We start from the raw sequence: 57671 nt of genomic DNA on the forward strand, positions 1-57671 counted from the left end.
AACAAATTTATTCAACCAGCACTGGAAAGTCCTGATCTCATAGCGGCGTGGACGGCAGTGGGCTGTGCTGTAGTTATGATGGCTGTCTATATGTATAATATTAGGCTGGCCCGTGCCATTAACAGTAACGCAATGCGGGCAGTAGCACTGGATAATCGATCAGATGCTATAGTTAGCGTGGGCGCTTTTATCGGAATTGTGGCTTCCTCCTTGGGCGTTCCTTGGCTTGACCCGCTTACAGCCATCATTGTCGGACTAATCATCTGTAAGACGGCATGGGATATCTTTAGCAAAGCTACGCATGATCTGACGGACGGATTTGATGCGGAAGAGCTTGAACATATGAAAGAAACTGTGGCAGAAATTGATGGTGTACAATCCATAAAAGATATCAAAGCCCGTATCCATGGGAATAACGTATTAGTAGACACAACTGTGCTAGTGGATTCTCAGCTAAGTGTAGTGCAGAGTCATGATATTACGGAAGAAATTGAAGAACAGTTAAAAGACCGGCACCAAGTTTCCAATGTACTTGTACATATCGAACCCGTGATGAAGTAGATATTTATCAGTAGGTGCCATATGTACAGCTAATGGTTGAATATAAGCACCTGTGATGTTGTTAATAGTTCTTTTGTGGAGAAAGGTGGAAAATAAAATTAAAATGTAATTTTCAAGAAACGGAATGGTGATTTCATGATCGCTTGGAAAGATTCATATGATATCGGTGTAGAAAAAATTGACTGCCAGCACAGACAGTTGTTAGCGAAATTGAACGAATTCTTTGAAGCATGCAGTAATCAGCAAGGGAAAGAAAAGATTGAGGAAACACTGAAATTCTTAAAAGAATACACGATTGAACATTTCAGTAATGAAGAGCAGTTGATGGAGGAGATCAACTTCCCTGAACTAGCTGAACATCGTCAGAAGCATGCTGATTTCGTGAAGGCAGTTCTCGAATTGGAAGAAACGGTCAAAACAAAGGGAGTATCCGTACTCTCAACCATCAAGCTTAATCGAACGTTAACAGACTGGCTGATAAATCACATCAATAAATGCGATAAGCTGATTGGTCAATGTATGGCCACACGTGATAAAGCGATATAAGATAAACCTCCAAAGAAGATGCCGATGGGCATTTTCTTTTTTTAGTTCCGATGTTTTCCGAACACCGCATTGCAGTTTATACTGGGTTAACGGTTTGTGTTATGATTTGAGATAAGAAGTAGAGAAGTAGTTAGGTAAAGGGGAGAGAAACGATGAAAACATTACGAATGTTAGCTTCAGGATTTGCTATGCTGCTCATTCTGGGTCTTGTTAATTTCTACATTGGCTATCACGGCTGGTTACTTATTCATGAATGGTTTTCAGGTGTTTCGTCAGCAGTATTCTGGACATTATTTATGCTGATCGCTTTTGCGTATGTCATTGGAATGATCCCATGGCCAAAATCGGTTAAACCGATCGCCAGATTCTTTAAAGTGATTGGATCGTATTATTTAGCGTGTATGGAATTTGCAATCATTATGTTACCTTTGGCAGACCTATTATATGTGATACTGGGATGGTCAGGAATCAATCGTACCTATTACATTGCAGAAGCGGGCGGGACAATTCTGATATTACTGGCAGTCTTTCTGGTCTGGGGTTCAATCAACGCCTGGAGTACCGTGATCCGCACACATTCCATACCTATTGATAAATCTATTGGCACCAGCACGCCATTAACGATCGCGGTTGCTTCAGACCTGCACTTAGGGAATATCGTGGGCAATCGTCATCTCAAAAAAATGGTGGCACAAATGAACGCGATGCAACCCGATGTGATTTTGCTGGCTGGAGATGTCTTGGATGACAGCATTGAACCTTTTATCCGCAATAGTATGAGTGAACAGATTAAACAGTTAAAAGCTCGTTATGGTGTCTACGCAGTACTGGGCAATCACGAATATTATGGTGGATCAATTAAGGAATATACCGATTTGATGAGTAGTATTGGGATCAAGGTCCTGCAAGATGAGGTTGAAGAAGTCGCAGGAACGTATATTGTAGGCCGAAAAGACAAGACAGCCGAGACGATGGAAGCTGGTGGCAGACAAAGTGTAAGCACCTTGCTCGAAGGACTTGATCTTACACGTCCTGTGATTATGATGGATCATCAGCCTACAGGCTTCGACGTAGCCGCTCAAGCTGGGGTAGACGTTCTACTCTCGGGTCATACACACCGAGGACAGATTGCTCCTAATCACTGGATCACTAAACGTTTGTTCGAGCTGGACTGGGGATATCTTCGTAAGGAGAATTTGCATGTAGTCGTGTCGTCAGGTTATGGAACATGGGGCCCCCCAATTCGTTTAGCAAGCCGGTCGGAGATCATTAAGCTGGAGGTTATGCTGGAGGGTTCTAAAAAATACAGTGAAGAGCCTGTTTCCACAAAAACGGTGTTAATCTAAAGTGAGTTTATATAGAGGCTGTTTCATCAGCAGATTTATCTGCTAGGTGAGGCAGCTTCTTTTTTTTGACAACTCATGAGGAGTGTAGTATGTTTAAAATTAGTTAAGGACTTAACTATATTGGAGCTGAATTATAGAATATGGATCATTTACAACAGTTTGTGCTGAATCAGCCATTGCATACCAAAGCATTTTTTACATTAGTTGAAGCTACTGCAAATTTAGTTTCTGTTTCTGAGAAATATTGGCAGTCGAAAGGATTGAACGGAGCAAGAATTCGTATCTTGGTGGAGATCTCTAAACAGGGAGGTGCGATTCTGCCTTCTACATTGGCTCACATTATTGGAGTTACCAAAGCTAATATAAGCATGCTGTTAACACCATTGGAGCGAGATGGATTAATAACCCGTTCGAATGATACCAAGGATGGCAGAAAAAGCGTCATTTCGATTACGACTGAAGGCCAGCAATTACTTCTGGAGCATCTTCCAGAGAATCGTCAGGCTGTCGCAGAGAGAATGAAGAATCTGAATGATCAGGAGCTTCATCAACTTATCTTTTTATTACAAAAACTGAGTACATTCGAATAACAGAAAGGGTGTTATGTATGTCGATTATGGTTACAGGAGCCACAGGTCAATTAGGCAGCTTAATTATGGAGAAGCTTGAGAAGTACGTTCCGGCTAGTCAAGTTATTGCTTGTGTTCGTCAGCCAGATAAAGCTGTTAATTTTTTAGAAAAAGGGTTCGAAGTCCGTTTTGGCGATTATGACCAGTTAGATACGCTGATTGAAGCTTTTACTGGGGTCACAACGTTACTTTTAATCTCCAGCTCTCATACCGATGATAAGATCAGATTACATCAGCATGCTCAGGTCATTCATGCAGCAAAAAAGGCCAATGTGAAGCATCTGCTTTATACTGGATTTGCCTTTCCACCCAAAGGTCCGATTCCTTCTTATCATGTCCATTTACTTACTGAGCAGATGATTCTTGAATCAGGGATAGATTATACGTTTCTACGTAACGCTTTGTACATAGATTTTGTGGGTGTGCTTGGGTTGAAGGAAGCGATGGAAAGCGGCGAGCTACCCACTTATCCAGGGAACTGGCAGTTTAATTCAGTCACTCGTGAGGACCTCGCTTTAGCTACGGCAAAGGTTCTTACAACGAATGGACATATGAACCAAGTCTACGAACTAGCTGCACCCAACGTTTGGGACTTCAACGAATTAGTTGATGTATTATCAGAGTTATCAGGGAAAAAAATTACGTTTCGCCAGGATTCAAGTATTCAGCATTGGATTTATTCGTTTTTAGCGAAGATAGATACTGCTTCTACATCAAAAGATCTGGAGAGACTGATGGAGCGGCCGGTTACCACACTTAGAGAGAGTATCAAGCCTTTTGTTTGATCTGACTTTAGTTGTTCTATCGTTATAAAGTTGTTACTATGAGTTCATCCATTATTCAGGGAGTGTAAATGATGAAGAAGATTTTAGTAGCAGATGACGATGTGAATATTCGAACATTATTAAAACATGTACTAACAAGGGAAGGATATCAGGTGATGGAGGCCAGTGATGGCCGAGATGCGATACATAAATTGCAGGACAGTATTGCGGATTTAGCGGTCGTAGATGTAATGATGCCACATGTAGATGGGTTAGAGCTATGTCAGCATATTAGAGAAACGTATGATATTCCGATTATTTTATTGACAGCACGTCAGCAGCTGAGTGATAAAGAGCAAGGTTATTTGCGGGGGACGGATGATTATCTAACGAAACCTTTTGAGCCTGAAGAGTTGCTATTTCGGATCAAAGCGTTATTTCGCCGCTATTCCATTGCTTCAGATGATCGGATTCGATTAAATTCTCTAGTTATTGACCGCAAAAATTATGAAATAACCGATGGTGATGAGGTTCTGCTGCTACCGGTAAAAGAGTTTGAGCTTCTGGCTCAATTGGCACAATATCCAGGCAGGTTATATACACGTAGTGAGTTAATTGAACTGGTATGGGGCATGGATTATGAAGGGGATGAGCGAACAGTCGATGTACATATCAAACGATTGCGTCAGCGCTTCGTAGATTATCAGGAAGATTTTGTGATCCGAACCGTTCGAGGCATTGGCTATAAATTGGAGATGGTTAACGTATGAGATCCTTGTATGTCCGGATGTGTATTGTCTTCTGTTCAGTAATTGTGGTGAGTAGCCTTCTTGGATTTTTGGTGTCTAATATTTATTATCAAGCCCAGATTAAATCTCAGAACGATGCCAAACTTACCGGAATGGCTATCGAGGTTCAACAATTCGCAGAATCACATCCGGAGACAATGGAGGATTATTTGCGGAGTATAGCCAAGCTGGGTTATAAAATCTATTTAACAGATGCTGAAGGGGAATCAAGATTCTACGGTAAGCCCTTTAGAAAAGAAGATTTGGATGAGCAGCAACTAGAGAAGGTTCTGAATGGGCAAATTTATCATGGGGTTGCGGATTTCCCGGACAGTGCATTTATTACCGGATTTTTTGATAATCAACTGCGTAATTCAATTGGTGTTCCTGTAAAAGTAAACAATGAGACGTATGCTTTGTTTATGCGTCCGGATGCTGAAGTACAATTCGGTGAGCTGCGCGTCTTTTTTGCTGTGATCATTGGGTTCACCGTGTTGTTTAGCTTAGGCTTTGTAATGATTAGCGTACTGCATGTAGTTAGACCTATTACACGTTTGACGACGGCCACTAAACGGATCTCAAAAGGCAGATACGATATCAAATTGAATACGTGGCGGCGTGATGAGATTGGTCAGTTAGCTTCCCATTTTATGATTATGAGCCGGGAGCTGGAACGAACAAATCGGGCACGTCAGGAATTTGTCGCTAATGTATCACATGAAATTGAGTCGCCATTAACATCTATTCAGGGATTTGCCCAAGCGTTACAAGATTCAACCTTACCTGAGGATGAACGGTTACAGTATCTCAATATCATTGACCAAGAAAGCCATCGTCTTTCATTGCTAAGCAAACAGCTGCTTACCTTGTCTTCGCTTGATTATGATCCTAATTCCATACAGAAAAAGTCGACAGACTTACGTGCACAACTAAGACAGGTCGTACAAATCATGGAATGGAGATTAACAGAGAAACAACTGGCCGTGCGTTTGAATCTTGCAGACATCAGCGTTCTAGGTGATCCAAATCTATTGTTCCAGGTATGGATGAACCTGCTCTCCAACGCCATAAAATACACACCTGCTGAAGGTTCCATTATGATTTCCGCGAAGCTTGTGGAACAGAACTGTATTGTTTCTGTGTCTGATACGGGTGAAGGCATTTCAGCTGAGGAGTTGCCGTTAATCTTTGATCGTTTCTATAAAGTAGATCGAGCACGTACGCATGAAACACATAGCAGCGGACTTGGACTTGCGATTTCTCAAAAAATCGTAGAAGCGCATAACGGAACCATTGAAGTAACCAGTACTTTGGGTGAAGGGACTACCTTTACAGTTACACTTCCGCTTTTGTAATTCATTATTCATACTCCGTTCATTTTCATCTTCTAAACTGTGACTATACAGATTAGAAGGAGTGGTAATATGTTTTTAGCCTTAAGGGAAATGCGACATTCTAAAGCCAGATACCTATTAATTATGGTTATCATGTTATTGGTTTCCTTTCTTGTACTTTTCGTCACGGGACTAGCCAGAGGATTAGCTTATGCAAATATCTCTGCAGTAGAGAACATGCCGGCGAATTATTTTGTAGTGCAAGGTGATGCGGATCAGACCTTTAGACGTTCTCAGTTAACAGATACGGAGCTCCAGAATGTACGTGCAGTAGTTGGAGACAATAATGCATCTTCACTTGCAATGCAGATGAGCACTGTCACTGCTAACGAGGCAGACGTAAAAGCAGATATTACTTTTTTTGCAGTAGATATGAATGGGTTATTAGCTCCTAAAGTAGTTGAAGGTGACAAGATTACAAATGAGACAAACGGTAAAGTCCTTGTTGATCGTGACCTGGAACAGTCAGGAATTAAACTTGGCAGTATCATTCGTGATCAGGCAACCGGGATGGAATTTACTGTCGCAGGTTTTGTTGAGGATAGCTCTTACAGCCATACCCCAGTAGTTTATATCAACAATCAGGATTGGCAAGCTATGAAGCAGGGGGTTAACCAAGGAGAAGAAACCTCTTCGTCGGTACCGTTTAATGTGATTGCCCTTAATGCGAATGCTGATCAAGTAAATAAGATTTCAACGAATGTAAAAGATGTAGAGGTCATTACTCAAAAAGTAGCTATATCCAATGTTCCGGGCTACTCGGCAGAGCAGGGTTCACTGCTAATGATGATTGTTTTCCTGTTTGTGATCGCAGCGTTTGTTCTGGCGGTATTCTTCTATGTCATTACGATTCAGAAAACAAGTCAGTTTGGTATTCTGAAGGCGATGGGTACTAAAATGTCTTACTTGGCTTGGAGCGTGGTAGGGCAGGTCATGATTTTAGCTATATCAAGTCTTTGCATTAGCTTACTGCTTACCTTTGGGATGAATAAGGTCCTGCCTGATTCGATGCCATTCCAACTGGAGCCTTCCACCATTCTTTTAACCAGCTGTTTATTCGTTGGGATGTCTCTTTTAGGATCACTAATTTCTGTCGCTAAAGTGGCAAAAGTAGATGCATTAGAAGCTATTGGGAGGGCTGGAGCATGAGTGCAAAACTAATCATGAAGCAAGTAACCAAAAACTACGGTGATGGCGATACAACGGTGTCTGTGCTGAACAATTTGAATCTGATCGTTAATGAAGGGGAATTCGTTGCTGTCCTTGGACCTTCGGGAACAGGGAAAAGTACATTCCTTTCAGCGGCTGGTGCACTTCTAACACCTACTAGTGGTGAAATTTTTATAGATGGGGAATCACTTACAGATAAAAGTAAAAGTGAGCTGACGGAGCTCCGTTTAGAGAAGATAGGTTTTATGTTCCAAAGCGCTCAGTTGTTGCCTTATTTGAAGGTGGAGGAGCAACTCCTTTTTGTAGCCAAGCAGGCGAAAATGAGTGCTAAGGAAGCGAAGGAACGGGCTGCTGATTTGATGAAGCGGCTGGATATCTGGAAACGGCGTAATCATTATCCGGAACAGCTCTCCGGTGGGGAGAAGCAGCGTGTAGCTATCGCTAGAGCATGGATGAATAAACCAGCGATTCTTTTTGCAGATGAACCGACAGCCAGTCTGGACTTCAAACGCGGAAGAGAAGTTGTACGCATGATCGCTGATGAGGTGAAGAGTGAAGGTAAAGCAGCGGTAATGGTCACTCATGATGAACGGATGCTCGAATGGTGTGACCGCGTTCTGCATCTGGAAGACGGGCATTTGGTTGAACATCAAGTATAATTTCATAGTGTGGAAGAAAAAAAGCTACTTGTCTTTTCTAAAGACAAGTAGCTTTTTTATAAAGACATCGGTAGCTAAGGAAGAAGAACATTCTTGATGTCGGATGATTGAGAATTGCCTTTCCAGATGATGTTGTCTGATTGGCAGCTCTTGATCTCACCGCTTTCTAGTTCCTTCCGTACAATCCATCTGGAGAGCATGGCGATTCCGAGGCCAGAGGCTACAGCTTCTTTAACACCTTGAGAGCTGTTGAAGACATAGGATCTTTTAACAGATATATCTTCCTCCTGTAGGAAATGATCACTGAAAGCTCGTGTACCCGAGCCGTGTTCGCGAAGCACCCAAACCTGATCCTGCAACATACTCTGCTCCACAGAAATCGCTTTTGACAGAGGGTGGGTAGCAGGAGCGACCATAATCATCTCGTCTTTCATATAAGGAGTGACATTCAGATCATTCTCATGGACCTCACCTTCAATAAACCCTATGTCCAGTTCGTTGGATTTAACGCCTCCAATAATCTCCTCAGTATTGCCTATCGTCACTTGCAGCTTGACCTGCGGATATTGATTGGCAAAATCAGCAAGTCTTGCCGGCAAAATATATTCACCTATAGTAAAACTAGCGCCGATATGTATACTCCCAGTGACTTCGTCCTGAAGCATATGGATTTCCTGACTTGCTTCATCGAAATGAGCCAATATTTGTTTGGCGTGTTTATAAAGAATACTGCCGGCTTCTGTTAATCTAACCTGTTTAGAAGAACGATGCAGGAGTTTAGCACCGAGCTCATTCTCAAGATTCCGGATATGCAGACTGACACCGGGTTGAGATAAATTCAGCGCTTCTCCTGCTTTGGAAAAATGACTCAGTTCAGCTACAGTAACGAATACGCGTAATGGATCTACAATCATTGTAATCCCTCATTAGATTAGTCTATACTCCCGAATAAGCCAAGAATCCACCGTCAACGGGGACGGTAACTCCGGTCACAAAGCTTGACATTGCTTCATCTGCTAACCAGAGTAGTGTGCCAAGCAGATCCTCCGGCTGTCCAAAGCGGCGCATTGGAGTATGAGAGATGATTTTTTGGGAACGGTCTGTAAGCTCGCCATCTTCACGAACCAACAGCTTCTCATTTTGTTTAGTAAGGAAAAAGCCAGGGGCAATGGCATTCACACGTATACCAGACTCAGCGAAATGAACGGAGAGCCACTGGGTGAGATTATTAATTCCTGCTTTGGCAGCGCTGTAGGCAGGTACTTTGGTCATTGGAGAAGGTGCACTCATGGATGAAATATTAATAACAGATGTGCCCGTTCTGCCGAGCATCTGCTTGGCAAAAACTTGGGTTGGGATCAATGTTCCAATCAGATTAAGGTCCATCACATTGCGAAATCCATCTACACTAAGGTCAAAAAAAGTAAATATGTCCGGGTTCTCCAGGTCATCATTTTTGAAAATCTCTTGGGTCGTATTTGCTGAGGAATCATTTCCGCCAGCTCCGTTAATTAATAGATCGCAAGGCCCCCAGTGATTCTTAACGGCTTCTGCGGCTCTCATAACACTCTGTTGATCTGTAACATCACAGGAGAGTGAAATCGCTTGACCGCCTGCGGCTGTAATTTCAGCGGCAACCAAATCTCCCTTAGCTGCGGTGCGATTTAGAATCGCGACTTTAGCTCCTTGCCGACCTAACTCTAGCGCCATAACCCGGCATAATACACCGGCTCCTCCGGTAATCACAGCGATTTTTCCTTCTAATGCTGGATGCAAAGTTAATTCTAGCATAACCATTGAACCTCCCTAAAAGTCCTGAGTGTGATTAAAGTTCCTTATCAAGTACATGCTGTGATTTTTTTTGCGAAAATCCTATATGAATATAGAACTGTACAGCATCTTCTCTGGTTTGATTGGTACGTACTCTAATTTTGCTAAACCCTGTTTGGATTGCTCATCGTTCACAGGTTTCTACAAGCTGTCTGCCAATTCCTTCTCCGCGGCAAGTCTGATCAACAACAAGACCTCCGATTTCAACAAATGAAGGAGATTCAAGTAAGATTCGAACGGTCGCATGTATCCATCCTACCAATTGGTGATCTGATTCAGTTACATATACAGTATGATCTTTGTGTGTTCCGATTTCTTGTAGTCTTTCTCCTAATTGTTCGATATTCAAAGGATATCCAAGCTGGCTTGAGAGTCTTGCTATCTCTTGAATGTCGCTTATAGATGCTGTTCTGATAAGAATATCGTTCACCACCTCAAAATTGTAGGTTAGAGCCTTTTTATTATAGTTCATCACATAGATTAAGACATTCCCTAATAAATTTACTTAGTGCTGTTACGATAGGCAGAAGGGGAGATTCCTATTGTCTTTTTGAAATATTTAGAGAAATGGGCTAATTCCATACTGACTTGCTCCGCGATATCTGAAATGCTGAAATTGCTATAAGAAAGCTGTCTTTTAGCATGCTCCATTCTTTTCAATTGTACATAATGCATGGGGGGAACCCCTATAAATTTCTTGAAGTAGGGGATGAAATAGTTCGGATGTAAGTGGACAATTTCTGCTAACTCTTCTATTTCTATGGGTTTATCCAGCCGCTCATCAATATATTGAAGAACATAGGCGAGCTTTCCTTGATCCCCCGTATGTATAAATTCTTGCATAAAGTCTGTTTTGATATTATCGTTCGATTCAAGACAAGTAGCAATTAGATTGAGGACGTTTGCCTGAGTACGCAGAATGGACAATACATCATCTTTTTGAAACTGTTCGATCATTTCTGTGAAAATAACCCGTACAGAATCTGGGTTGGGCGCATCACAGATAAACAGTTTGTTTGCCGAATGGAATAAGGGCCACTCCCCAATATCAGCATCAAAATGGCAGAAATAGCGTGTATAGGGATCATTCGTTGACGTTTCTGTAGTTTGAGTGCTTCCTGCGGGCATGATCATTAGCTGACCTGCTCTCGGATAATAAGTAACACCGTTAATGATAACTTTTCCCTCACCGCGGTCAATAAAATACAGCCGATTAAAGGTTGGAGTTTCTAGCGTACGATTCCACCCGCTATAGCCGCTTCTAAGTTGGGCATGGGTCACTTTTACGGTAAGATTCTGGAGGAATCTGCCGGTAAGGTTACCTGGATTATTCATCATCTAGCTCCTCTATGACTTGATTATCCTTATTATAACGAATTTATTTAACTAAATCATCTTATTATTATGCAAATAATGCTTAGTTTCGCTCATGTTCATGTCTATTAATTAAGTATATTCTCATAACATAACCTCAAATAGGGAAGTGATCTGATTGAATAAAGTACGGTATGGCATTATTGGAATTGGGAATATGGGGAGTGCACATGCACAAAGTCTGTTGAATCATATTAAAGATGCTGAGCTTACAGCTGTATGTGATGTAAGGGAAGAACGTTTGAAATGGGCAGAAGAGCATTTACCGGAAAGTGTACAGAAATTTGCAACACCCCAAGAGTTATATGAGTCTCATCTCATAGATGCAGTATTAATCTGTACTCCACATTATGATCATCCAACTTTAGCTATCGAGGCTTTTCAATATGGCTATCATGTATTGGTTGAGAAACCGGCTGGGGTCTATACCAAAGCTGTTAAGCAGATGAACGAAGCTGCAGCAAAGTCTGATCGCAAATTCGGAATCATGTATAACCAGCGGACGAATCCTTTGTATCAAAAGCTTAGAGATCTCATACAGTCTGGTGAACTAGGCGAAATCCGCCGCACAAATTGGATTATCACCAACTGGTACAGATCACAAAGTTACTATAACTCCGGTGGTTGGCGGGCTACATGGGCAGGCGAAGGTGGTGGGGTGCTGCTGAATCAAGATCCTCATCAACTAGATTTATGGCAGTGGACGACAGGTATGATGCCTAAGCGGATCAGAGCATTTTGTCATTTTGGTAAATACCGCAATATTGAGGTTGAAGACGATGTAACCGCTTATGTGGAATATGAAAATGGTGCGACAGGGCTTTTTATCACCACAACAGGTGAAGCACCGGGAACTAACCGTTTCGAAATTACTGGTGATCATGGAAAAATCGTAGTGGAAGACGGGAAGCTGACCTTTTGGCGTCTACGCACGCCGGAGCCGCAATTCAATGCAGAGTTTACGGGAGGATTCGGCAGCCCAGAGTGTTGGAGATGTGAGATTCCTGTAGAAGAGGGTGGCGGGGAACAGCATAAAGGAATTTTGCGGAACTTTACGAATGCCATTCTACACGATGAGAAATTGTTAGCTCCGGGTGAGGAAGGCATTCACGGTCTAACGTTATCTAATGGAATGTATTTATCGGCTTGGACCGACGATTGGGTGGAGTTACCGATTGATGAAGATTTATTTTATGAGAAGCTCATGGAAAAGGTGGAGAATTCTAACTTCAACAAAGAAACCACAGCCGTCCAAACCTTTGATGTTAAGGGAACTCATTAAATTCTAATCAGAGAGGAAAGATCCTATGAATCGTTCAACCATTGCTGCTCAAATGTACACATTACGTGATTTTACTAAAACTGCGGAGGATTTAAGATCCACTTTTCAAAAGGTCTCTGCTATGGGTTATGAAGCTATTCAGATTTCAGGCATCGGGTCAATCGATTCGAAGCTCGTAAAAGAGTATGCAGATGAAGCAGGACTGGCAATATGTGCAACCCATGTGTCTTGGGATCGGCTAGTGAACGATTTAGATGCTTTAGCCGCTGAACATAAGCTGTGGAACTGCAAAAATATTGGACTAGGAAGTTTACCGGAAAAATTCCGTACGGGGCAAGAAGGTTACCGTGAATTCGCCAAGCTGATGTCGGGCATTGCAGTTACACTAAAAGAACAACATGATCTGCAATTTGTTTATCATAATCACGATTTTGAATTTGAACGGTTTGATGGATTGACTGGCATGGAAATTCTGCTCACTGAGTCTGATCCTGCCGTTGGTTTTGAGCTGGATTTATATTGGGTTCAAGCGGGCGGAGGGAGTCCAGCCGAATGGATACGCAAAGTTGCAGGTCGAATGCAGGTAGTGCATTTAAAAGATATGGCGATTGTTAATAGAAAACAGATCTTTGCTGAAATCGGTGAAGGGAATATGAACTATAAAGAAATTATCAATGTCTGTCGCGAAACGGGTGTTGAATGGTTCGTAGTGGAGCAGGATGTTTGCCGCCGTGATCCTTTTGAAAGCTTGGAGATCAGTCTGCGGTATCTTCTTAATACCTTATAGAATGGAGTAATACTAATAGGAGGAGGGTTTCTATGAATCGAAAAAATGGGATGACCTATGCACCAACGTATGAATCCAAACCCGTAGTGAAGCCGGGGGAATTCATCATTGCCGCTATTGCCCTAGATCACGGTCATATTTACGGGATGTGTAACGGACTGGTTGAGGCAGGGGCAACGCTGAAATGGGTATATGATCCGGACGAGGAAAAGGTCAGAAATTTTATTAGTAAATATCCCGGTGTCAAAGCTGCCGGATCAATGGAAGAAGTTCTGGAAGATCCCGAAGTACAATTAATTGCAGCGGCCGCAATTCCATCTGAACGAGGACCTTTAGGCAATAGAGTAATGGCTCACGGTAAGGACTATTTTACGGATAAAGCCCCCTTTACGACCTTGGAACAGCTTGAATCCGCTAGAGCAATGGCAGCTGCAACCAATAAGAAATATATGGTCTACTATAGTGAACGCCTTCACGTTGAAAGCGCTATCTATGCGGGGCAGCTGATTCAACAAGGCGCTATTGGCCGTGTCCTGCAAGTCATTGGATTAGGGCCACATCGTCTAAATGCTCCTAACCGGCCGGAATGGTTTTTCCAAAGGGAGAAATATGGTGGGATTCTATGTGACATAGGCAGTCATCAAATAGAACAATTTTTGTATTATGCAGATTGTCAGGATGCTTCGGTTATTCATAGTAAAGTGGCCAATTACAATCATCCGACTTATCCCGAATTAGAGGATTTTGGTGATGCTACTCTTGTAGGGGACAATGGGGCAACACAATATTTTCGCGTGGATTGGTTTACCCCTGATGGGCTGGGCACTTGGGGAGACGGGCGCACGATGATTATGGGGACTGAAGGATACATTGAACTGCGTAAATATACTGATATAAGTCGTTCAAATACACCGGATCATGTGTACTGGGTCAATGGGGAAGGGGAACATTATGAGCATGTAGCAGGGAAGGTTGGTTTTCCTTTCTTTGGTGAGCTAATCCTTGACTGTCTGAATCGGACAGAGCTGGCGATGACACAGACCCATGTGTTCAAAGCTGCCGAGCTATGTCTGAAGGCTCAAGAGCAAGCGATCAATCTAACCCCAGCAATACTCAGATAACGATGGAATGATGAACGGAGGGTAATATAGATGAAAGAACTTGGAGCAGCCATTATTGGATGCGGAGCCATTTTCCCTCTTCATGCAAAAACATTAACAGGCATCGATGGTGTGAGACTACTTGCGGTTGCAGATATTGATGCTGACAAAGCATTGCAGACATCTAATGAATATGACTGCCAAGCCACTAATAATTATAGAGAAATTTTGAAGGATGACCGTATTCATGTTGTACATCTCTGTACGCCTCATTATTTACATGCAGAAATGGCTACGGAGTTGTTACAAGCAGGAAAACATGTCCTTACCGAAAAGCCTATGGCGGCAGATCTTCCTTCAGCCAGACGAATACTTGAAGCCGCACAGCAAAGCACAGGTCAGCTTGGTGTGGTGTTTCAGAACCGTTATAATGATGCCTCCATGTATATTAAGCAGGTGATTGACTCAGGAATATATGGGAAGCTGCTCTGTATGAAAGGAATCGTAACCTGGCACCGTAGCGAAAGTTATTATAGCGATAGTAACTGGAGAGGACGCTGGTCTACGGAAGGTGGAGGTCTGCTAATTAACCAAACCATTCACACACTGGATTTACTTCAGTGGTTTGGTGGAGAGGTGGCATCGGTGAAAGGGAGTATTACCACGGATGTGCTAAATGGGGTCATAGAGGTAGAAGATACCGCCCATGCCTGCATCGATTTCACTAGTAATGTCAGAGGGCTTTTTTATGGTACAAATACCTATCTGGAGAATTCTCCAGTGGAGCTGGAGCTAGTTTTTGAAAAGGGTACTATCAACCTCCGCAGAGATCATTTGTATCTTTGGAAGGATGGAAAGGAAACCTTGCTGTGCGAGCCTAGTTTCAGTGCCACGGAAGGTAAATCCTATTGGGGCACCGGGCATAAGAGACTGATTGAGGACTTCTATGAACATGTCGCCAGGGGTCAAAAGTTTTGGTTGGATGGTGCTGAAGGGATAAAAGCGCTGGAGTTGGTGGCGGGGATATATAGTTCATCGCAGAAGGCTGAATAAATAATAAATAAGCTGTATCAAAAGTAGAGTAATCTACGAATGATACAGCTTATTGTATTTTAATGTAAAACACTTGTACTCAATCCTCCTAAATCAACGAAACTCTAAATAACCTGTAACCTTCCTTGGTAGCTTGTCCATAGGGTTGATTTATGTAATTATGTTCTTGGGTAAGTAATTCGTAGATTTACAATAAATATACACTGATGATTAACGGCAAGTAGGAGGGATTAGGAATGAGTGTTACATGGAAAAGAAGGATTCTGATCAATGATCCTATTTCACTAGATCCAGTTCAGATTCAGCAAGACTTGTACAGCGGCAACCAAGTTATTGTCCAGTTCTCTGATCCATCGACCTATGGTTCGATTCTGGATGAAGTAAATGAGCTTTGCGCGCGTTTTGATGAAAATTTTGGAGTGCGTTTTTATGGCCACTATTCTGTATCCTTTGATTGTGAGACACTCCTGCAGATTCCAAATGTTAAAATGCTGCTGCTGAATTGTCTTCACCAGGCACATAACACGAACGTATTGGCTAAGCTGAATAACCTGTATAGTCTGAGCGTGGGGATATATGAGCTTGAAAATCCGGAAATTCTGAGTATAGATACGTTACGGTCTCTAAGTATTTTAAATATTAGCTCGGAGAAAAAGATGCTTAATCTGGAATACCTAAAAGAATTCTCTCGTTTAGAACAGTTGCATGTAATAGGTAAGGTTAAAAACCTTGATGCTATTGGAGATCTGGAGGATCTTACCTATCTCGCGCTGCACTCCATCAGCAACAAACCCTTACATTTTATTAATCGGCTAAAGAAATTGAAAGACCTACGTATTTTACTTGGAGGCAGAGAACATATTCAGGACATCGAAGAAAACGAAATCGAGAGCCTGGAAATTTGTAGAGTCCGTGGCTTTCATGACCTGAGTAATATTTCGGTTTTTCGTGCGTTAAAAAAGCTTGTGATTGAAGATCAAATCCAGCTACGTGAGATTAACTTTGATCAGCAGATGAAGGCACTGGAAGAGCTAACGATTATGAATTGCAAAACATTGGCTCATTTGACGGGAATGGAGCAATTACCTTTTCTGCACAAGCTTCGTATTTTCAAAACGGCGATCGATTTTGATTCATTTATAGAACAAGAGCTTCCAATCGGCTTAACCACAATAGAGTTTGCAACTTTTAAAAGAAAAGTAGATCAGGAAATTCAAAAAACAATAGTGGGGTTGGGCTATCAAAACGGAATTGTCTACAATGAGAACAGGGCATGATGCAGCCTTTTTTTGTTCCATAAATCTTGAGGACTTATTTCTATCTTTTTTACAAGCTTTTAAATATTTTATTTTTTTCATATAATAGTAGATATTAAATTTATAAATAATTGTAATATACCATGATAAGGTTATAATTGATACAGAAAAGGTGTGACGCCTAAGAAGGAGCGCCCACATCCTTTCTGCAAAATTCAGGGGATAAGGATGGTAATAATGGGCAAAAGTGCAACTGATACAGACGTCATTTTAATTGGTGCCGGAATCATGAGTGCGACTTTAGGAACACTTTTGAAGGAATTAGTACCGGAATGGAAAATTAAAGTATTTGAAAAGCTTGAAAAAGCAGGGGAAGAAAGCTCTAATGAATGGAATAATGCAGGAACCGGGCATGCGGCGCTCTGTGAGCTTAATTATACTGTTGAAAAGCCAGACGGATCTATAGATATTAGCAAAGCTATTCAGATTAATGAACAGTTTCAGCTTTCGATGCAGTTTTGGTCTTATCTTGTAAATCGCAAGCTGATACATACTCCCCAGGACTTTATTATGCCGTTACCTCATATGAGTTTGGTGCAAGGGGAGAAGGATATAGCTTTTTTAAAGAAAAGATTTGAAGCGCTCTCAAAAAATCCATTATTCCAAGGGATGGAATTTTCCGCTGACTCTAAAAAACTGATGGAATGGATTCCACTTATTATACAAAATCGTCCTGCGAATGAATCCATTGCGGCTACAAAAATTGACTCTGGAACGGATGTTAACTTTGGTGCTTTAACGCGTATCTTATTTGAGCATTTAAAGAGTAAAAACGTCGATCTTCACTACAAACATAGTGTCAATAGTATGAAGCGCAACAGTGCTGGCTTATGGGATCTAAAAATCAGAAATGCCAGCGGTAACATTGAACAACATACAGCGAAATTTGTGTTCATTGGTGGCGGGGGAGGAAGTCTGCACTTACTGCAGAAATCCGGTATTCCTGAAGGAAAACATATCGGTGGATTCCCAGTAAGCGGTATTTTTATGGTGTGTAATAATCCGGAAGTTATTGCGCAGCATCATGCCAAAGTATACGGCAAAGCTAAAGTTGGAGCCCCTCCAATGTCCGTACCGCACTTAGACACAAGATTTATCGACAATAAAAAATCACTGCTATTTGGACCATTTGCCGGATTCTCACCTAAATTCTTAAAAACGGGCTCAATGTTTGATTTAATAACTTCTGTGAAACCGGATAACCTCATAACAATGCTGTCGGCAGGTGCTAAAAATATGTCATTAACAAAATACCTGATCGAACAAGTGCTGTTATCGAAAGAAAAACGTCTGGAAGAACTGAAAGAGTTTATCCCCAATGCCAAAATTGAAGATTGGGATCTTGTTGTAGCTGGTCAGCGTGTGCAAGTTATCAAAGATACAGAAGCTGGCAAAGGCACACTTCAATTTGGTACGGAGGTTATTAGTGCCGCCGATGGTTCGGTCGCAGCATTGTTAGGGGCTTCCCCTGGAGCTTCTACGGCTGTTCACGTGATGCTTGAAGTGCTTAACAAATGTTTCCCTCAATATATAAAAGAATGGGAACCCAAAATAAAAGAAATGATTCCTTCTTATGGCTTGTCACTAATGGATAATCCCGTGCTTCTGCAGAAAATTCACACTACAACAGCAGATACACTGGGTTTAGGTGGAAAAGAACATGTTTTTAATCAAAAGGTGTTTTAGTAATAAAGGAGCTGCCGAGAGGCAGTTTTTTTTTTGCTCAAATCTGAACTATTGACACAAAAGTGTATTACACGTATAGTACATAAATGAGATGTATGAACCACTTAGTACACACACTTAGTATATGGAGTTGGTTGTATGACAGAAGAACAGAAATCAGGCGTCAGCTTTAATATTCGTGAGCCGGTATATATTCAAGTTGTGCGTCATTTCAAGGAACAGATCGCCACAGGGCAAATCGGAGCGGGAGACAAAATTCCTTCACGGCGTGAACTGGCATCAGTAATGAAGATTAATGCGAACACGGCGCAGAAGGCATATAAGGAAATGGAGGAACAGGGTTTGATCGTAACAGAAGGGAATTCCCCGAGCCGAATTACACAGGATCAACAAATCCTAAACTCGATTCGAGCTGAATTAATCGAAAGTGCAGTGGATATATTCATCAGCTCCATTCAGAATATTCAAATTCCAGTTGAAGAACTGGTAGAGATCATAAAGACAAAATATACATCCGAGCGCAAGTTATCTCCAGAGGGTGGTGACACAAGATGATCCAAGTGAATCAGATGGTGAAGAATTATGGATTCAAGAAGGTACTAAATGGTGTTAGCTTCACTGCTGCCAAGGGAGAGATTACCTGCCTGATCGGAATCAATGGTGCCGGGAAGTCAACAGTGCTGAAGTCCATCATGGGACTGACACCATTCAAAGGGGAAGTCTTAATCGATAATGTATCACTAACACCTGCGATGTATGAGAAAATCACTTTCATTCCAGATTCGTTAACGATGCCCTCTAATATGCGAATTGCTGATTGCTTGAGCTTTATGGCTGACTTTTATCGGAATTGGAACGCTGAACGTGCAAAGGAAATGCTTAAGTTCTTCCGACTGAGCTCTTCAGATCGCGTATCCTCATTGTCGAAAGGGATGGCTGCGAAGGTGAATTTGTTGCTGGGACTTGCCTTGGATTGTGATTACATTCTAATGGACGAGCCGTTCTCGGGAATTGATATGTTCAGCCGCGAGCAAATTACTGATGTGTTCACGAGTGAATTGATCGAGGATCGTGGTGTGATTATTACAACTCATGAAATTAACGATATTGAGCATTTAATTGATAAAGCGGTCTTGCTACAGCACGGGAAGGTAGAACGTGAATTCTACTGTGAAGAAGTTCGCGAGCAGGAAGGTAAGTCCATTACGGACGTAATGAGAGAGGTGTACATGAAATGAGAGCTTTTGTGAAGCTATTGAATTTTGAAATGAACCGATTTGCCAAAATATATATTGGACTCATGGTGCTGACAGTTGCCTTGCAGCTTGCAGCAGTCACCATCGGTGCTAATCATTGGCTGGATTCTGCGAATGAGGCAATGAGAGTGAATCAATGGACGCTTGAGCAATATCACAATGTGACTGGATATATTCAGCTAAACAGTATGCTGTATGCTCGCTATAATGGACTTCTATATTTCGGACCCATATTTTTGAGCATAACAGTGTTGCTAATATATAGCTGCTTCATCTGGTACCGTGACTGGAGAGGTAAAAATACGATAGTATATCGCCTGCTCACCTTGCCATCCAATCGGGCGAATTTGTATTTTGCCAAGCTGGTTACGATCTTGCTATTCGCATTTGGACTTGTTGCCCTGCAAATTGTGCTTGTGCCACTGGAGCGTTTGATAGCACAGTCGATTCTTCCTGCTGAACTATATCGGAACATCTCGGTATTTGATTATTTGAAGTATTCTACTGTGCTTAAAGTTCTGGTTCCGCCCTACTTTTCTGAGTTTGTTCTATATTATGGACTGGGCATTACGGGCTTGATCGCCTTGTTCACAGCGATTCTAATGGAGCGGAGCTACAGACTGAAAGGGATCGGCTTTATCTTATTATACTTAGCGGTTCTAGCTGGATTAGCCTCAATACCCTATCTTATGGGTTATAGCAGATATGATAGCTACTTTTATCCCGGAGAAATCATAGGTGCTTGTCTCGGATTAATAGTGATTATTGCTGGAGGTTCGCTTTGGTACAGCTTGTATCTATTGCGTAAGAAAATATCGGTATAATTGAAGGGGTATGGAGGTTAGGGAATGAGAAAATATATGGTTACCGTCGTTCTTGTAGTGTTCTCGGTTGTTACAATCGGGACGTATTATGTACAGGCCTCACAAGAGACACTACCTAATTATAAGCTGACGATGGTTCAAGGGGATGCTTCTCTCGTTGAAGGTATAGCCTTATACGGAAATTATCTGACTAAGGGTAGTGTTTTTGGCATCAAACGAGCTAATATCACTACAAATGGTACAGATTATCCAGATGAAAAGTTAACGATCAGCCAAAGCTTAAACCGAAGACCAGTGAATACACAATTGGATAAATGGAGGGATCAGCATCGTCAGTTCATGCGTGGGAAGAAGAACTTAGCTGGGTTCTATGAAAATCAGGATATGCTTGCTTACGTGAATTGGACCGTAGATAAGCAGCAATCAAATGATCCATCAGCGAAGAAAAATGCTAGACTCAGTATTTCTGTGCTTAATAAGCAAAAAGATAATACGCAGGAAATCAGATCCGATATCAATGTGGATCATGATGTTTCAGATATCTATGTACAAAATGTACAGCTTGTTGATCAAGAGCTTGTTGCAATGGTGTTTTTGAATCACGGCGCCAAAGGTTATGTAACTGAACCGCAGATTATCCGTGTTAATCTAACAACAAAGGAGATTACGAATGAGCCGCTCGTATTACCAGGAGCTAAATCTGAAGCAGCAAATGGGGATAATCAATTCGTTAGGTTAGCCAATCAAAATCTGGATCACTCGGATCAATGGATTTTAACAGTTAGTAAAGATAATCATAAAAAGGCATATCAAGTAGATGTTGCAACAGGACAAATCTCGCCGCTCGCGTTCCAAGGGCATGAAATGTTATTGAATAATATTATGAATGCGTATGGACAGAAAATTTATTTCCTGCAAAAAGCTGTATCGGGTAAGGAGAATATAGGATTTACTGTTATTTCTTACGATCTCGTGAGTAAAGAATATGAGACTACTCTGAAGAATACAGATATAGATTTAAGTGAAAACATTACCTATGATTTTAAACAAGACTATCTCTATATTGTGGGTTATAAGAATATGGGTAATAAGTACTTCAAAGGTAATCGTCTATATGTATTCAATTTGACAAGCGGTAACCTTGAATACGAAGGAAAAGCAGTATCTACAGAGGCTGCAAATCAGGCTGAAGATGAAGCTAACATGGATTTGAATTTTATCGATCTTGGTCAGTATTAGAATTACTTGTAGAATAAAAAAATAGAGATAATGAGATATGAAAAGGTACCAAGGCCGAGCTAATGACTTCTAATAGTCAATTAGCTCGGCCTTTTAGTCGAAAATTATAAAACAACCAATAATCACTGTATATCGATTAAAATATATTGTAAAACGATAAATAATGTGATAAATTCAATTCACAATAAATCTGTGAGGTGTGTTTTTTATGGAAAGAGGATCAACACTTTTTTTAAGGGCAGCGGTTATTCTTATTGGTATCCCGGTGCTTGCTTTGTGCATATTTGTGGTGCCGGAAATAGCGAGTTTCGCAGCAGAACTGTATCCGGATTATAGTTTATTGAAATATCTCATTGCCATTGATTTGTATGCCTCGGCGATACCTTTTTACTTTGCACTGTATCAAGCTTTTAAACTGTTAGGCTATATTGACAAAAACAATGCTTTCTCGGAAATGTCTGTGCAGGTTTTAAAGAAAATAAAATATTGTGCAATCATCATCAGTTGCTTGTATGTAGTTGGTATGCCACTCTTTTACCTCATGGCGGAGAAAGATGATGCCCCAGGGATTATAGTCATCGGCTTGATTATCATTTTTGCCTCCATGGTGATTGCCGTTTTTGCTGCAGTTCTACAAAAGCTTTTAAAAGAAGCTATTGATATAAAATCAGAAAATGACTTAACTGTCTGAGGTGAAAACAATGGCGATTATAATTAATATCGACGTGATGCTGGCTAAAAGAAAAATGAGTGTTACTGAGCTTTCGGAGAGAGTTGGAATAACAATGGCTAATCTTTCTATATTGAAAAATGGAAAAGCAAAAGCGGTGCGATTATCAACGTTAGAGGCAATTTGTAAGGCTTTGGAATGTCAGCCTGGAGATCTATTAGAATACAAAAATGATGAGGAAACATAAGAATGAAGTCAATAACACAATTACTGCATTTCGGATATCATCAGGCGATGAGTTGCATATTTCCTGTTGCGATTTTTGGGACTTTAGCTCTTTCTAACATAATAGAAATGCCTTTTCTTTACCGTTATGATGCCATTCTTCTAATACTGCTTACAGTGCAGTACCTCATGTACCGTACTGGATTAGAGACACTGGATGAAATAAAAGTAATCTGTGTGTTCCACGTTATTGGTTTATTGCTGGAAATCTATAAGGTAAAGATGGGTTCATGGGCATACCCTGAGCCAGGGTTTACGAAGGTGTTTGGTGTACCCCTCTATAGTGGATTTATGTATGCAAGTGTCGCAAGCTTTATGTGCCAGATATGGCGAAGATTGAAAATGGATATGACCGGTTGGCCTGGGCTTGCTTCAGCGGGATTGTTGGGAGGAGCCATCTATTTAAATTTTTTCACACATCATTTCATTCCTGATTTTCGTTGGTGGCTGACAGCGCTTGTGGTTGTTGTCTTCTGGAAAACATGGATCATTTATAGGGTACGGACGGTTACCTATCGAATGCCCTTGACACTGGCCTTTTTTATTGTAGGATTTTTTATCTGGTTAGCTGAAAATATCGCTACATTTTTTAATGCATGGAAATATCCTGATCAATATCAAACGTGGCAACTGGTTAGTTTCAGTAAGATCAGTTCGTGGTTCCTTCTAGTGATCATTAGCGTCATTATAGTTGCCCAGCTTAAACATGTTAAGGCTAGCCGTAATCCGATAAATTCATAATTGAGCTGAGTTCGGACAATACGGTTGATTTGACGAATAAATCATTCGTTTGTTACAATGACGGCATCAATTAGGAAAAGGATGAGGACGATGGTTCGTCGTTTGAAAAGGTTTAAGAATGTCGCTACTGCATCAAGCTTCTAAGTATAAATGAATTACATTACTTAGAAGCGAGGGAAAGAAAATGAAACAACATCAGTTTAGCCACTGGTCTGAAACTAAGTATTTAAAGGATATTGTCACCAACCCAATGATAGAGGTAGGAGAGTACTCTTACTACTCTGGTTATTACGATAATCTTGATTTTGAAGATGGGTGTGTCAGATACCTTTGGGGTGATGAACAATCAAGAAAGTTGTTTAATCCCAGTGAAGATTATGGCTGGCATTTAGATAAATTGAGTATAGGAAATTATGTTTGTATTGCTAGTGGTGTAATTATTCTCATGGGTGGGAATCACAATCATCATCCTGAATGGATTACCGTGTATCCTTTTGTAGACCAGATTGCAAACTCTTACGAATCCAAAGGGGATACAATCATTGCTAGTGATGCCTGGATTGGGATGAATGCAATGATTATGCCCGGTGTGAAAATAGGCGAAGGTGCTATTGTTGCGGCAGGATCAGTTGTTGTAAAGGATGTCCCAGCGTATACGATAGTAGGCGGCAATCCTGCTAAAGTGATCAAGCAACGGTTTACAGATCAAGAAATCGAAAAGTTAAAGGAAATGCGCTGGTTCGATTGGAAACGTGAGAAAATTGAACAAGCCACGTCTATCTTTTCCAGTTCATCTATTGATCAATTATATGACTTTTACCTTAAAGAAATAAAAAAATAACAAAATCAGAACAGGCTGCCGGTATATTCGGCAGCCTGTTCTTTTATCTGACAGGTTCGTTTAACAATAATTGTTTTTTACCAGATTAATCCTAATTAGTATGTTAATATAGGAATGGACTCATTTAATAAGTTAGGAGGAAATTATATTATGGCCTTACCTTTACAAATCCGTCGAATGACACAAAACGATATTGATATTATACATACGGGGTTATCTGAGCATGACGTAAGCCAACCTCTTGATTATGTCCAACGTTGTTGGCAAGAAAATCAAAATGAAAAGCGAGTTACACTTTTAGCTTTTTGTGAAAATGAGTTTGTTGGATGGGGACATGTGGTATTCAGGTCGGAATATCCTTATTTTGCAGAGAATAATATACCTGAAATTCAAAACTTTGACGTCATCCCGCCATTTAGGAAACGTGGGGTAGGAAGTGTATTAATTGAAGCTCTTGAAAAAGATGCTTTTACTATATCTAATACTATTGGTATTGGATTTGGATTATACGCTGACTATGGAACCGCACAACGGATGTATATAAAGCGTGGTTTTATCCCTGATGGGCGGGGAATCATGTACGATAATAAGCCTGTTGAGCCTGGGGCACATGTTTGTGTGGACGATGATCTCTGCCTTTATCTTATAAAAACTATTGAGCAATAAAAGCAGCTCATGTACGGGGGGAGATAGATTCTGAAGTATATCGAATTTGGTCTCGGCAATACATGGCTTATTAGAACTGAAACGGAGTTAGAGGATGGAACGGAATATGAAGAAAAAGGCATAGTGAAACCGGTAAAGTTCCGCTCATTATATTTAAGGATTTGGATTGGCAAAACTGTAATCATTCTAGACTTAAAACAAGGCTTGAAAATATGTAAGAAGAGTCGTAAAACGTTGAAGATTATTTTTGGTATAACAAGTCTTTAGGTTAAGTATGACAAGGTTGCCGTCTAAATGAACAAATGGAGGAGACCTGACACGAGACTTAGTGCTCTACCTGAGAATTATTAAAAACTCAAAATATAACGACAAGCGAGGTTTAAATGGATAATCCAGAGAATTTGACCCAAGCGCTGTCTAAGTTTTATGAAGAACTTGAACGATCTGATTTACCGGTTAATACTTTTATGCTATTACGTAAGGGAGAAGTTATTACCGAGTTTTATCGTCAACCGTACCGCAAAAACGTTCCCCAGGTTTTATTTTCTCTAAGTAAGAGCTTTACATCTATTGCAGCAGGCATAGCATGGGATAACGGTTATTTTGAATTAACGGATAAAGTGGTTTCTTTTTTCCCGGATCAGCTTCCTAGCTCAATTTCACCTAATTTAGAGAAGATGACGATACATCATCTTCTTTCCATGAATACAGGACATAACAATAGTATCTATGGTGCGATAGCCAAGCAAAATGATTGGGTTCGTGCCTTTTTAGCTTTGGACGTAGAAGATGAACCGGGAAGTTATTACAATTACAATACACACGCCACTTATATGGTTTCGGCTATTATCGAAAAGACGACTGGAGAAAATCTTGTTGATTTTTTAATGCCAAGATTATTTACGCCATTGGACATAGAAAGACCAGAATGGGAGACTTGCCCGTTAGGAATTGTTGCTGGTGGAATGGGACTAAGCATACCAACAGATGGAATCGCGAAATTTGGCCAGATGCTCCTCAATCAAGGGGTTTACAATAGTCGTAGAATTGTTTCGAAAGATTATTTAAAGCTGGCGCTAAATGAACAAAGCGATAATCGTTGGGGACAAAATAAGGCTGACTGGTCAAACGGATATGGTTATCAGTTCTTTATGTGCAGGAATGGATGTAAGATGGGGAATGGAGCTTTTGGTCAATTGTGTTTCATTGATCCGAGTCAAGAGATTGTGATTGCTGCAACTTCAAGTTTTACCGAGATGAAGAAGTTACAGGATTTTTTAGATATCATATATGCAAAATTACTGAACTTTGATTGGCCAACGGTTGCATCTAACATTATAAAACCTCCTACATTTACCTCCTTAGTAAACAGGATAGTTAAAGTAGATTATAGATCGTACAGTGGAATTTATATCTTTGAAGATAATAAGCATAAAATCAAAGAATTAACACTGAAGTTTGAAGATGAGCACCTTAGTTTTTCTTTACTTTACGACGATCATTTAGATGAATTTCCGTTCGATTTTTTAAGGCCTACCCATGCAAAAAGTTTATTTATTAAAGACTTATCCCTTAGTGAGCAGGAAGTTTGTACATCTGCAAGCTGGCAATATGATGATTCCAAATTAATCCTCACGGTAAATTACATTGAAACCCCTTACGTAGTTGATTACACTTTGAGTTTTAGCGGTAAAAAAATTGAACTGCATATGCATAGGAATCTTTCCTTAGAGGATAGAGAAGACATAACTGTTATTGGTTGGGAGGGATGAAATGACCAAGGGTAAAGGTTGGATAGCTGTTTTATTTTTGCTTTTTTCTTTAGTTTTTGTGGGAATCACACATCAGGGTACTATGTTTGGGGATTACCTCTTCAGAACCATTGGAATTCCGCCTTGGAGCGAACCTGCGACAAACCATGGTTTACATTATTCAGCAATATTCGGGATCATTTTGTTAATTTTCAGTGGGAGTTTAACTATAAAGCACTTTAGACAGTGTTATAAAAAATATGTAGGCAGAACCGTTTTGCTTGCTATCATCATTTTCATTATATTATATCCATTTCTAACAGAACGATTGTATTATCTTGTGAATATGAACAATGATGGAATTGAAGTTGTGGATTTTCTGGAAAAAGATTCGCACTGTATGTACGGTACTCAAGAGGATATTGTGCAGGTTCAATGTACAATCAGGCTAATCAACTATGGCGGGCAAAATGAAACCGTTATGATCCGTCCAATCTTTCGAGAGTACGGTAATCCTCAAGGGATCTGGTCATTCGCAGAGGTTCAGCCGCAAGAGATTACCTTGTTACCAAGATCTAATATTAAACATCACATTTATTTTGAGAGTAAGCCTGATGCTCGGATCGCTGAATTCGGGGCGGACGGTAATACCGATTATTTTGGTGTGGAGTTCGTCAAGGATGGACAGAAAAAGGTAGTCTTTAGGGAATGAATTGATAAAAATAAATATGTGAGTTATTTGCTTTAATATTATTACAGCTGAGTAGTAACAGAAGGGAAGGTTTCCAGTGACTCAACGACTGATAACAAAAGTGAACCAGCGCCTCGATAGTGTGCGTGTGCTTGTTCAAGAAATGATCATGTCTATAGGTAGCGAACAATGGAAACAGGAAGCGTGTGTTCACCTGTACGGAGTGTCTAGTTTCGCTTCATTGCTTGCCATGAAAAGAGAACAAAATCAGGAATTGGCAGCCATTATAGGACTGCTTCATAATTATTATTTCTTCAAAACCGGAGTCAAGGAATTTCCAGGTCCCAACAGTGCTGATACCGTAAGGCCTTTATTAAGAGACTTGAATATGTTTACCAAAGAAGAGCTGACTCAAATTCTAAAGGCGATCTTCCATCAAGGGGACAGAAATAAAGTTCAGGGTCCCTATGAAGAGATTCTAAAGGATGCTCAAGTTCTACAATTACACTTGCAGAATAGGGGATGTAATGTAACACAACAGGACACGAATAGGCTTCGGAATGTACTTCGTGAAATGACGATTCCAGAGGATTTTTTGGAGGAGTTAGATTACAGTAGCGGGGCTGAAGTTCACCAGCCTACGGATAAACGAGGTAAGTTAGCTACTATTGCTGAAGCATTTGGAAAAGAAAACATTGTTGGAATACCAGGAAACGAACGATATCGAGAAATCTGTAAATATTGGCCTGACCAAGCGATTTATAAAGTATTACAAAACAATTGGTGCGCAGCATTTGTATATTACTGCTGTATGCAAGCTGGATTTCTGCTGCCGATTCGATATCCGAATGCTGATTTTCGATTAGCTGGCGTAGGGGCTTGGTTAGAGTGGGCGCAACTACCTGAGACCGCATTTTTTTATTTTGACGGGCAAGAGGGGTTTACTCCTCAGCGTGGTGATATTGTGATTTATGAAAAATTGCTAACTAATGACCCTCACGATCATACAGGTATTGTTTTAGCATGCGATGACAAGGAGATCTTAGTTGCTGAAGGAAATAGGGATAATCAGAATTATTTCAGTGTTTTCTACAGAGATCGCTGGCATTGCGTATATGGCTATATCCGTATCGCTAATGACTATGAATTTGAGTTTAGTGGTGAGTATACTCCAATTTAGTTGAGGGGAGTTCATTCGGATGATCACAGTTAAGAATATTATGGCTGAGTATTTATTAATGTCTAACCCTAATTTTGAATTATTTTCAGAACAAGCTCTGGAAAAAAATACGCTGCAACAGCAAAAACATCTATATAAAACTCCGGTTTTTATCGTTACTTTTGAAGCAAAAAATGAGCCAGCTTGGGACAAAGATTCTTGAGCTTCTTCTCTTTTAAAAAGCGAACATACTTGCCTTTTAGCAATGTTAGAGTTATCATAGATTTCTAAAGTCGTTAATGGAGGTGCTGAATGAAATATTCCCAAGCGACAGATTATGCACTTCATGCAATGCTCTATATGGTGACGGTGGCGTCTGATAAGCCGGTGGGTGTTCAATTGCTTGCTGAGAAGCTAGGTGTTTCCCAAACCTATCTGTCCAAAATGATGACTAAGCTAGTGAAGGCTGGATTGATTCAATCTGCACCTGGTGCTAATGGTGGTTATCGTCTCAGACGCAAGTCGGAAGAAATCTCTTTTTTGGATATTATCCATGCAATCGAAGGAACGGCTTCCTTTTTTGAATGCAGTCTAGATCACGGAAGTGAATGTCTGATTCAACAGGTTGTGATTGACGCTGAGCGACAGATGGAGCAGTACTTAGAGAACACGAAAATTGCAGATTTGGCAAAAACGATGAAGACGGAGTAAAGATCCGTTCTTTTTTCGGGGGTATTAGAGACAATATAGATCCGTAATGACTTTAATGTGGGTTTTGATACTAAAATGTGAAGTTTAAAACAATGGAGGATGATTACAATGACTGAAGAGCAAAAATTAAATGCCAAGAGGGCGACCTATGAAAAAACCACTCATATTTCGATTCCCTCTTATGATTCATTATTTTCGATGATCCAATCTTATTTTCGCTTCGAGTTAGGTGACATCCCTGTATCTATGCTCGTGGTCGGTGCGGGCGGAGGAAATGAATTTTCGGCATGGGGGCCATCTAACCCAAACTGGACATTTACTGGAGTGGATCCTTCGGAAGATATGCTTAAGATCGCGAAATTAAAGATAGATGAACTGGACTTAGAGAGCCGTGTCAGTCTGATTTCTGGGACAATCGATGATCTTCCTCAGCAGGACTCAAAGTTCGATGTGGCAAGTTGTATTTTGGTCCTTCATTTCATCCATGATGTTCAAGAAAAATTGAAATTGCTACGCTCCATAAAGGATAATCTGAAACCGGGTGCTCCATTTGTTCTCGTAAGTGCATATGGAGATTTGGATGATCCTGAACTCCACGACAGAATAAACGTATGGAAAAGCTTTTGGGTTGCAGGGTATGAATCTCCCGATGCGTTTGATAATGTAAGTAACAATATTACGAAAATTTCTTTCCTTCCCGAAAAACAAATTGAAGAGTTATTGAAAGAATCAGGCTTCACAAGAATCACTCGATTTTATTCTACTGGAATTATGGCAGGCTGGATGTGTCACGCGGAGTGACTTGAATACTTTCGGACCCAGATGACGTTATTTGTATATATTTAGGCGTTGGAGCATGATTTCGGACTCCAGTGCTGCTATTCCTTAAATAGAGGGTGATATATGGTGATTATCATGCTCATAGCGGCTATGGAGTCCGCGAGCACCCTTAATATAGGAAAAAGTAGCGTATAAGGTCAACTATGTCCTATAGTGCGATTCATAAGTGTGATTAGTACTTAATTAAACCAAGTTTAAGGATTAGTTCAGCGATCAGGTAGCTTCAAAAAGGAGGGGGTGCCCAACAGCCATTGTATGGCTATGGACACCCCATTGTTTTTAACGAAAGTGACTAATCTATACATGAAGCTTGTAACGATTTGCTTTGCTTATCCGCTGAATGTCTGCAAGTTCCTCCGAAGTGAGTGGAGCTACATCAGCAGCCATTACATTGCTTTTTAATTGCTCCAGACTGCTTGCCCCAGGAATAATAACGGCTACAGATGGATTAGCTAGTGGATAATGAAGCGCTGTTTGTGCAAGATTGCGCGAGTCACTAGTTTCCTGCGAAAGCTGATCATGCAAATTCAGAAGTTCCTCACTACTGTAATCTAAGTAATTCTTCTCGGCTTTGCTGCGACCACGCTCTGACAGTATGCCCCCTGCTAAAGGCCCGCGTGCGATCATGCTAATTCCATGCTTAGCTAGCAGAGGAAGGATTTCTTCCTCAGGACGTCGATCTAAAATGCTATATTGGCTCATAACACTTACGATATTTGATTTTTTCACATATTCTCTAATTACATTAGGACGAATAGAAGAGATCCCATAATAGCGGATAAGACCCTCTTGCTTAAGTTCTTCAAAAGCTTCAATCGTTTCGTCAATTGAATCTTCAATAGTGCCGCCATGCAGCTGGTATAGATCAATGTAATCGGTTTGCAGCCGTTTAAGACTATCTTTGACTGCATTTTTAATATAGGCTTTTGAAGGATCCCAGCTCCAGCCTTCTAAGCCGGGAATTCTGCGGTTGCCAACTTTTGTGGTCAGGATTACATCCTGTCGACGTTGACGAATGGCTTTGCCAATAATTTCTTCATTACGGCCCTCATCATAAAGATCTGCTGTATCAACAAAATTGATTCCTTGATCGAGTGCTTCATGAACAATGGAAATGGCTTTCGCCTCATCCGTACCCAAAGACATACAGCCAAGTCCTATCTCACTAACATACAAATCAGATTGTCCTAAACGATTTTTTCTCATAGCGCATTCCTTTCTACTTCTGTTGTTGTTATATTATAACGTTTTGGAGAATTGAATTCTAATGGTGCTTCGGACTTCCATTGACTTTATGATCTTTTGGCTTTATCGTCATAGCATATATTATTTATTAGATGAAGATAGATAGGGAGAGATTGGATCATATGGAACAAGCGATGTTTGCAGGCGGATGTTTTTGGTGCATGGTGACACCGTTTGAGGAATTACCAGGCATTCAAGGAATTGTATCGGGATATGCGGGAGGGTTAACTGAGAATCCAACCTACGAAGAAGTCAAAACCGGAACAACGGGGCATTACGAGGTTGTGCAGATTACGTTTGATCCAGCGCTTTTTTCATACGAGAAGCTGCTTGAATTATATTGGCCTCAGATTGACCCTACCGATGATGGTGGGCAATTCCAGGATCGAGGAACTCAGTACCGGACAGCGATCTTCTATTATAATGAAGAACAGCGTTTAGCAGCTCTTGCCTCGAAGGAACAGGTTGCGGTCAGCGGCAGATTCTCCGGTCCAGTCGTTACGGAAATTCTTCCGGCGCCAACTTTTTATCGTGCAGAAGAGTATCATCAGGATTATCATCATAAGAATCCCAAGCACTACAAAGAAGATCGGGAGCAATCCGGTCGGGATACTTTTATCGCTAAACACTGGTAAGTGTTGAAAAAACTTTAAACCAAGAGCATCCTGAGTCATTCATGGCTTACGGGATGCTCTTTTTGCATTATATACAAATTTTATTTATTTTAAATTCTACATACTTTCCACACATTTGTAGACTAAACTACTCTAAATCAAGCGAGAACATCACACAGGAGGGTTTAGGATGAAAAAAATCATACCATTTGTTGCCGTTAGTTTGCTTTTGAGTACAGTGTTAACAAGCTGCCAATCAGGCAATAATGTTCCATCTAAGGTTAATTCGCAAGCTAGTTCTGCAACGGTGGAGCAACCATGGATAGCTACGAAGAATACTACTCGTATTAACACTTCAGATCCGATTCAAGCCGCAGTGTTAGTTTCTCAGACTTTATGGACTGCGCAAACAAAGAATAATAGACCTTCAAGTGTAGTTTTGACGGATGTGAGTAATTGGCAGATCGCCGCAGTTAGTGCAGATTTGATTCATCATCCCAGTAATGGGCCTGTACTGTATACTACAAAAGAAGGGGTTCCTGAGGTTACTCTCGCTGAACTTAAGCGACTGAATCCAATAGGTGCTGAAGGCAATAAAGGGGTTCAGGTAGTGCTTGTTGGGCCTATGGCATCCAATGTCGAACAACAATTAAAGGCCATTGATTTAAAAGTAGACCGGATAGAAGGGGATGAGCCAGCGGCAGTAGCTCAGGCTATAGATACTTATTACGCCAAAGCAGCGGGTGAACTTCCAAAGTTGGTCATTATTGGTTCTATGGATAGCCCTGAGTACACGTTGCCAGCAGTGAATTGGATCGCACATATGCCTGAACCTCTTCTCTTTGTAACCAAAGACGAAATTCCTAATTCAACGGTCGAGGCTTTAAAAGAACGTGGAGGTAGCGCAACCATTTACATCCTCGGACCAGAAGACATTGTCTCAGCAGATGTAGAAAAGCAATTAAAAGAATACGGAACAGTTACCCGTATAGCTGGAGAAGATGTTTTTAAGAACGCTATAGCTTTTGCAAGTTTTAAGGATGCCAATAACGGATTCGGCTGGGGAATCACTACACCCGGTCATAACCTGTCTTTGTTAACCACGGATTCAACGATGATAGCTATCGCCGCTGCGCCTTTTTCTCATTTGGGGAAACATGCGCCGCTTATTTTTACGGAAAAAGACGGGCTGCCAGATTCAGTAATGGAGTATATGATGGAGCTTCAACCTAAATTTCAAGATTCACCAGCAGAAGGTCCTTACAATCATGCTTGGATAACTGGAGATAACCCTACAATAAATGAGCGAGCACAAAGTGAAATCGATGACATGCTAGAAATCTCACCTGCTGCAGGAGGCAATACGCATTCCGGCCACTAACCATCATCACAGGCTGGCATCATTTAGGGATGATGTCGGCTTGTTCTGTTTTTTTTTTGTATAATGAGAAGAACTAGGTCATAAAGAGGGTGAACGGTTTGAATAAGCTACAGATACTGATCGTAGATGATGAATGGAACATGCGGAATTTATTGCGGATTTATTTAAGTAAAGAAGGGATGTCTACAAAAGAGGCGTCAACGGGTCATGAGGCACTTCAACTGTTGAAACAACACAGCTTTGACCTAATCTTGCTGGATGTGATGATGCCGGATATGGATGGCTGGCAGGTCTGCAAGCTGGTGAGGGAGACAAGCTCTATCCCAATTCTAATGCTAACCGCACGTTCTGAAACCAAGGATAAGGTACGTGGTCTCGGTATAGGTGCAGATGATTATCTTACTAAACCGTTTGAGCCGGAAGAATTAGTGGCTAGGATTTATTCTCTGCTGCGGCGTTCAACACTTACTTTTGTTCAACAACCTCAGGAAAAGGTGCTCACATACCCTAATTTTAAAATATACCCAGAAGCTAGGGAGGTACATATTCAGGATACATCCATTGAATTCACACTCAAGGAGTTTGATCTACTGGCCACTTTGGCGCAAAATACTACCCGGGTTTTTACGAGAGAAGAACTGGTGGAGCGATTATGGGGGAATAATTATGAGGGGGAGAATCGTGTTATTGACACCCATATTAAGAATATCCGCGAGAAACTACATAAAGCAGGGCTAGCCTATAATCCGGTTCAGACGGTGTGGGGATTAGGTTATAAATTTCATGCTCCCGGTAATCAGGTATGAAAAATAACATCATCGGACTTAAGCTTGGTTTTGTTATTATGTCTGTTTTTGTAGTTGTTTTGCTTGTCCTTGGAGTTACTATAGAGCGGATGTTTACAAACTTTTATTACAACGAGATGCAAAAAGAGACGGAGGAACTCACCTCACATTTTATTGGAATGGCGGAATCGCAGGATAGTTCAAACGAGCAGATGATGAGTACCTTTGCAGAATTTTCGGATGTCAGTATCTTTAATATCTCAAAGGATGGCAATGTGATACTCCACTCGGGTGTACATGATCGTTTGGATCGTTCATTCATCCATGCTTCGGATGTTAGTAGGATTTTCGCTGGGAAAAGTGTTGATTTTGAGTATAAAGATCCTGCTGGATATTCTTATTTTATCATTGGAAAACCAATAATGGAGGGGGATACAACTCAGTCTGCACTTTATGTAATGTCCTCTACAGAGAGTATGAAGCAATCTTTGGCTTCCATCCGGAACCTCCTGCTGATTGCAGGAATGGGGGCTTTTATATTGGCTTTAGGGATCACTGGTGTGATCGCCATGATTTTGTCTAGACCTCTGATCAAGATGCAAAAGGCAACCCGGAAAATCGCGGCTGGCGAGCTGGAAACGAGACTTTCTATACGTAGTACCGATGAGATTGGTTTTTTGGCTGCGGCCATAAATGATCTGGCTGTCGATCTGCAACGATACAGGGATACAAGGCAGGAATTTCTGGCAAATATCTCACATGAGCTGAGAACGCCCATTACATATTTGGAGGGGTACACCAAGGTTATAAAAGATGGGCTTTACGAGACCGAGGGGGAAAGGGATCTATACTTGGATATCATTCATCAGGAAGCACATCGGCTCCAGCATCTGGTGGATGATTTATTTGAACTGGCAAAGATGGAGGAAGGAAAGGTTACACTTACCCAAGAGTGGATCGATCTCAGTCAGCTAACGGAACAAGCCGTGCGCAGAGTTGAACTGAAAGCAAAAGAGAAGGGGTTACAGCTGAAGCTTCAGCTTAGCGGAGATGCGTATATGATCCGTGGAGATCAAAAACGTATGGAACAGATTATAATGAACCTTCTGGAAAATGCAATTCGTTATACGGATGAAGGCGAGATTATTGTTCATGTGGAATTTACAGCGGATGCTGCAACTCTAATAGTTGAAGATACAGGAATAGGTATTCCTGAGGAAGAGCTTCCCTATATCTTCGAACGTTTCTACCGGGTAGAGAAATCACGTTCAAGACAATACGGAGGTTCAGGTCTGGGACTTTCCATTGTTAAAAAGCTGGTGGAATTGCATGGAGGCAAGATTCGAATGATGAGTCAGCCTGGAGCGGGTACTCGTTGCGAGGTGCAACTATTGAATTTATCTAAATCCGAATAAATGTAAGTAAAAAGAGACTTCCGATACAAAATGAGGTCTCTTTTTTGCTTGTTTATAATGTTATTGATTCGACTCAAGCTCTTCAAGTGCCCATTCGCAGAATTGTATAGAGCTCTCCATATCAAGCACACGTTTGCGGATCAGTAAATAACGTCCAAAAGTGGTGGCTTTTAACTCACGAGTCTCACCGCGTTCATCACGCAAGACTTCGTTTGCTTTGAGCAAAACCTTGTATCGCTCCAGCTCACTTTTACAAAACTCTGCACGTTTTAGCAATAGGTCCTTGGCTTCTTTCGGGTTGGATAGCCATAAGCTATACAGCTTAAAATGCAGCTCATCCCGCAGCACCGGAGGCTCTGCAGTAGTTTCCACCCATTGCCGCAATTGTTCCAGTCCTGCTTTCGTAATGGAGTATTCTTTTTTATCCGGTTTATCGGTCTGTTCAATGAGCTTAAAGGTGATATAACCTTGCTGCTCCATGCTCATTAATAGAGGGTAGATTTGACTATGTCCAGCACGCCAGAGCGGCTTGATATTCTGAGTTAATTCATATCCAGACAATGAGTTAGCGCTAAGTAAAGCTAGAAGTCCATAAGACAGTGTATTCATTACTATAAAGCCCTCCAGTTATTATAAATCCGTTTTCATTGAATTTTTCGGGGATATGTCATCATTGACATATTGATCATACGATTATAACATTATTCAAGTCACCTTATATATGTAAAAGTAGACATATAAAAAATAATGAGGAGGGGAAGCATGGAAGAAAATCAAGCAAGCAAAATACATTTTTGGCCGATCATGATTGCCATATTCTTCGGAAATTTCGTCTCTGTCTTAAGTACAACGACGATCAACATTGCTGTTCCTCTTTTAATGGATCATTTCAATACGAGTCTGAACACCATGCAATGGATGGTCACCGGTTTTATGCTGGCGACAGGAGTAACCGCACCACTCGCGGGATATCTCGGAGGAAGATTCAGCTATAAAAGGCTTTATCTTTTCGCCTTGATGGGATTTACCATGTTCTCTTTGCTTTGTGCTTTGGCATGGGATCCAACATCATTAATTGTATTTCGGATGCTTCAGGGTTCGTGCAGCGGTCTCATCATGGCTTGTACGATGACCATCATATTTCAAGTAATACCGGGAGAGCGCAGACCTTTTGCAGTAAGCCTCTGGTCGCTATCCGCGATGGTCGCGCCAGCCATAGGACCAACGTTTAGCGGGTGGCTGCTCCAATATGCCAGCTGGCATTGGTTATTCTTAATTAACATCCCTATTGGAATCATAGCTGTTATTCTAACCCTAACGTTAATTCCATATTATCGAATGAATATTCCGAAGTCATTTGATATTCCTGGTTTCCTTACCGTTGTCCTCGGTAGTTTATCATTATTAACTGCATTTAGCCAAGGCAATAGCTGGGGATGGACTTCGTGGAAAACCTTATCGTTAATCCTTTTGGGAGTTGTGTTGTTAGTTTTGTTTGTTTTGCGCGAGCTGAAGGCGGAGGTACCTCTGCTGAATTTGCGTGTATTCCGTAATCGCCGTTTTACCGCCATGCTAAGTATCTATAGTTTGGTTACGATTGCGATGTATGCCGGAACCTATTTAACCCCTTTGTTCTTACAAACGGTAGAAGGGGCTACAACGCTTAAAACAGGGCTGATTTTATTGCCGTCCTCGATCCTCCTTGCCTTGCTGAGTCCAATCGTAGGTAAGCTGTATCCAAAGTTCGGACCTGTGAAGTTGATTTCTGCGGGTATTTTATTTATATTCATCGGTTTATTCATGCTTAGTCGGCTGCAAACGAACATATCTTATAGCTTTATTATGTGGGCGATGGTCGTTCGTAATCTCGGCATTGGACTAGCCAATGTTCCAAGCAGTACAGCCTCAATGGAGGAAATTCCCGTCGAATGGTCTGGGCATGCTACGTCGATCAATAACTGGGTCCGCAATGTGTTAAGTTCACTTGGGATAGCAGTATTCACCTCCCTGCTGTCGAGTAGATCTTTACTCCACTCTAAAGAGTTGATCAGCTCCGGCGCAAGTAATACAGATTCGATACGTTTACTATCGTTCACGATGGGGGTGAATGATGTTTTCGTGGTGGGTTCCATTATTGTGTTGTTTGGATTTCCACTGATGTTTTTATTACGCAAGAAGCGTACTGTGGTAACTGTACAAAACGCAGGATAACCGGTACGATACAAAAAGCAGATCAAGGGTTTATCCTTGATCTGCTTTTTGTCTTAGATTACGTTTTGTTAATAAACTTTAATGCATCATATCGCCCATTCCACCCATACTCCCTACAATTTCCGGATTAATCATCCCGAATATCATCGCGATATGCGCCACGACCAAGAATCCACTAATAAGCAGAAAATGCAGCTTCATCTTGTGCTCTTCCGATCGTTTACGGGCAATCAGACCAAGATCTAACAAAGCCAGTGGCAATAAGAAGAGTACTCCGCTTAAATAGAAGCCCACGGCTACGATATCAACCCATGTGTGCCATTCCCCATTCACAGACAAAGGAATAAACGCAGTTGGGAACAAGTAGAGAAATACACCTGTGAAATATATCCCTGCGAGTATGCTGCAGACTTTGTTGAAGGATCGTAGTGGGCCTGTTAGATTCTTGGTGAACAAAATAATAAACTCTGTAATGGTAATCGTCTCAGCAAAAATCACGGGGATGGCCATGAATATAATCAAATTCCAAGGCTGGTTGTCCGCTAGCAAAGACATGTAATGCGTCATGTTCATAAGATACTCCTCCGATAATATGTAATAGCTTCAGTTACTTATCGTATTCGAGAAGTATGTGGAAAGTATGTGGAAACGAAGGTATGATAAATATATGCAATAATAACAGTCGAGGGGAGCAAGACAACCGTGGGAAGAGGATTACAAAACATTTTATTTGATTTAGATGGTACTTTAACAGACCCCAAAGAAGGCATCACCAAAAGCGTAGAATACGCTTTGAACAAATTTGATATACAGATCGAGCATTTGGATGAGCTTCTTCCTTACATAGGTCCTCCGTTATATGATTCATTTATCGAGCTGCACCATTTCACTGAGGAACAAGCGCTTCAAGCGGTTGCTTTTTACCGGGAGCGTTACAGTGCCACGGGATTATTTGAGAATATGGTGATTGAAGGTATACCCCAATTGCTGGAGGGACTTAAGACGAATGGATACTCATTGTATGTAGCAACCTCCAAACCGACTGTTTTTGCAGCACAGATTCTTGAGCATTATAAGCTCGATCATTATTTCAAACATATCGGAGGAAGTAATCTGGACGGTACCCGTTCTAAGAAGCAAGAGGTTATTCAGTACGTGCTTGATGAGAATGACATACATCCAGAGGAAGCGGTAATGATAGGGGATCGTAAGCATGATATCATCGGTGCTATTGGCTGTAGTGTTGAATCCATTGGAGTGACTTTTGGTTATGGTCCCAAGGAAGAGCTTGAACAAGCCGGAGCAGACCATATCGCCTTTCGTGTGGAAGAAATTGCAGATATCATTCAGCATATTTCATTGAGAGAACGGTGTACCAAATGAATGTTATGAATACAGAACTGCTTGACGGGAAATCGATTAAGCTGGTTCCAATAGATGAAAGTCATGCAGAAGGATTGGCGAGAGTGTTAAGAAATCCAGACATCTGGGAATTTACCTGGCGAAAAATAACGTCGGACGAGCAGGTGCAAGGATTAATCTCAACAGCTTTAGCGAATCAAAAGAACGGTTCACAAATTACCTTTACTATCATTGATAAAGCAATGGAGCGAATTATCGGAACCACTCGTATTATGCATCCGGATTTGGTTCATCGTAACGCTGAAATTGGATGTACCTGGATCTCACCAGACTATTGGAGAACTAGTGTGAACACAGAAGGCAAGTCGCTGCTCCTACACTATTGTTTTGAAGAACTAAAGCTGATCCGCGTAGAATTTACAGTGGTCGCGAACAACTTGAGGTCACAAAGAGCAGTAGAACGAATAGGGGCGGTTAAAGAAGGGGTTCTGCGTAAGCATAGAATCAAGTCTGACGGATCGATTCATGATAATGTGGTCTTTAGCATATTGGATACCGAATGGCCTGCTGTAAAAGAGAATCTGCATTATCTGATAAATGATAAATACGCATAAGTATAGATGAAGCAAACAAACGGGCTAGGGGCCGTTCCATAGGGAGCTACACTTCATCTATAATTGATGAATCAGAGTGATGACGGAAGCAATTTGTTAAAGCAGAGTGAGCGTTTAATTGTATTTTGTACAACTATAATTCCTTAATTGGTCGGGGCATAGATATAACTGTATTTAGTACATCTATATTCTTCATTTAATTTCTTATAGGTGGATTTTCAGGGTTTTAATTGTACAGAATACAATTAAAACAAGAATAGTTACTTTTGCACACGGAATAAGTGTACAGAATACAGTTATTTCACATTTACCCTATATCACTCTCCATTATCTCATTCGAATCCTTTAAATTAGGTGCTAGAAGTATAACAAGAGGGAATGCACCGGAAGCTACGTTCTGTCTGAAAGGATTTCTTCAAGGCATCAGACTTGCAACTCCTGCTTAGTGAGGATGAATATACTTGGTGGATCAGCGGATGATTAAGCGAGTTAAGTCAGAGGGTATAAGGATTTGCCCATGAATTTGCTTAAACCCCCCACAGATCAAAAACACCAGGCAGTGATACTCCAATTCCCGGAGAATCGCTGCCTGGTTGTTTTTTAATAACAGAGACCGCTACAAATTCTAGAAAGAGCTGCTTGGAGCAGCGCCTTCTTTTATGATTCAGCCAATAGGCTGCTTATGGTTATTGTTTAGGACTTACAAGGATTTTCACTTGATTTTTTTCTTTCAAAAGAGCCTCAAACCCGTGATCAATCACTTCATTTAGTTTAATTCTCTTAGTAACAAGTTTTTCAGCAGGGAAGTACCCTTGTTCCATCAAGCTAATTACAGCTGGGAAAACATCACGGTAACCAATGATACCAGTTAAGTTGCGTTCTTTAAGTACGATATTGTTTGGAGTAATCGTAGCATCTTTTTCGAAAATACTAACGATCATGATTTGTCCACTCAATTTAGTGGAATTAATGGCTTGGGTTAGAACGGGAGGTACACCTGTCACTTCAAACGCAACATCTACGCCACCATCGGTACGTTTTTGAATTTCTTCGACCACATCATATTGTTTAGGATCGATTACAATACCACCAAGTTCTTCAGCTTTACTCTTACGTTCCTCGGAAAGTTCTACTACATAGATTTCAGCTGCGCCGGATGCTTTCAAAGCTTCAATGACCAGCAAACCTATTGGGCCAGCACCGAATACTACAGCTTTATCTCCAACCTTCAGTTGACTGGAACGAACAGCGTGTAGAGCAACGGCAGAAGGTTCCACCAGAGCACCTTGTTCATAGGATAAGCTGTCTGGAATTTTGTGCACCATATGTTGGTCTGCTGCGACGTATTCTGAGAATCCACCGCCACCACCAGCCAAACCTAGGAAGCCCATTTTTTCACAAAGATTATATTTACCTTGTCGACAAGCCACACATTCACCACATGCAAAAACAGGCTCTACGACGACGCGATCACCAACATTAAACTTGCTAACGCCTTGACCTACTTCTACGATTTGTCCAGAGAATTCATGTCCCATTACGACTGGAGCTTTTTCACCAGTAAGGGGATGATCTGTTCCTTGGGGAATGAAAATAGGACCGGCTACATATTCGTGAAGATCGCTGCCACAAATTCCGCACCATTCGATTTTGATTTTCACTTTTCCTTCAAGGGCTGCTGGTTCTTCAATCGTTTCTAACCGTAGATCTTTGACGTTATGCCATCTTAATGCTTGCATATCATTCATCTCCTAGATTAATAATTGATAATAAATAGTGTTTTATTTCTGGAAAAGAGGAAACGTTTCCGAGAACAAATATGTCACATAATTTTCATATTGTCAAATTTAAATAATGAAAATATTAATATTGAAAATTAGTGAAATATTTCACTAAAACAGAGTTATATCAAGCCTTTAGGCTCACATTAGTCGTTGAGATAAGTATTCTTCTATGTACTATTATGTTATAATCTATACATTGGAATTTTGATTTTAGATGAGTGGAATAGAGATAAATACGAAAACGATTCCGGAAATAAGGGGACTATCAGAGTGGCTAATAAAAACAAAGTAACCATAGAGGATGTAGCGAAACGGGCGGGGGTAGGTATTGCTACTGTCTCAAGAGCCATTAATAATTCAGAGGGAATTAGTTCCAAGACCAAGGCGCTGGTACTGCAAGTGATTGAGGAGATGGGTTTCACTCCAAATACCTCTGCGCAAAGCCTCAAAATCCGCCAAACGAAGCAAATTGCTCTGGCCGTTCCTGACATTCGCAACGCAATTATTCCGGATATCGCCTGGTCCGTAGAGCAAGCCGCCAAACAACATAGCTATCGGGTAATCCAGATTAATACTTCTGGCAACCCGCGGACTGAGCTCGAAACAATCCGTGAGGTCAAAAAATTACATGTAGATGGACTCATTATCATGCCTCTTGCTTATCCAAAGACCATGGTAGAGTTAATTAATAAATCGAGTGTTCCGGTCTCTATCATTAACTACGGGAAAAGAATCACAGAAAATGTGAAAGCTGACATCGTTAGTTTGTCACGTTTTGAAGGACAATTAGTGATGGAGCATTTAATCAATATCGGTCGTACTAGGATTGCATATGCAGGGGCACAAAAAGATCTTATTGAAGATCGTTATCTTGCTTATCAGCAAGCTTTAAATCAAGTGGATATTTCGCTTGTATATTTTGGCGAAGACTTTTCCTTGCAAACTGGACTACAAGCCGCTGACTATTTCTACAGCCTGACGCATATGCCAGATGCTATTTATGCAGTGAATGACATGGTGGCCATAGGTATTGTGAATCGTTTTAAAGAATTAGGCGTTCGTGTTCCAGAAGATGTGGCGGTGGTTGGGGTAGATAATAACTCATGGACAACCATTACAAGTCCGCAGATTAGTTCGGTCTCGATCATGGGGAATGAAGTGGCACGATTAGCCACACAGCTTCTTTTGCAACGTATTCAGGATAATATTACCGGGGAGTATCAAAGGGTGCAGCTTGATCCGCGATTAATCGTGCGAGAGTCAAGTGTTTCGGTTAGACGTAGTACGAATTAAAGGCCTCAAGTTTGCGACTACTAAGAATGAATAGGTTGTAAATCCTTTAAATCCTGCTAGACTTAATACAGAGTAATTTGATTGGAAATTAAGAAATGAGGTGCGGATCATTATGGCTAATATTTATAAGAGCTTAACCGATCTGATTGGAAATACACCGTTATTAGAGATTTCAAAGTATAGTAAAACCCAAAACGTAGAAGCAAGGGTTCTTGCCAAGCTGGAATCTTTTAATCCTGCAGGTAGTGTTAAAGATCGTATTGGATATGCAATGATCAAAGATGCGGAAGAGAGAGGTCTCATTAATAAAGATTCTGTCATTATTGAGCCTACTAGTGGAAACACTGGGATAGGACTTGCTTTTGCAGCTGCTAGCTTAGGGTATTCACTGATCATCGTCCTACCAGATACATTTAGTATTGAACGCCGTAAATTAATGCTGGCATTAGGTGCTGAGCTTGTGTTAACACCGGGAACTGAAGGAATGAGCGGAGCTGTAAGAAAGGCAGAACAATTAGCTGCGGAAATTCCAAATTCATTTATTCCCCAACAATTCAGCAATCCTGCGAACCCGGAAATACACAGAACGACTACAGCAGAGGAGATTTGGCGGGATACCGATGGAGATGTTGATATTTTCATAGCGGGTGTTGGTTCTGGAGGCACTATCTCGGGTGTTGGGAAAGCGTTGAAAGAAAAGAACCCCGCAGTCCAAATTGTCGCCATCGAGCCGTTTGACTCTCCTGTTTTATCAGGAGGCCGTCCTAAGGGACATGGGATTCAGGGCATTGGAGCAAACTTTATTCCGGAGAATTACGATAATGAAGTGGTGGATGAGATTTTTCAGGTGAAAAATGATGATGCCTATAGCGTATCACGTGCTCTTGCGAGAACAGAAGGATTGCTGGTGGGTATCTCCTCCGGAGCATCTGTTTACGCAGCTACACAAATCGCTAAGCGTCCTGAGAATAAGGACAAGACCATCGTGGTGATTCTGCCGGATACCGGTGAACGTTACTTAACCACTACGCTGTTTGATTTTTAACGGAACATGAGCGCTAGATCCAAGGAATTGGCTTTAAAAAGCAAGCAAAAGGTTCAGCTATAGGCTGAGCCTTTTTGTTGTTGGAGTATTGGCTGTATATCTCCAGATAACGGGTACCTCAAGTAACTTAGTAGTTTAAGGGGGATTCCAAACCTCCCATTTTGTATAGTAGCCAAGGAAGTTCAGTGTGTTACGGACCGTATTGCAGCTATTTCGTCTTTTCAGCTCATTTTGCTGCGTTATCGGACTGAATAGCACTTATTGGCCAACATTTGCGGATAAGTGGTGTGGTTTTGAGCAAATAGCTGCAACTGAGTCCGATAGCCTGCCGCAAACGCTCAAATAAACAGAATAACGTCTCCTGAGTCCGATGAATCGGCGAAAAGTGTGTTATCCAGCAGGGGATTCCAAAACTCCAATGTACCTCAAGTAACTAAGAAGTTTAAGAAGGATCCAAAACTCCCATTATCTCAAGTAACTTAGAGAGTTCAGGGTGTTACGGACCGTATTGCAGCTATTTCGCCATTTAATCTCATTTTGCTGCGTTATCGGACTGAATAGCACTTATTGGCCAACATTTGCGGATAAGTGGTGTGGTTTTGAGCAAATAGCTGCAACTGAGTCCGATAGCCTGCCGCAAACGCTCAAATAAACAGAATAACGTCTCCTGAGTCCGATGAATCGGCGAAAAGTGTGTTATCCAGCAGGGGATTCCAAAACTCCAATGTACCTCAAGTAACTAAGAAGTTTAAGAAGGATCCAAAACTCCCATTATCTCAAGTAGCTAAGAGAGTTCAGTGTGTTACGGACCGTATTGCAGCTATTTCGCCATTTAATCTCATTTTGCTGCGTTATCGGACTGTATAGCACTTATTGGCCAACATTTGTGGATAAACAGTGGGGGTTTGAGTAAATAGCTGCAACTGAGTCCGATAGCCTGCCGCAAACGCTCAAATAAACAGAATAACGTCTCCTGAGTCCGATGAATCGGCGAAAAGTATGTTATCTCAGTAGGGAATTCCAAATCTCCAATGATCTTGAGTGTGATCCATCAACACAACACGATGATTGCCCCTAAAGCGACTTGCACGCCTCAAATCACCCGCCTCACAAACTCTAAGCGTTTTTTCCTGTTGTGTAATTTCCAGTTTAGAATAAAATGGAACTATTCCGCTAACCGCGCGTAACCGATAAATAAGAGAGATAATGATAGATCAGGAGGTACATATGAACACGAGAACTCTAAAAATACTGCTACATACCACACTTGCTGCCTTATTGTTAAGTGTATTGCTTTTGCCGGCTGTAAGTTTAGCCAAAACTGCTGTACCTAAGCATACAGGGTCATTTTATGTGAATGATTTTGCGAATGTGATTGACGAGAAAGCAGAGAATTACATGGTGAACTACGGTATTCGATTACATCAGGCTACTGGAGCTCAAGTTGTGCTTGTAACTGTCGATTCTACTGAAGGGGTTTCGATGGAAGAGTATGCAAAATCGCTTTTCAATAGCTGGGGTGTGGGGGCTGCGGATAAAAATAACGGTCTGCTGCTGCTCCTTTCTATAAAAGATGATGATTATTGGGCGGTACAAGGTAAAGGTATAGAGGAATCATTGCCTAACAGTAAGATTAAAGAGATTCTTTCACAATATCTTGAGCCGGATTTCGCAGCTAAAACATACAGTAATGGTGCTAGGAAGACGTATGGAGCTTTTATTCAAGCTATGGGCGGCACTTGGGCAGAAAATGTTGACACCAAAAATTACGTATCCGATAATGCGGGTGTGCTCAAAAAAGTAACTAAAGACTATCTGAACGATTCCAGCAACAGATATAAAACAACAACCGGAAGTGGAATTTATGTGGTCACCGTAAAAAATGCTGGAGATAAAACATTGCAGGACTATACTTATATGAAGTTTGCTTCGGTAGGTGCGGGTCCTAAAGATGTTATGCTTGTATTGGACATAGGCGGAGACAACTATCATGTTCTACAAGGCAAGGATATCGACAAGGTTTTAACCAATGAGGTTATTAGTAATATTTTAAATACCGTGCTTGAACCCCAATTTGTGAAAAAAGATTACGGTACGGGAGCTACAACGACAGTTAACTCGTTCTACAGTTTCTTGTTAGCGAGAGCGGATCATCCGCAAGGAGTCACTGGAAACAACGGAAACAATGTTAATCCTGGAACTACAACGAATTCTGGTACTTCCTCTACTACAGCTACAAGTGGAGGTGAGGCGGTTAGTAAAAGCAAGGCTTTTCTAATTTTCTCAGCGATTTTTGGTTCGCTTATCTTATTTGGATTTACTGCTTCACGACGCAATAGATATATAGAAATGTATGGTTTGCCATTTAATCCATATAGCCAAAGGAATATACGCCGTTATGGTCCTTGGCATGGTCAAGCGGATTACGGTTATGGCAGACGCTGGCACAGACGTTATTATCATCACCACCATAGGAATACAAACAATTCGCAATCAAGTTTCTGGGGAAACAGTGGTGGCGGAGGCTCTACTAACGGTGGCGGTGCAGGACGGTATTCCTCAAGCAACGAGAACCATGGTGGTGGAGGTTCCAGCAGTGGTGGAGGAGCAGGAAGACATTCTTCAAGCTCATCCAGCCGCAGCTACTCAGATGATGATGATAGAGGCTCATCAGGTGGCGGCGGTTATTCCGGCGGTGGTGGCTCATCAGGTGGCGGCGGTAGCGCTAGCGGCGGCGGGGGAGTAGGAAGACATTAGAATTTGATTAGCTATATGTGAGCAGGAAGCCAAGATATTGGAAACCTGCTCGTTTTTTGTTTTTGAAATGATGACTATTACTCAAATAGAAACTTTTAACGAAAATCATCGTCTATGATAAGGACGAGTTGTACATATTATCAAATTAGTAATATTTAGGGAGGAATACTCAGAAGTGAGCACTTCATCATTACCTCAACGTTCCAATGCACGCAATAAGAAACCTGTAAAGAAACCAATAAAAAAGCGGAAGAAACGAAGTTTTTTTCGTACCTTATCCAAAGTTTTTTTATTCTGCTTATTCTTAATGATCGCTGCTGGTGGATGGCTTTATTTTGCACCCTCGGCTCAGAACTTACGTTATACAATCGCAGATACGCTAATTACAACACAACATCGCTATATGGCTAAATATATTATAGGTGAAGATCAACTGAAGGACAGGGTAACCGAATATACCGCCCGTTTTGAAGAGATGGGGGACGAAATAGATACACATACGATCGCTCCCGAACCTGAGGTGGTAGAGAAGCCGCTTGTCGAGATTGAGAATGTCTCAGGCAGTGGCTATACCGGATATGTAATGATTGTTAATGATCCAACCAAAGTCCGGCTAGGAATACCTAATAAGATTGGTTCAGGTGAAAAAGTAACCAGTATGGTGAAGCGTACAGGCGCTATCGCTGGAGTTAACGGTGGTGGGTTCGCTGATCCGAACTGGAAAGGTAACGGGTTTAAACCCATAGGAATTGTAGTCTCACAAGGTAAGTTATATTACAACGGTCTTGGCGGTAAAAAATCTACACAGATTGTTGGTCTGGATAAACAAGGAAAAATGGTTGCAGGGAATTATACGCTAGATGAGATTAGTAAAATGGGGGTTCAGGAGGCAGTTACTTTTAGCCCGCGGCTAATCGTCAATGGCAAAGGATTGATTAAGAATGCAGCGGAAGGTTGGGGGATTGCACCTAGAACAGCAATGGGTCAGCGGGCAGATGGCGCTATTATTTTTGTAGTAATTGACGGTCGACAGCCTACTTATAGTATTGGAGCAAATCTCTATGATGTGCAGCAGATTTTGCTTAAGCATGGAGCCGTGATAGCGGCTAATCTGGATGGTGGTTCTTCTACGGTACTAGTAAAAGACAATGAGATTATGAATAAACCCTCATCCCAATATGGTGAGCGGTATTTGCCTACAGCTTTTTTAGTTTTTGAGCATCCAGAACAGGTTGATATGCCAAATATCTGGAAAGGACTAGATCCTGCCAAGATTGATGCTGGGAAAAAGAGAACACAATAAGTACGCGTTATTGGGCACATATTAAGGATTATCTTGGAATGAGATGTGTATTTATGCTACGATATCAGCTAGTATGAAACAGAATGTAGTACGAATAGGTCTGGAACAGGGGGAATAGGAGTGACGTTGCAGCAGCTCCGCTACGCTATCGAAATTGCAAATAGTGGCTCCATGAATGAGGCGGCAAAGAAACTCTTTGTTTCTCAACCGAGCCTGTCCAACGCTATTAAAGAGCTTGAAAATGAACTTGGGATTACCATCTTTGAAAGGACGAACCGTGGAATCAGCATTTCTGTAGAAGGAATGGAATTTCTCGGATATGCCCGTCAAATCATTGAACAAACAGAGCTTATGGAGAATCGTTATACTGGGAAAAAGCGTAGCCCAATCTATTTTTCCATTTCGACTCAGCATTATGCTTTTGTGGTAGATGCTTTTGTGAGTCTCATGAAGCAAAGTGATGTCTCAGAGTACAACTTCAGCTTGAGAGAGACGCAAACCTACGACATCATCGAAGATGTGCGTACTCTCCGTAGCGATTTGGGGATTCTTTATATTAACGAGAGCAACTATAAGCATATGAATAAGCTGTTCAGTGACGGTAATCTGAAATTCACGCCACTCTTTAATACTGACCCACATCTTTATGTTAGAACTGGACATCCGCTTGCCCAGAAGGAAAGGATCTCGCAGGACGATATTTTACCTTTTCCGTATATTACTTTTGAACAGGGTGAGAACAATTCACTTCACTTCTCGGAGGAAATGTTAAGTTTTTCTCAGATTGAGAAGAATATTAAAGTGAATGACCGGGCAACCTTGACCAATTTATTAATGGGCACGGACGGTTATACAGTGGGTACAGGAATCATGGCATCCGATCTGAACGGTAATGGACTGAAGACGATTCCATTTGAGAGTAATGAAGTATTCACGGTTGGTTGGATTGCGCATAAAGATCGTAGACCTAGTGTGATGGCATCCAAGTATATAGAAATCTTAAATGACTTGGTTTCCGGAAGTTATTTTGATCTAAATCATTTTTTACTATAGCTGTAGGAGGATCGGTATGATTAGACCCGTAACTGGCACCCAGAGAAATGCTCCACCCTTTCGCTATGATATCGTCGGCAGCTTCTTGCGTACGGAAGAGATTAAAGCAGCCCGCCTCCAATATGAGAATGGTGAAATTACAGGTAGTGAGCTTTATGAAATAGAGAATATTGAGATTGCTAAACTACTGGAATTAGAAAAGGAAGTAGGATTATTAGCAGTAACAGATGGTGAGTTTCGCCGTTCCTGGTGGCATCTTGATTTCTTTGTCGGAATTAAAGGAACTGAAAAGATTAACTTAAATCAAGGGAATGGAAGAGCGGAAACGGTTCAGCGTGCAGAATCATTCCGAATTGTTGACCGGATTTCCTTTGAAGATCATCCCATGCTACAGCAATTTATAAAGCTCAAGGAAATGGCGGGAGACCGGTTACCCAAAATGACGATCCCTTCACCTGCCCTATTTCACTTTGTGGAGGAGTTTAATGGAAATGAAGTTTACCCTGATAAGGAAACTCTATTTCAAGATATCATCGCGGTTTACCAAACTGCGATTCAAGCCTTTTACGATGCAGGCTGCCGTTATCTTCAGTTAGACGACACAACTTGGGGAACGCTGAGCAGTGGCCGACATCGCGCCCATTTACGAAGTAGAGGTACAGATCCCGATCAGTTAGCAAAGGATTACGTTAGGCTGATCAATGAGAGTATTGCGAATCGTCCGCATGATATGACCATCGCGCTGCACGTTTGCCGAGGTAATTTTCGCTCCACTTGGTTCGCTGCTGGCGGTTATGAGCCTGTTGCCGAGGTGCTTTTTTCCAATACCAAAGTTGATGCCTTTTTCTTGGAATATGATAATGAACGAGCTGGCGATTTCGAGCCCTTACGATTTATTAAAGACCAATTTGTAGTGTTGGGATTAGTAACGACCAAACATGGGGGTCTGGAGAGTAAAGAGCAGCTTAAGGCAAGAATCGAAGAAGCCGCACAATATGTAGATATTGAAAAGCTGTGCCTAAGCCCTCAGTGTGGATTTGCTTCTACGGAGGAAGGAAATATTCTAACTGAAGAAGAGCAGTGGGATAAAATACGCCTTGTGATCGAAACCGCCCGAGAGGTCTGGTTATAATTAAATAAGCTAATTTGGTGGCCTGCTATAGCGTAAGCTTATGGTAGGCCATAGTTTTTAGGAGTTACCCTGTCCTGATTGTACAGTGCTATAGTGAATTCAACAGAAAAGCACAGACAATAAAGGAGGCCGAACCCCTATGAGTACCATCCAAAAAGGAAAACAAAGAACTGAAGTGCCATTCAGAGTAGATATCGTTGGCAGCTTCTTACGTCCGGAAACGATTAAGAGAGCTCGTGTCCAATATCAAAATAATGAAATCTCCGCTGATGAATTGCGCAAGGTAGAAGATACAGAGATTGCCAGAGTTGTGAAAAAACAAAAAGCGGTTGGATTAAAAGGTGTAACGGATGGAGAGTTCCGCCGCTCCTGGTGGCATTTAGATTTTATGTGGGGCCTTGAAGGGGTAACAAAGAAAGTCAGCCCAGTGGGCTACCTGTTTAATGGTGTAGAGACCAGAGCGGAAACTGCAGAATTATCCGGTAAAATTCGTGGGACTAACCATCCAATGATCGCTGACTACAGACAATTGGTTAGCATAGCGGGAAATGATGTAGTAGCGCGCCAAACGATTCCTTCGCCAGCGCAGTTCCTTGCTGAACTTCAGCGCAATCAAAAGACTACTGTAGCTGTTTACGACAAGCAGGATGAACTTGTGGCTGATATTGCTGCAGCTTATCGTGAAGTTATTCGTGATTTCTATGAGGCAGGTTGCCGTAATCTGCAATTGGACGACTGCACATGGGGTATGCTCTGTGATAAAGGGTATTGGGAAGCCCGTCAAAAAGAGGGTGTAGATGTTAACGAAATCGCTAAGTTATATGCATTTGTAAATAACGAAGCGATAAAAGATCATCCAGCAGATATGGTTATCACGATGCATGTATGCCGTGGGAACTACGCGTCCACTTGGGCAGCATCCGGCGGATACGAGCCTATCGCAGAAGTGTTATTTGGAACGGTGGATGTAGATGGTTTCTATCTGGAGTTCGATACGGATCGGGCCGGAGACTTTGCACCCCTTAGATTTATTAAAGATCAACAAGTAGTTTTAGGTTTGTTCAGTTCGAAGTCAGGTGAGCTTGAGAATAAAGAAGAAATCATTGGACGGATTAAAGAAGCTTCGCAATATGTGGATATCAATCAGTTGTGCCTGAGCCCACAATGTGGTTTTGCCTCTACGGAAGAAGGAAACCATCTGACAGATCAACAGCAATGGGATAAACTGCAGTTTATTAAAGAGATTGCAGATGAAATTTGGCAGTAATCTATAAAAAATTAGCAGGCTCCTGATTGAATCAGGGGCTTTTTCTATCTGTATTGTGACAGCTTAGAGGATTAACCTACTACTGCACTTTACTAGAGCTATCGAAGAAGGGTATAATAAGTAACAATTGTTTTTAATTCATGTTGAAAGAGAGCGGGAACAATATGGGTCGTAAGTGGAATAATATTAAAGAAAAGAAAGCTTCCAAAGACGCAAACACAAGTCGTGTTTATGCAAAGTTTGGTGTTGAGATTTATGTAGCAGCAAAGAAGGGCGAACCCGATCCAGAAGCGAACCGGGCCCTGAAAGTTGTATTAGAACGTGCAAAAACTTACAATGTACCAAAAGCGATCATTGACCGTGCGCTTGATAAGGCTAAAGGTAGCGCTGAAGAAAATTATGAAGAGCTTCGTTATGAAGGATTTGGACCTAGCGGTTCAATGATCATCGTTGATGCGCTCACAAATAACGTTAATCGGACAGCTCCATTGATTCGTTCAACCTTCAGTAAGAATGGCGGAAATATGGGTGTCAGCGGATCAGTAGCTTACATGTTTGACTCTACGGCCGTTATAGGTGTGGAAGGTAAAACTGCTGATGAAGTAATTGAAATGATGTTTGATGCAGAACTTGATGTACGCGATGTGCTGGAAGAGGATGATGCAGTTATTGTTTATGCAGAACCTGATCAGTTCAATGCAGTACAAGAAGTATTCAAGAATGCAGGCATCACTGAATTCACTGTAGCTGAGTTAAACATGCTTCCACAAAACTATGTGGCACTCCCAGAAGATGCTCAAGCTCAATTCGAGAAATTGATTGATGCTTTGGAAGACCTGGAAGATGTTCAACAAGTGTATCATAACGTAGATTCAGAAGAAGAATAATTTAAGTTTTATAAAGGGCGATGGAGTTCGCCGTAACTGTCTCTCTGAGACTAATGACTCCTACCAGTGCGAGCTTCCCTGGTAGGAGTCTGTTTTATTGTTGAGACTAATTTATTTTGTCCTTAGGAGCTGTCGAGATGAATCCATGGTCTACCCGATGGTTTGAAATCACTAAGAAGCGAAGTTATTTTGCTCTTTGGAGTACATTTATCAAATGGATTGTGCTCGGCAGTGTAGTTGGTATTTTATCTGGCACCGCCTCTGCTTTTTTTCTAAAAAGCTTGGATTACGTAACAGATGTACGTTTAGAGCATCCAGGGCTACTTTATTTGTTGCCTCTTGGGGGAGTATTTGTTAGTTTCCTATATATGCGTTACGGAAAAAACAGCGCTAAAGGAAATAACCTTATTATAGAACAAATTCAGGATGGTAACGAGACCATTCCATTACGGATGGCACCCTTAGTATTGTTTGGGACACTGGTAACCCACTTATTTGGTGGATCCGCTGGGCGTGAAGGGACAGCTGTTCAAATGGGCGGAAGCCTTGCGGAATGGTTCGGAAAGCTGATTAAAATCAGTCCTCTGGATCGTAAGATACTGTTAATGTGCGGGATCAGTGCAGGCTTTGGTTCTATTTTCGGAACACCGCTGGCTGGAACCTTATTTGGTCTAGAGGTAGTAACCATTGGACTTATTAGCCAACAGGCATTACTTCCATGTTTTGTGGCTAGCTTTGTTGGTGATCTGGTCACCACTCGATTGTGGGGTGTTCATCATACACCCTATGTAGTGAATGAATTTCCAGCTTTAAGTTTAATGATTATTCTAAAAGTGGTATTGGCCTCTGTAATTTTTGGTCTCGTGAGTATGCTTTTCAGTGAACTGACTCATTTTCTAAAAAGAATCTTCACCGCCAGGATAAGCAATCCAATGATAAAAGGTGCCGTAGGTGGATTAATTATCATTGCCTTAGTATTCCTTGTAGGGTCTCGTGATTACTTAGGCCTCGGAATTCCATTAATCAAGGATTCTTTTGAGGGAGATGTCTCGCCGTTCGCTTTTTTATGGAAGCTGATCTTTACCGCCTTTACCTTAGGAACAGGATTTCAGGGTGGTGAGGTTACTCCGTTATTTACGATTGGTGCCACACTAGGCAATGCTTTGGCTGGAATATTACATTTGTATGGACCCTTTTTAGCTGCCCTCGGTTTTATTGCTGTCTTCTGTGGAGCTACTAGCACGCCTATCGCTTGCTTCTTAATGGGGATCGAGCTGTTTGGTTCGGAAGGAGCCATATACATGTTTATCGCTTGTGTGGTGAGTTATTTATTCTCCGGACATAGTAGTATTTATACTTCACAGCTTATCGGTGTATCGAAGAGCCAGTTCATTACAATTCCTCAAGGAACTAGGATCGGTACGGTCAAACGCCCCCGCAAAAAATAAGAGGACCTCTCGGATGATGGTTGACAAGTGCGGTTACACGATTTAAAATGTAGCCAAACGAAGGGATGGTTCAACATGATTCATGTGGAAACTGAAAAATTATATACCAGAAGCTGCTCCGAACAATCGGATACAAACGATGAAACGTTGTCCGGAGCTTAATCAAAAAGCGAATCGCTTTTTATATCATCGAAAGATAGCTAGGTCATTTTAGTGTGATTATTCATGCTTATTTGATTACGCCATCTTCCGATGTTAATGATTAAGAGGCTGTAGACAATTTTCGTCTACAGCCTTTTGTGTTTATAATGTTCAGTTTCCAAACTGACAATTATCTATTTGTGCCGTCTATTCGTGCACTAATAAGCAGAAGGCTTGCGCCCAAGGGCGCGGTGTCTTCTGCTTTTTTTTGTGCTTAAAAACAATTATAGAAAAGAGGAAAGCAAATGAGTTTACTTGAGGTTTCTAATGTATCACATGCTTTTGGTGATAAAGTGCTGTATAAACAGGTTTCTTTGGAAGTCTACAAAGGGGAGCATGTAGGTGTAGTGGGTCAGAATGGAACAGGGAAAAGCACATTGATTGGTATTCTGACGGGCGAGGTGATTCCTGATGGTGGAACGATTAAATGGCAGCCCAATATCAAAATAGGTCATCTTGATCAATACGCGGTTATTGATGGGTCAAGTACCGTTCAAAGTTATTTAAGGAGAGCGTTCACTGAATTATACGAAATGGAAGAAAAGATGAATGCACTTTATGCGGAATGTGCTGTTTCTGGCAATGAAGTGCTTTTGCAGAAGGCAGCAGACCTTCAGGAACGACTTGAGGCGCTCGACTATTATTCTATCGAGAGCAATATCAGTAAAGTGGTTACGGGGCTAGGATTAAATGCAATGGGGATGGACCGTCCTATTGATCAGCTTAGTGGGGGGCAGCGAACCAAAGTTATATTGGCAAAGCTGTTGCTTGAACAACCTGATGTGTTATTGCTCGACGAGCCCACTAATTATCTCGACACCACGCATATTAACTGGCTTGCTGAATATCTGATAGCGTTCGATCAAGCCTTCATTGTGGTCTCTCATAACTACACTTTTCTCGATAAAATATCAACAAGCATTTGCGATATTGAAGGGGAAACGATTAAAAAATATCATGGCCAATATGCTGATTTTTTGAGACAGAAGGAGCATTTTCGAGAAAGCCATATCCGGCAGTACCATGCACAGCAGAAAAAAATTGAAGCCACTGAGCAATATATCCGGAAAAATGGTGCTGGTGTTAATTCTAGAATTGCCCGTGGCCGTCAGAAGCAGCTGGATCGTATGGAGAGAATCGCTGCACCGACGTTTGTCACTAAAGCATCTATCCGTTTTCAAGAGCTTCCTGTTACTGCACAAGTTGCGCTTAGAGTAGACCATCTTGTGGTTGGTTACGATAAGCCGCTGCTGCCAAAATTAACATTTTCCATTCGAGGAGGACAAAAGATAGTCATAGCAGGCTTTAACGGCATCGGAAAATCAACATTACTGAAAACATTAGTTGGTCAAATCCCCTGTGTTGCCGGGGCATTCCGCTTTGCGGAACAAGTCTCTATTGGTTACTACGAGCAAGATTTAATTTGGGAAAACGATAACATGACACCTATTGAAATCGTCTCATCGTTTTATCCAAAATTGACTATTAAGGAAATACGTCGTCATCTAGCATTATGTGTTGTAAAAGATAGTCACGTTACACAGCCTATCCGTACACTCAGCGGTGGCGAACAATCCAAAGTTAAGCTGTGTCTTTTATTGCTTACAGCATGTAATTTCTTAATCTTAGATGAGCCCACTAATCACTTAGATGCCGAAACAAAAGATGCTTTACAGAATGCTTTAATCCAATTTAAAGGTACAGTGATTCTAGTTTCTCATGAGGAGCAATTTTATCAAGGGTGGGTGGATCGTGTAATCAATATTGTGGATGAAAATAGAAATAGAGAACTAAAGTATAGCCATAGATAAGGTTGCCTAGTAACATGAAGCTGTTCCAAATTAATACAATCGTCTTTAAATGGCTTCCTGGTTTAAGTGAATATTAAGGAGGGCTCCAATCAGACATGTACATTAATAAATCTTCGTTAGCTCAGTTTGCTCAGGGCAATAAGACCTCAGATGTGACCATGGATAGATATCTTACGCAGTATTTAGATCTTTACAATAAAGTAGAACCACACGTGCGTGCTTTTGTGCCAGAGGAGAACCGAGCAGATAGAATAAAAAATGAAGTGGCTAGGGTAAGAGAGAAGTATTCGGAATTTCCTAAACCATCGCTATATGGAATACCTGTTGGAATCAAAGATTTAATTCACTTAGACGGGTTGCCTACCTGTGCAGGGTCGAACCTTCCCCCACAAGCTTTGACGAAGTCTGAGGGCAGTTTTATTCAAAAGCTTCGGCAAAAAGGGGTTTGGTTCACCGGCAAAACAGTGACGGAGGAATTTGCTTATGCCGGACCTATCACGACCCGTAATCCTCATCAGCTGGATCATACGCCTGGCGGCTCTAGTGCAGGCTCTGCTGCTGCGGTTGCCGCGGGTATCTGTCCATTTGCGATAGGTACACAAACCTTGCGTTCTGTTATGGCACCTGCTTCATTTTGCGGAGTGGTCGGCTTTAAACCTAGTTATGCGCGTATCCCTATAGATGGTGTCCGATTGATGTCGCCATCTTTTGATACGTTTGGATTTTTCACTCAGGATATGGAGGGTATGGACTTTCTCGCCGCTGAGCTTGTAACGGAATGGAGACCTTTTAAAGAAGCTCGTAAACCTGTGCTAGGGATACCCGAAGGTGTATACATGACATTATTGGAGGATGACACCAAGATAACCTTTCAGAAGCAGCTTAAGAAGCTTGAGGAAGCAGGGTTCAGCATAAAAACAGTTGCGATGCCGTGGGAAGATAGCTTTATCTACGGAGATGCCATGGTGCGGTTTGTTCACGGAGAAATGGCGCAAGTCCATCATTCACTATTTGATATTTATAAAGATCTTTATGAGGATACCGTACGGCAGGCTATTTTATCTGGACGAACCATCACTGAGGAAGAACTGGAAGGATATCGTAGCGGACAAATCAAGCTCAGAAATGATCTATTAGATGTGCAGAAGTCACAGGGGATTGATCTGTGGGTTTCGCCGGCTCAGGCAGGAACAGCTCCGCTGTGGGGTTCACGAACCGGATGGACCGGAATGACGGCCATTTGGTCATATGCTGGAGCGCCTGCGGTGAGTATTCCAGCTGCCTCTATAAACAACATGCCATTAGGATTTCAATGTATCGGGGCATATGGCAGGGATGAAGAGTTAATTTATTGGAGTAAAGTGGTTTCTTTAGCGCTTCAGTGATTCTATGGCTTTAGAAATGGATCAATTGTTGTATTTTGTTCTAAAACGTAATCGGTAGATTACACAGTAGGTCTTCGTTTTATTTGAAGATCTACTTTTTTTTGTATAAAGTGAGAGTTTTTTTAATAGGGATCGTCTATATAGTATCGTGCTTCAAGGAGGCTTCAGGGTGAAGGGACATGTACCGAAAGTTGAAAAAGAGGATGAGAGGCTATGGATCCAAAATGTTCTCGATGGACATAAAGAAGACTATTCGTATCTTGTAAATCGATATAAGAATAAAATTTATGGGCTTTTGCGAGGAATGGGAGCCAATCATCAAGATGCACAAGACATAACGCAGGAGACGTTTATTAAAGCTTACCGCAAGTTGGCCTCACATGATTTGGATAAGAATTTTGCGGCGTGGCTATATGCTATCGCGACTAATTTACTGAAGGATTTGTGGAAAAAAGACCGACCGACAGCGAGTTTGCCGGACGACAATGCCGAATATTCTCTTTCGGATAATCCAGAAGAAGAATTAATGCGATCGGAGCATCGCACAGAGCTGCTTCACCTGATGCAGAAGCTCCCGTCTAATTATCGTACGGCTTTACTGCTTCGTTATACCAATGATTTAAGCTATGAAGAAATGTGTATGGTTCTAGATGTTCCATTAAGCAAGATTCAAAATGATTTATACCGGGCTAAACAGCGTTTGAAGCAGCTAATTACAC

57 protein-coding genes, 1 pseudogene and 1 riboswitch (2 of these 59 cut by a window edge) are annotated in these 57671 nt (G+C 41.4%); of the genes and pseudogenes, 50 read left to right on the forward strand and 8 right to left on the reverse strand.

The features are described from left to right. The 9 genes from NSQ91_RS15015 to NSQ91_RS15055 form a co-directional block, all read left to right on the forward strand. A protein-coding gene (locus tag NSQ91_RS15015; RefSeq protein ID WP_076129330.1) for a cation diffusion facilitator family transporter crosses the window boundary here: on the forward strand, nucleotides 1-561 show its 3' portion. The gene continues 309 nt to the left of window position 1, outside the view; the window shows 561 of its 870 coding nt (coding positions 310-870); its start codon lies off the left edge, out of view; it ends in the stop codon at nucleotides 559-561. A 135-nt stretch (nucleotides 562-696) separates the two neighbouring features. Beyond that, nucleotides 697-1107 (forward strand): bacteriohemerythrin, encoded by a 411-nt coding sequence (locus NSQ91_RS15020; protein ID WP_081391930.1) that lies wholly within the window; start codon nucleotides 697-699, stop codon nucleotides 1105-1107. 152 nt (nucleotides 1108-1259) lie between these two features. Then, complete coding sequence (locus NSQ91_RS15025; protein ID WP_076305061.1) at nucleotides 1260-2453, forward strand: metallophosphoesterase; 1194 nt, start codon at nucleotides 1260-1262, stop codon at nucleotides 2451-2453. 140 nt (nucleotides 2454-2593) lie between these two features. Continuing rightward, the gene (locus NSQ91_RS15030; protein ID WP_076129332.1) at nucleotides 2594-3043 is read left to right on the forward strand and encodes a MarR family winged helix-turn-helix transcriptional regulator; all 450 of its coding nucleotides are present in this window, start codon (nucleotides 2594-2596) and stop codon (nucleotides 3041-3043) included. 17 nt (nucleotides 3044-3060) lie between these two features. Continuing rightward, entirely contained in the window at nucleotides 3061-3867 is an 807-nt protein-coding gene (locus NSQ91_RS15035) for an NmrA family NAD(P)-binding protein (protein ID WP_076305062.1), read from the forward strand. Between the two features lie 71 nt (nucleotides 3868-3938). Continuing rightward, nucleotides 3939-4616, forward strand: coding sequence for a response regulator transcription factor (locus NSQ91_RS15040; protein WP_076129334.1), 678 nt, complete (start codon nucleotides 3939-3941; stop codon nucleotides 4614-4616). Continuing rightward, on the forward strand, nucleotides 4613-5989 hold the full coding sequence (locus tag NSQ91_RS15045) for a sensor histidine kinase (protein ID WP_076194281.1): 1377 nt from the start codon (nucleotides 4613-4615) through the stop codon (nucleotides 5987-5989). Before NSQ91_RS15040 ends, NSQ91_RS15045 begins: the two co-directional genes overlap by 4 nt. A gap of 69 nt (nucleotides 5990-6058) precedes the next feature. Beyond that, nucleotides 6059-7177: an ABC transporter permease gene (locus NSQ91_RS15050; RefSeq protein ID WP_076275698.1), complete on the forward strand. Its 1119-nt coding sequence runs from the start codon at nucleotides 6059-6061 to the stop codon at nucleotides 7175-7177. Continuing rightward, complete coding sequence (locus NSQ91_RS15055; protein WP_076129337.1) at nucleotides 7174-7857, forward strand: ABC transporter ATP-binding protein; 684 nt, start codon at nucleotides 7174-7176, stop codon at nucleotides 7855-7857. The genes NSQ91_RS15050 and NSQ91_RS15055 overlap by 4 nt, the downstream gene beginning before the upstream one ends. A 24-nt stretch (nucleotides 7858-7881) precedes the next feature. On the opposite strand, the pseudogene NSQ91_RS15060 reads toward NSQ91_RS15055, so the two are convergent. The 4 genes and pseudogenes from NSQ91_RS15060 to NSQ91_RS15075 form a co-directional block, all read right to left on the reverse strand. Further along, nucleotides 7882-8771 (reverse strand): annotated as a pseudogene (locus tag NSQ91_RS15060) (LysR family transcriptional regulator). Nucleotides 8772-8793: 22 nt separating this feature from the next. Continuing rightward, a complete protein-coding gene (locus NSQ91_RS15065; protein ID WP_076305063.1) occupies nucleotides 8794-9648 on the reverse strand; it encodes an SDR family oxidoreductase in 855 nt (284 codons plus the stop codon). Nucleotides 9649-9811: 163 nt separating this feature from the next. Continuing rightward, nucleotides 9812-10159 carry a GNAT family N-acetyltransferase gene (locus NSQ91_RS15070; protein ID WP_081391931.1) on the reverse strand — a complete coding sequence of 116 codons (348 nt, stop codon included), beginning with the start codon at nucleotides 10157-10159 and terminating at the stop codon, nucleotides 9812-9814. A 29-nt stretch (nucleotides 10160-10188) separates the two neighbouring features. Beyond that, nucleotides 10189-11025 carry an AraC family transcriptional regulator gene (locus NSQ91_RS15075; RefSeq protein ID WP_305953708.1) on the reverse strand — a complete coding sequence of 279 codons (837 nt, stop codon included), beginning with the start codon at nucleotides 11023-11025 and terminating at the stop codon, nucleotides 10189-10191. Between the two features lie 154 nt (nucleotides 11026-11179). On the opposite strand from NSQ91_RS15075, the gene NSQ91_RS15080 reads away from it, so the two are divergent. The 22 genes from NSQ91_RS15080 to NSQ91_RS15185 all read left to right on the forward strand — a co-directional run bounded on the left by NSQ91_RS15080 (nucleotide 11180) and on the right by NSQ91_RS15185 (nucleotide 29920). After that, a complete protein-coding gene (locus NSQ91_RS15080; protein WP_076305065.1) occupies nucleotides 11180-12343 on the forward strand; it encodes a Gfo/Idh/MocA family protein in 1164 nt (387 codons plus the stop codon). Between the two features lie 25 nt (nucleotides 12344-12368). Then, entirely contained in the window at nucleotides 12369-13130 is a 762-nt protein-coding gene (locus tag NSQ91_RS15085; RefSeq protein WP_076305066.1) for a sugar phosphate isomerase/epimerase family protein, read from the forward strand. Between the two features lie 32 nt (nucleotides 13131-13162). Continuing rightward, complete coding sequence (locus tag NSQ91_RS15090) at nucleotides 13163-14251, forward strand: Gfo/Idh/MocA family protein (protein ID WP_076301995.1); 1089 nt, start codon at nucleotides 13163-13165, stop codon at nucleotides 14249-14251. A 30-nt stretch (nucleotides 14252-14281) separates the two neighbouring features. Continuing rightward, nucleotides 14282-15283 (forward strand): Gfo/Idh/MocA family protein, encoded by a 1002-nt coding sequence (locus NSQ91_RS15095; RefSeq protein ID WP_076280708.1) that lies wholly within the window; start codon nucleotides 14282-14284, stop codon nucleotides 15281-15283. A 236-nt stretch (nucleotides 15284-15519) separates the two neighbouring features. Next, nucleotides 15520-16560 (forward strand): hypothetical protein, encoded by a 1041-nt coding sequence (locus NSQ91_RS15100; RefSeq protein ID WP_076129344.1) that lies wholly within the window; start codon nucleotides 15520-15522, stop codon nucleotides 16558-16560. A 216-nt stretch (nucleotides 16561-16776) separates the two neighbouring features. After that, nucleotides 16777-18285: a malate:quinone oxidoreductase gene (locus NSQ91_RS15105; protein ID WP_076129345.1), complete on the forward strand. Its 1509-nt coding sequence runs from the start codon at nucleotides 16777-16779 to the stop codon at nucleotides 18283-18285. A 138-nt stretch (nucleotides 18286-18423) separates the two neighbouring features. Next, nucleotides 18424-18840 (forward strand): GntR family transcriptional regulator, encoded by a 417-nt coding sequence (locus NSQ91_RS15110; RefSeq protein WP_076129346.1) that lies wholly within the window; start codon nucleotides 18424-18426, stop codon nucleotides 18838-18840. Further along, nucleotides 18837-19523, forward strand: a complete 687-nt coding sequence (locus tag NSQ91_RS15115; RefSeq protein WP_076280707.1) for an ATP-binding cassette domain-containing protein — start codon at nucleotides 18837-18839, stop codon at nucleotides 19521-19523. The genes NSQ91_RS15110 and NSQ91_RS15115 overlap by 4 nt, the downstream gene beginning before the upstream one ends. Next, nucleotides 19520-20365: a hypothetical protein gene (locus NSQ91_RS15120; RefSeq protein WP_076305068.1), complete on the forward strand. Its 846-nt coding sequence runs from the start codon at nucleotides 19520-19522 to the stop codon at nucleotides 20363-20365. The genes NSQ91_RS15115 and NSQ91_RS15120 overlap by 4 nt, the downstream gene beginning before the upstream one ends. Nucleotides 20366-20389: 24 nt before the next feature. Continuing rightward, nucleotides 20390-21604, forward strand: a complete 1215-nt coding sequence (locus NSQ91_RS15125; RefSeq protein WP_076305069.1) for a hypothetical protein — start codon at nucleotides 20390-20392, stop codon at nucleotides 21602-21604. A gap of 208 nt (nucleotides 21605-21812) precedes the next feature. Then, nucleotides 21813-22295 carry a DUF2975 domain-containing protein gene (locus NSQ91_RS15130; protein WP_038570783.1) on the forward strand — a complete coding sequence of 161 codons (483 nt, stop codon included), beginning with the start codon at nucleotides 21813-21815 and terminating at the stop codon, nucleotides 22293-22295. Between the two features lie 10 nt (nucleotides 22296-22305). Continuing rightward, on the forward strand, nucleotides 22306-22521 hold the full coding sequence (locus tag NSQ91_RS15135) for a helix-turn-helix domain-containing protein (protein WP_076129351.1): 216 nt from the start codon (nucleotides 22306-22308) through the stop codon (nucleotides 22519-22521). Between the two features lie 2 nt (nucleotides 22522-22523). After that, nucleotides 22524-23300, forward strand: a complete 777-nt coding sequence (locus NSQ91_RS15140; protein WP_076135041.1) for a DUF817 domain-containing protein — start codon at nucleotides 22524-22526, stop codon at nucleotides 23298-23300. Nucleotides 23301-23484: 184 nt separating this feature from the next. Beyond that, a complete protein-coding gene (locus NSQ91_RS15145) occupies nucleotides 23485-24141 on the forward strand; it encodes a CatB-related O-acetyltransferase (RefSeq protein ID WP_076219090.1) in 657 nt (218 codons plus the stop codon). 150 nt (nucleotides 24142-24291) lie between these two features. Next, the gene (locus NSQ91_RS15150; RefSeq protein WP_076129354.1) at nucleotides 24292-24807 is read left to right on the forward strand and encodes a GNAT family N-acetyltransferase; all 516 of its coding nucleotides are present in this window, start codon (nucleotides 24292-24294) and stop codon (nucleotides 24805-24807) included. Nucleotides 24808-24837: 30 nt separating this feature from the next. Then, nucleotides 24838-25074, forward strand: coding sequence for a DUF3977 family protein (locus tag NSQ91_RS15155; RefSeq protein ID WP_076129355.1), 237 nt, complete (start codon nucleotides 24838-24840; stop codon nucleotides 25072-25074). A 116-nt stretch (nucleotides 25075-25190) separates the two neighbouring features. After that, nucleotides 25191-26579: a serine hydrolase domain-containing protein gene (locus NSQ91_RS15160; RefSeq protein WP_076305070.1), complete on the forward strand. Its 1389-nt coding sequence runs from the start codon at nucleotides 25191-25193 to the stop codon at nucleotides 26577-26579. Between the two features lies 1 nt (nucleotide 26580). Continuing rightward, on the forward strand, nucleotides 26581-27270 hold the full coding sequence (locus NSQ91_RS15165) for a hypothetical protein (protein ID WP_076305071.1): 690 nt from the start codon (nucleotides 26581-26583) through the stop codon (nucleotides 27268-27270). A 76-nt stretch (nucleotides 27271-27346) separates the two neighbouring features. After that, the gene (locus tag NSQ91_RS15170) at nucleotides 27347-28429 is read left to right on the forward strand and encodes a CHAP domain-containing protein (protein WP_256716588.1); all 1083 of its coding nucleotides are present in this window, start codon (nucleotides 27347-27349) and stop codon (nucleotides 28427-28429) included. A gap of 19 nt (nucleotides 28430-28448) precedes the next feature. Continuing rightward, nucleotides 28449-28631, forward strand: a complete 183-nt coding sequence (locus NSQ91_RS15175; protein WP_076194255.1) for a hypothetical protein — start codon at nucleotides 28449-28451, stop codon at nucleotides 28629-28631. An 89-nt stretch (nucleotides 28632-28720) separates the two neighbouring features. Continuing rightward, nucleotides 28721-29119: an RrF2 family transcriptional regulator gene (locus NSQ91_RS15180; RefSeq protein WP_036678138.1), complete on the forward strand. Its 399-nt coding sequence runs from the start codon at nucleotides 28721-28723 to the stop codon at nucleotides 29117-29119. Between the two features lie 108 nt (nucleotides 29120-29227). Continuing rightward, nucleotides 29228-29920, forward strand: coding sequence for a class I SAM-dependent methyltransferase (locus tag NSQ91_RS15185; protein WP_076305072.1), 693 nt, complete (start codon nucleotides 29228-29230; stop codon nucleotides 29918-29920). 336 nt (nucleotides 29921-30256) lie between these two features. Here the strand turns inward: NSQ91_RS15185 and NSQ91_RS15190 are convergent, their stop codons facing one another. Next, complete coding sequence (locus NSQ91_RS15190; RefSeq protein WP_076305073.1) at nucleotides 30257-31165, reverse strand: aldo/keto reductase; 909 nt, start codon at nucleotides 31163-31165, stop codon at nucleotides 30257-30259. Nucleotides 31166-31326: 161 nt separating this feature from the next. Between NSQ91_RS15190 and msrA the strand changes: the two genes are divergently transcribed. The 4 genes from msrA (at nucleotide 31327) to NSQ91_RS15210 (ending at nucleotide 35399) form a co-directional block, all read left to right on the forward strand. Beyond that, complete coding sequence (gene msrA, locus NSQ91_RS15195) at nucleotides 31327-31839, forward strand: peptide-methionine (S)-S-oxide reductase MsrA (protein ID WP_076194248.1); 513 nt, start codon at nucleotides 31327-31329, stop codon at nucleotides 31837-31839. Between the two features lie 169 nt (nucleotides 31840-32008). Further along, a complete protein-coding gene (locus NSQ91_RS15200; RefSeq protein ID WP_076305074.1) occupies nucleotides 32009-33199 on the forward strand; it encodes a cell wall-binding repeat-containing protein in 1191 nt (396 codons plus the stop codon). Nucleotides 33200-33297: 98 nt separating this feature from the next. Continuing rightward, the gene (locus NSQ91_RS15205) at nucleotides 33298-34005 is read left to right on the forward strand and encodes a response regulator transcription factor (protein WP_179086327.1); all 708 of its coding nucleotides are present in this window, start codon (nucleotides 33298-33300) and stop codon (nucleotides 34003-34005) included. After that, nucleotides 34002-35399: a sensor histidine kinase gene (locus NSQ91_RS15210; protein WP_076305075.1), complete on the forward strand. Its 1398-nt coding sequence runs from the start codon at nucleotides 34002-34004 to the stop codon at nucleotides 35397-35399. The genes NSQ91_RS15205 and NSQ91_RS15210 overlap by 4 nt, the downstream gene beginning before the upstream one ends. A 60-nt stretch (nucleotides 35400-35459) precedes the next feature. Here NSQ91_RS15210 and NSQ91_RS15215 read toward each other — a convergent pair whose 3' ends face one another. Further along, the gene (locus tag NSQ91_RS15215; RefSeq protein ID WP_076185873.1) at nucleotides 35460-36008 is read right to left on the reverse strand and encodes a PadR family transcriptional regulator; all 549 of its coding nucleotides are present in this window, start codon (nucleotides 36006-36008) and stop codon (nucleotides 35460-35462) included. Between the two features lie 153 nt (nucleotides 36009-36161). On the opposite strand from NSQ91_RS15215, the gene NSQ91_RS15220 reads away from it, so the two are divergent. Next, nucleotides 36162-37610, forward strand: a complete 1449-nt coding sequence (locus tag NSQ91_RS15220; RefSeq protein WP_076302010.1) for an MDR family MFS transporter — start codon at nucleotides 36162-36164, stop codon at nucleotides 37608-37610. Between the two features lie 78 nt (nucleotides 37611-37688). On the opposite strand, the gene NSQ91_RS15225 is transcribed toward NSQ91_RS15220, so the two are convergent. Further along, nucleotides 37689-38183 (reverse strand): DUF6803 family protein, encoded by a 495-nt coding sequence (locus NSQ91_RS15225; protein ID WP_076129365.1) that lies wholly within the window; start codon nucleotides 38181-38183, stop codon nucleotides 37689-37691. A 129-nt stretch (nucleotides 38184-38312) separates the two neighbouring features. On the opposite strand from NSQ91_RS15225, the gene NSQ91_RS15230 reads away from it, so the two are divergent. Continuing rightward, nucleotides 38313-38993 (forward strand): HAD family hydrolase, encoded by a 681-nt coding sequence (locus NSQ91_RS15230; RefSeq protein ID WP_076219101.1) that lies wholly within the window; start codon nucleotides 38313-38315, stop codon nucleotides 38991-38993. After that, nucleotides 38990-39586, forward strand: coding sequence for a GNAT family N-acetyltransferase (locus NSQ91_RS15235; protein WP_076305076.1), 597 nt, complete (start codon nucleotides 38990-38992; stop codon nucleotides 39584-39586). Before NSQ91_RS15230 ends, NSQ91_RS15235 begins: the two co-directional genes overlap by 4 nt. Nucleotides 39587-40272: 686 nt before the next feature. Here NSQ91_RS15235 and NSQ91_RS15240 read toward each other — a convergent pair. Further along, entirely contained in the window at nucleotides 40273-41325 is a 1053-nt protein-coding gene (locus NSQ91_RS15240; RefSeq protein ID WP_076129368.1) for a 2,3-butanediol dehydrogenase, read from the reverse strand. 315 nt (nucleotides 41326-41640) lie between these two features. On the opposite strand from NSQ91_RS15240, the gene NSQ91_RS15245 reads away from it, so the two are divergent. The 12 genes from NSQ91_RS15245 to NSQ91_RS15300 all read left to right on the forward strand — a co-directional run. Continuing rightward, entirely contained in the window at nucleotides 41641-42663 is a 1023-nt protein-coding gene (locus NSQ91_RS15245) for a LacI family DNA-binding transcriptional regulator (protein WP_076129369.1), read from the forward strand. Between the two features lie 112 nt (nucleotides 42664-42775). Next, complete coding sequence (cysK, locus tag NSQ91_RS15250; protein ID WP_076305077.1) at nucleotides 42776-43708, forward strand: cysteine synthase A; 933 nt, start codon at nucleotides 42776-42778, stop codon at nucleotides 43706-43708. Between the two features lie 1227 nt (nucleotides 43709-44935). Continuing rightward, on the forward strand, nucleotides 44936-46465 hold the full coding sequence (locus tag NSQ91_RS15255; RefSeq protein ID WP_076305514.1) for a TPM domain-containing protein: 1530 nt from the start codon (nucleotides 44936-44938) through the stop codon (nucleotides 46463-46465). 175 nt (nucleotides 46466-46640) lie between these two features. Next, nucleotides 46641-47768 (forward strand): phosphodiester glycosidase family protein, encoded by a 1128-nt coding sequence (locus NSQ91_RS15260; RefSeq protein WP_076125850.1) that lies wholly within the window; start codon nucleotides 46641-46643, stop codon nucleotides 47766-47768. 120 nt (nucleotides 47769-47888) lie between these two features. After that, the gene (locus NSQ91_RS15265) at nucleotides 47889-48821 is read left to right on the forward strand and encodes a LysR family transcriptional regulator (RefSeq protein ID WP_076105621.1); all 933 of its coding nucleotides are present in this window, start codon (nucleotides 47889-47891) and stop codon (nucleotides 48819-48821) included. Between the two features lie 16 nt (nucleotides 48822-48837). Further along, a complete protein-coding gene (locus NSQ91_RS15270; protein WP_076184511.1) occupies nucleotides 48838-49953 on the forward strand; it encodes a 5-methyltetrahydropteroyltriglutamate--homocysteine S-methyltransferase in 1116 nt (371 codons plus the stop codon). A 139-nt stretch (nucleotides 49954-50092) separates the two neighbouring features. Beyond that, entirely contained in the window at nucleotides 50093-51220 is a 1128-nt protein-coding gene (locus NSQ91_RS15275; RefSeq protein WP_076184512.1) for a 5-methyltetrahydropteroyltriglutamate--homocysteine S-methyltransferase, read from the forward strand. 164 nt (nucleotides 51221-51384) lie between these two features. Then, nucleotides 51385-52107, forward strand: a complete 723-nt coding sequence (locus tag NSQ91_RS15280) for a YebC/PmpR family DNA-binding transcriptional regulator (RefSeq protein WP_036678376.1) — start codon at nucleotides 51385-51387, stop codon at nucleotides 52105-52107. A gap of 7 nt (nucleotides 52108-52114) precedes the next feature. Then, nucleotides 52115-52177, forward strand: a riboswitch (Fluoride riboswitch). A 67-nt stretch (nucleotides 52178-52244) separates the two neighbouring features. Then, on the forward strand, nucleotides 52245-53555 hold the full coding sequence (locus NSQ91_RS15285) for a voltage-gated chloride channel family protein (protein WP_076305513.1): 1311 nt from the start codon (nucleotides 52245-52247) through the stop codon (nucleotides 53553-53555). A 446-nt stretch (nucleotides 53556-54001) separates the two neighbouring features. After that, a complete protein-coding gene (locus NSQ91_RS15290; RefSeq protein ID WP_076305512.1) occupies nucleotides 54002-55567 on the forward strand; it encodes an ABC-F family ATP-binding cassette domain-containing protein in 1566 nt (521 codons plus the stop codon). 95 nt (nucleotides 55568-55662) lie between these two features. Further along, nucleotides 55663-56952: an amidase family protein gene (locus NSQ91_RS15295; protein ID WP_076305511.1), complete on the forward strand. Its 1290-nt coding sequence runs from the start codon at nucleotides 55663-55665 to the stop codon at nucleotides 56950-56952. Nucleotides 56953-57121: 169 nt separating this feature from the next. Beyond that, nucleotides 57122-57671, forward strand: partial view of an RNA polymerase sigma factor gene (locus NSQ91_RS15300; protein WP_076302019.1) — the 5' portion only. It continues 41 nt past the right edge of the window; the window shows 550 of its 591 coding nt (coding positions 1-550); it begins with the start codon at nucleotides 57122-57124; its stop codon lies off the right edge, out of view.

The sequence above is a fragment of the Paenibacillus sp. FSL R7-0048 genome (genome assembly GCF_038004505.1).
Lineage (GTDB): Bacteria > Bacillota > Bacilli > Paenibacillales > Paenibacillaceae > Paenibacillus_AQ > Paenibacillus_AQ odorifer.

Coding starts and splice junctions, on each gene's coding strand:
- NSQ91_RS15020 (WP_081391930.1), top strand. CDS start 697: ATGATCGCTTGGAAAGATTCATATGATATCGGTGTAGAAAAAATTGAC.
- NSQ91_RS15025 (WP_076305061.1), top strand. CDS start 1,260: ATGAAAACATTACGAATGTTAGCTTCAGGATTTGCTATGCTGCTCATT.
- NSQ91_RS15030 (WP_076129332.1), top strand. CDS start 2,594: ATGGATCATTTACAACAGTTTGTGCTGAATCAGCCATTGCATACCAAA.
- NSQ91_RS15035 (WP_076305062.1), top strand. CDS start 3,061: ATGTCGATTATGGTTACAGGAGCCACAGGTCAATTAGGCAGCTTAATT.
- NSQ91_RS15040 (WP_076129334.1), top strand. CDS start 3,939: ATGAAGAAGATTTTAGTAGCAGATGACGATGTGAATATTCGAACATTA.
- NSQ91_RS15045 (WP_076194281.1), top strand. CDS start 4,613: ATGAGATCCTTGTATGTCCGGATGTGTATTGTCTTCTGTTCAGTAATT.
- NSQ91_RS15050 (WP_076275698.1), top strand. CDS start 6,059: ATGTTTTTAGCCTTAAGGGAAATGCGACATTCTAAAGCCAGATACCTA.
- NSQ91_RS15055 (WP_076129337.1), top strand. CDS start 7,174: ATGAGTGCAAAACTAATCATGAAGCAAGTAACCAAAAACTACGGTGAT.
- NSQ91_RS15065 (WP_076305063.1), bottom strand. CDS start 9,648: ATGCTAGAATTAACTTTGCATCCAGCATTAGAAGGAAAAATCGCTGTG.
- NSQ91_RS15070 (WP_081391931.1), bottom strand. CDS start 10,159: ATGAACTATAATAAAAAGGCTCTAACCTACAATTTTGAGGTGGTGAAC.
- NSQ91_RS15075 (WP_305953708.1), bottom strand. CDS start 11,025: ATGATGAATAATCCAGGTAACCTTACCGGCAGATTCCTCCAGAATCTT.
- NSQ91_RS15085 (WP_076305066.1), top strand. CDS start 12,369: ATGAATCGTTCAACCATTGCTGCTCAAATGTACACATTACGTGATTTT.
- NSQ91_RS15090 (WP_076301995.1), top strand. CDS start 13,163: ATGAATCGAAAAAATGGGATGACCTATGCACCAACGTATGAATCCAAA.
- NSQ91_RS15095 (WP_076280708.1), top strand. CDS start 14,282: ATGAAAGAACTTGGAGCAGCCATTATTGGATGCGGAGCCATTTTCCCT.
- NSQ91_RS15100 (WP_076129344.1), top strand. CDS start 15,520: ATGAGTGTTACATGGAAAAGAAGGATTCTGATCAATGATCCTATTTCA.
- NSQ91_RS15105 (WP_076129345.1), top strand. CDS start 16,777: ATGGGCAAAAGTGCAACTGATACAGACGTCATTTTAATTGGTGCCGGA.
- NSQ91_RS15110 (WP_076129346.1), top strand. CDS start 18,424: ATGACAGAAGAACAGAAATCAGGCGTCAGCTTTAATATTCGTGAGCCG.
- NSQ91_RS15115 (WP_076280707.1), top strand. CDS start 18,837: ATGATCCAAGTGAATCAGATGGTGAAGAATTATGGATTCAAGAAGGTA.
- NSQ91_RS15120 (WP_076305068.1), top strand. CDS start 19,520: ATGAGAGCTTTTGTGAAGCTATTGAATTTTGAAATGAACCGATTTGCC.
- NSQ91_RS15125 (WP_076305069.1), top strand. CDS start 20,390: ATGAGAAAATATATGGTTACCGTCGTTCTTGTAGTGTTCTCGGTTGTT.
- NSQ91_RS15130 (WP_038570783.1), top strand. CDS start 21,813: ATGGAAAGAGGATCAACACTTTTTTTAAGGGCAGCGGTTATTCTTATT.
- NSQ91_RS15135 (WP_076129351.1), top strand. CDS start 22,306: ATGGCGATTATAATTAATATCGACGTGATGCTGGCTAAAAGAAAAATG.
- NSQ91_RS15140 (WP_076135041.1), top strand. CDS start 22,524: ATGAAGTCAATAACACAATTACTGCATTTCGGATATCATCAGGCGATG.
- NSQ91_RS15145 (WP_076219090.1), top strand. CDS start 23,485: ATGAAACAACATCAGTTTAGCCACTGGTCTGAAACTAAGTATTTAAAG.
- NSQ91_RS15150 (WP_076129354.1), top strand. CDS start 24,292: ATGGCCTTACCTTTACAAATCCGTCGAATGACACAAAACGATATTGAT.
- NSQ91_RS15160 (WP_076305070.1), top strand. CDS start 25,191: ATGGATAATCCAGAGAATTTGACCCAAGCGCTGTCTAAGTTTTATGAA.
- NSQ91_RS15165 (WP_076305071.1), top strand. CDS start 26,581: ATGACCAAGGGTAAAGGTTGGATAGCTGTTTTATTTTTGCTTTTTTCT.
- NSQ91_RS15175 (WP_076194255.1), top strand. CDS start 28,449: ATGATCACAGTTAAGAATATTATGGCTGAGTATTTATTAATGTCTAAC.
- NSQ91_RS15180 (WP_036678138.1), top strand. CDS start 28,721: ATGAAATATTCCCAAGCGACAGATTATGCACTTCATGCAATGCTCTAT.
- NSQ91_RS15185 (WP_076305072.1), top strand. CDS start 29,228: ATGACTGAAGAGCAAAAATTAAATGCCAAGAGGGCGACCTATGAAAAA.
- NSQ91_RS15190 (WP_076305073.1), bottom strand. CDS start 31,165: ATGAGAAAAAATCGTTTAGGACAATCTGATTTGTATGTTAGTGAGATA.
- msrA (WP_076194248.1), top strand. CDS start 31,327: ATGGAACAAGCGATGTTTGCAGGCGGATGTTTTTGGTGCATGGTGACA.
- NSQ91_RS15200 (WP_076305074.1), top strand. CDS start 32,009: ATGAAAAAAATCATACCATTTGTTGCCGTTAGTTTGCTTTTGAGTACA.
- NSQ91_RS15210 (WP_076305075.1), top strand. CDS start 34,002: ATGAAAAATAACATCATCGGACTTAAGCTTGGTTTTGTTATTATGTCT.
- NSQ91_RS15215 (WP_076185873.1), bottom strand. CDS start 36,008: ATGAATACACTGTCTTATGGACTTCTAGCTTTACTTAGCGCTAACTCA.
- NSQ91_RS15220 (WP_076302010.1), top strand. CDS start 36,162: ATGGAAGAAAATCAAGCAAGCAAAATACATTTTTGGCCGATCATGATT.
- NSQ91_RS15225 (WP_076129365.1), bottom strand. CDS start 38,183: ATGAACATGACGCATTACATGTCTTTGCTAGCGGACAACCAGCCTTGG.
- NSQ91_RS15235 (WP_076305076.1), top strand. CDS start 38,990: ATGAATGTTATGAATACAGAACTGCTTGACGGGAAATCGATTAAGCTG.
- NSQ91_RS15240 (WP_076129368.1), bottom strand. CDS start 41,325: ATGCAAGCATTAAGATGGCATAACGTCAAAGATCTACGGTTAGAAACG.
- cysK (WP_076305077.1), top strand. CDS start 42,776: ATGGCTAATATTTATAAGAGCTTAACCGATCTGATTGGAAATACACCG.
- NSQ91_RS15255 (WP_076305514.1), top strand. CDS start 44,936: ATGAACACGAGAACTCTAAAAATACTGCTACATACCACACTTGCTGCC.
- NSQ91_RS15270 (WP_076184511.1), top strand. CDS start 48,838: ATGATTAGACCCGTAACTGGCACCCAGAGAAATGCTCCACCCTTTCGC.
- NSQ91_RS15275 (WP_076184512.1), top strand. CDS start 50,093: ATGAGTACCATCCAAAAAGGAAAACAAAGAACTGAAGTGCCATTCAGA.
- NSQ91_RS15280 (WP_036678376.1), top strand. CDS start 51,385: ATGGGTCGTAAGTGGAATAATATTAAAGAAAAGAAAGCTTCCAAAGAC.
- NSQ91_RS15285 (WP_076305513.1), top strand. CDS start 52,245: ATGAATCCATGGTCTACCCGATGGTTTGAAATCACTAAGAAGCGAAGT.
- NSQ91_RS15290 (WP_076305512.1), top strand. CDS start 54,002: ATGAGTTTACTTGAGGTTTCTAATGTATCACATGCTTTTGGTGATAAA.
- NSQ91_RS15295 (WP_076305511.1), top strand. CDS start 55,663: ATGTACATTAATAAATCTTCGTTAGCTCAGTTTGCTCAGGGCAATAAG.